The sequence below is a fragment of the Methylocapsa sp. S129 genome, from assembly GCF_009765995.1.
In the GTDB taxonomy this organism is placed as follows: domain Bacteria; phylum Pseudomonadota; class Alphaproteobacteria; order Rhizobiales; family Beijerinckiaceae; genus Roseiarcus.
Genome location: NZ_LMUI01000016.1, coordinates 1 through 56,135 on the forward strand (window position 1 = coordinate 1; position 56,135 = coordinate 56,135).

Annotated in this window: 51 protein-coding genes and 2 pseudogenes; 27 read left to right on the forward strand and 26 right to left on the reverse strand. The window is 63.0% G+C overall.

The features are described 5' to 3' along the window. Positions 1–505 (reverse strand): annotated as a pseudogene (locus tag GSQ90_RS09290) (hypothetical protein); the annotation flags it as partial. A gap of 20 nt (positions 506–525) precedes the next feature. Then, the gene (locus tag GSQ90_RS09295; RefSeq protein WP_158814558.1) at positions 526–1,014 is read right to left on the reverse strand and encodes a hypothetical protein; all 489 of its coding nucleotides are present in this window, start codon (positions 1,012–1,014) and stop codon (positions 526–528) included. Between the two features lie 343 nt (positions 1,015–1,357). Between GSQ90_RS09295 and GSQ90_RS09300 the strand changes: the two genes are divergently transcribed. Further along, the gene (locus tag GSQ90_RS09300; RefSeq protein WP_158814559.1) at positions 1,358–1,726 is read left to right on the forward strand and encodes a hypothetical protein; all 369 of its coding nucleotides are present in this window, start codon (positions 1,358–1,360) and stop codon (positions 1,724–1,726) included. A gap of 260 nt (positions 1,727–1,986) precedes the next feature. Here the strand turns inward: GSQ90_RS09300 and GSQ90_RS09305 are convergent, their stop codons facing one another. Next, positions 1,987–2,958, reverse strand: a complete 972-nt coding sequence (locus GSQ90_RS09305) for a LysR substrate-binding domain-containing protein (RefSeq protein ID WP_158814560.1) — start codon at positions 2,956–2,958, stop codon at positions 1,987–1,989. Between the two features lie 184 nt (positions 2,959–3,142). On the opposite strand from GSQ90_RS09305, the gene katG reads away from it, so the two are divergent. Further along, the gene (katG, locus tag GSQ90_RS09310; RefSeq protein WP_158814561.1) at positions 3,143–5,341 is read left to right on the forward strand and encodes a catalase/peroxidase HPI; all 2,199 of its coding nucleotides are present in this window, start codon (positions 3,143–3,145) and stop codon (positions 5,339–5,341) included. Between the two features lie 350 nt (positions 5,342–5,691). Here the strand turns inward: katG and GSQ90_RS09315 are convergent, their stop codons facing one another. After that, positions 5,692–7,353 carry a hypothetical protein gene (locus tag GSQ90_RS09315; RefSeq protein ID WP_158814562.1) on the reverse strand — a complete coding sequence of 554 codons (1,662 nt, stop codon included), beginning with the start codon at positions 7,351–7,353 and terminating at the stop codon, positions 5,692–5,694. Between the two features lie 189 nt (positions 7,354–7,542). After that, entirely contained in the window at positions 7,543–8,442 is a 900-nt protein-coding gene (locus tag GSQ90_RS09320) for a LysR family transcriptional regulator (protein ID WP_158814563.1), read from the reverse strand. A gap of 174 nt (positions 8,443–8,616) precedes the next feature. Here GSQ90_RS09320 and GSQ90_RS09325 point away from each other — a divergent pair, with 174 nt between their 5' ends. Continuing rightward, the gene (locus GSQ90_RS09325; protein ID WP_158814564.1) at positions 8,617–9,600 is read left to right on the forward strand and encodes an aldo/keto reductase; all 984 of its coding nucleotides are present in this window, start codon (positions 8,617–8,619) and stop codon (positions 9,598–9,600) included. A 56-nt stretch (positions 9,601–9,656) separates the two neighbouring features. Further along, positions 9,657–9,836: pseudogene (locus GSQ90_RS32350) on the forward strand (NAD(P)-binding domain-containing protein); the annotation flags it as partial. A gap of 33 nt (positions 9,837–9,869) precedes the next feature. Here the strand turns inward: GSQ90_RS32350 and GSQ90_RS32355 are convergent. Genes GSQ90_RS32355 through GSQ90_RS09335 form a run of 3 tightly spaced genes read right to left on the reverse strand, consistent with a single transcriptional unit; the run spans position 9,870 to position 12,738 of the window. Beyond that, positions 9,870–10,202 carry a hypothetical protein gene (locus GSQ90_RS32355; RefSeq protein WP_246731536.1) on the reverse strand — a complete coding sequence of 111 codons (333 nt, stop codon included), beginning with the start codon at positions 10,200–10,202 and terminating at the stop codon, positions 9,870–9,872. A gap of 35 nt (positions 10,203–10,237) precedes the next feature. Next, on the reverse strand, positions 10,238–11,131 hold the full coding sequence (locus GSQ90_RS32360; RefSeq protein WP_246731537.1) for a hypothetical protein: 894 nt from the start codon (positions 11,129–11,131) through the stop codon (positions 10,238–10,240). Between the two features lie 59 nt (positions 11,132–11,190). Next, positions 11,191–12,738: an NAD(P)/FAD-dependent oxidoreductase gene (locus GSQ90_RS09335; protein ID WP_210254869.1), complete on the reverse strand. Its 1,548-nt coding sequence runs from the start codon at positions 12,736–12,738 to the stop codon at positions 11,191–11,193. Positions 12,739–12,848: 110 nt separating this feature from the next. Between GSQ90_RS09335 and GSQ90_RS09340 the strand changes: the two genes are divergently transcribed. The 6 genes from GSQ90_RS09340 (at position 12,849) to GSQ90_RS09365 (ending at position 21,896) form a co-directional block, all read left to right on the forward strand. Further along, a complete protein-coding gene (locus GSQ90_RS09340) occupies positions 12,849–13,340 on the forward strand; it encodes a pyridoxamine 5'-phosphate oxidase family protein (protein ID WP_158814566.1) in 492 nt (163 codons plus the stop codon). Continuing rightward, positions 13,337–14,680 (forward strand): GAF domain-containing protein, encoded by a 1,344-nt coding sequence (locus GSQ90_RS09345; RefSeq protein ID WP_158814567.1) that lies wholly within the window; start codon positions 13,337–13,339, stop codon positions 14,678–14,680. The genes GSQ90_RS09340 and GSQ90_RS09345 overlap by 4 nt, the downstream gene beginning before the upstream one ends. Positions 14,681–15,038: 358 nt before the next feature. Continuing rightward, the gene (gene plsX / locus GSQ90_RS09350; protein ID WP_158814568.1) at positions 15,039–16,100 is read left to right on the forward strand and encodes a phosphate acyltransferase PlsX; all 1,062 of its coding nucleotides are present in this window, start codon (positions 15,039–15,041) and stop codon (positions 16,098–16,100) included. A 28-nt stretch (positions 16,101–16,128) separates the two neighbouring features. Continuing rightward, positions 16,129–17,112: a beta-ketoacyl-ACP synthase III gene (locus GSQ90_RS09355; RefSeq protein WP_158814569.1), complete on the forward strand. Its 984-nt coding sequence runs from the start codon at positions 16,129–16,131 to the stop codon at positions 17,110–17,112. Positions 17,113–17,497: 385 nt separating this feature from the next. Then, positions 17,498–18,727: an efflux RND transporter periplasmic adaptor subunit gene (locus tag GSQ90_RS09360; RefSeq protein WP_158814570.1), complete on the forward strand. Its 1,230-nt coding sequence runs from the start codon at positions 17,498–17,500 to the stop codon at positions 18,725–18,727. A 4-nt stretch (positions 18,728–18,731) separates the two neighbouring features. Then, positions 18,732–21,896, forward strand: coding sequence for an efflux RND transporter permease subunit (locus GSQ90_RS09365; protein WP_158814571.1), 3,165 nt, complete (start codon positions 18,732–18,734; stop codon positions 21,894–21,896). A gap of 18 nt (positions 21,897–21,914) precedes the next feature. Here GSQ90_RS09365 and GSQ90_RS09370 read toward each other — a convergent pair whose 3' ends face one another. After that, positions 21,915–22,424, reverse strand: a complete 510-nt coding sequence (locus GSQ90_RS09370) for a hypothetical protein (RefSeq protein WP_158814572.1) — start codon at positions 22,422–22,424, stop codon at positions 21,915–21,917. 406 nt (positions 22,425–22,830) lie between these two features. Between GSQ90_RS09370 and GSQ90_RS09375 the strand changes: the two genes are divergently transcribed. From GSQ90_RS09375 to GSQ90_RS09420, 10 genes are read left to right on the forward strand one after another with little or no spacing between them, the layout of a single operon-like run. Beyond that, a complete protein-coding gene (locus tag GSQ90_RS09375; RefSeq protein ID WP_158814573.1) occupies positions 22,831–24,366 on the forward strand; it encodes a methyl-accepting chemotaxis protein in 1,536 nt (511 codons plus the stop codon). A gap of 1 nt (position 24,367) precedes the next feature. Continuing rightward, positions 24,368–24,667, forward strand: a complete 300-nt coding sequence (locus tag GSQ90_RS09380; RefSeq protein WP_158814574.1) for an STAS domain-containing protein — start codon at positions 24,368–24,370, stop codon at positions 24,665–24,667. Continuing rightward, positions 24,664–25,032 (forward strand): response regulator, encoded by a 369-nt coding sequence (locus tag GSQ90_RS09385; RefSeq protein ID WP_158814575.1) that lies wholly within the window; start codon positions 24,664–24,666, stop codon positions 25,030–25,032. Before GSQ90_RS09380 ends, GSQ90_RS09385 begins: the two co-directional genes overlap by 4 nt. Positions 25,033–25,055: 23 nt before the next feature. Next, positions 25,056–27,218 carry a chemotaxis protein CheA gene (locus GSQ90_RS09390; protein ID WP_158814576.1) on the forward strand — a complete coding sequence of 721 codons (2,163 nt, stop codon included), beginning with the start codon at positions 25,056–25,058 and terminating at the stop codon, positions 27,216–27,218. Positions 27,219–27,221: 3 nt separating this feature from the next. Next, the gene (locus GSQ90_RS09395) at positions 27,222–27,689 is read left to right on the forward strand and encodes a chemotaxis protein CheW (RefSeq protein WP_158814577.1); all 468 of its coding nucleotides are present in this window, start codon (positions 27,222–27,224) and stop codon (positions 27,687–27,689) included. A 5-nt stretch (positions 27,690–27,694) separates the two neighbouring features. Then, positions 27,695–28,579, forward strand: a complete 885-nt coding sequence (locus GSQ90_RS09400) for a protein-glutamate O-methyltransferase CheR (RefSeq protein ID WP_158814920.1) — start codon at positions 27,695–27,697, stop codon at positions 28,577–28,579. Further along, entirely contained in the window at positions 28,576–29,613 is a 1,038-nt protein-coding gene (locus GSQ90_RS09405) for a chemotaxis response regulator protein-glutamate methylesterase (RefSeq protein WP_158814578.1), read from the forward strand. Before GSQ90_RS09400 ends, GSQ90_RS09405 begins: the two co-directional genes overlap by 4 nt. Positions 29,614–29,624: 11 nt before the next feature. Beyond that, on the forward strand, positions 29,625–30,014 hold the full coding sequence (locus GSQ90_RS09410; RefSeq protein WP_158814579.1) for a response regulator: 390 nt from the start codon (positions 29,625–29,627) through the stop codon (positions 30,012–30,014). Beyond that, a complete protein-coding gene (locus tag GSQ90_RS09415) occupies positions 30,011–30,553 on the forward strand; it encodes a chemotaxis protein CheD (RefSeq protein ID WP_158814580.1) in 543 nt (180 codons plus the stop codon). Before GSQ90_RS09410 ends, GSQ90_RS09415 begins: the two co-directional genes overlap by 4 nt. Before the next feature lie 33 nt (positions 30,554–30,586). Beyond that, a complete protein-coding gene (locus GSQ90_RS09420; RefSeq protein ID WP_158814581.1) occupies positions 30,587–30,967 on the forward strand; it encodes a hypothetical protein in 381 nt (126 codons plus the stop codon). A 214-nt stretch (positions 30,968–31,181) separates the two neighbouring features. Here GSQ90_RS09420 and GSQ90_RS09425 read toward each other — a convergent pair whose 3' ends face one another. Next, positions 31,182–32,087: a LysR substrate-binding domain-containing protein gene (locus tag GSQ90_RS09425; RefSeq protein ID WP_158814582.1), complete on the reverse strand. Its 906-nt coding sequence runs from the start codon at positions 32,085–32,087 to the stop codon at positions 31,182–31,184. A gap of 134 nt (positions 32,088–32,221) precedes the next feature. Between GSQ90_RS09425 and GSQ90_RS09430 the strand changes: the two genes are divergently transcribed. Together GSQ90_RS09430 and GSQ90_RS09435 are read left to right on the forward strand one after the other, a co-directional pair. Continuing rightward, complete coding sequence (locus GSQ90_RS09430; protein ID WP_158814583.1) at positions 32,222–32,965, forward strand: SDR family NAD(P)-dependent oxidoreductase; 744 nt, start codon at positions 32,222–32,224, stop codon at positions 32,963–32,965. Positions 32,966–33,036: 71 nt separating this feature from the next. Further along, positions 33,037–33,924 (forward strand): alpha/beta fold hydrolase, encoded by an 888-nt coding sequence (locus GSQ90_RS09435; protein ID WP_158814584.1) that lies wholly within the window; start codon positions 33,037–33,039, stop codon positions 33,922–33,924. A 148-nt stretch (positions 33,925–34,072) separates the two neighbouring features. Here the strand turns inward: GSQ90_RS09435 and GSQ90_RS09440 are convergent, their stop codons facing one another. The 5 genes from GSQ90_RS09440 to GSQ90_RS09460 form a co-directional block, all read right to left on the reverse strand. Then, positions 34,073–34,717 (reverse strand): L,D-transpeptidase, encoded by a 645-nt coding sequence (locus GSQ90_RS09440; RefSeq protein WP_158814585.1) that lies wholly within the window; start codon positions 34,715–34,717, stop codon positions 34,073–34,075. Positions 34,718–34,842: 125 nt separating this feature from the next. Further along, complete coding sequence (locus GSQ90_RS09445) at positions 34,843–35,205, reverse strand: nuclear transport factor 2 family protein (protein ID WP_158814586.1); 363 nt, start codon at positions 35,203–35,205, stop codon at positions 34,843–34,845. Between the two features lie 113 nt (positions 35,206–35,318). Continuing rightward, a complete protein-coding gene (locus GSQ90_RS09450) occupies positions 35,319–36,128 on the reverse strand; it encodes an ATP-binding cassette domain-containing protein (RefSeq protein WP_158814587.1) in 810 nt (269 codons plus the stop codon). Beyond that, a complete protein-coding gene (gene ssuC, locus GSQ90_RS09455) occupies positions 36,125–36,919 on the reverse strand; it encodes an aliphatic sulfonate ABC transporter permease SsuC (RefSeq protein WP_158814588.1) in 795 nt (264 codons plus the stop codon). The genes GSQ90_RS09450 and ssuC overlap by 4 nt, the downstream gene beginning before the upstream one ends. A gap of 6 nt (positions 36,920–36,925) precedes the next feature. Beyond that, complete coding sequence (locus GSQ90_RS09460; RefSeq protein WP_158814589.1) at positions 36,926–37,882, reverse strand: sulfonate ABC transporter substrate-binding protein; 957 nt, start codon at positions 37,880–37,882, stop codon at positions 36,926–36,928. Between the two features lie 133 nt (positions 37,883–38,015). Here GSQ90_RS09460 and ssuD point away from each other — a divergent pair, with 133 nt between their 5' ends. From ssuD to GSQ90_RS09480, 4 genes are all read left to right on the forward strand, one after another. Further along, a complete protein-coding gene (gene ssuD / locus GSQ90_RS09465; RefSeq protein ID WP_158814590.1) occupies positions 38,016–39,212 on the forward strand; it encodes an FMNH2-dependent alkanesulfonate monooxygenase in 1,197 nt (398 codons plus the stop codon). A 214-nt stretch (positions 39,213–39,426) separates the two neighbouring features. Continuing rightward, the gene (locus GSQ90_RS09470; RefSeq protein ID WP_158814591.1) at positions 39,427–39,933 is read left to right on the forward strand and encodes a GNAT family N-acetyltransferase; all 507 of its coding nucleotides are present in this window, start codon (positions 39,427–39,429) and stop codon (positions 39,931–39,933) included. A gap of 115 nt (positions 39,934–40,048) precedes the next feature. Then, positions 40,049–40,585, forward strand: a complete 537-nt coding sequence (gene ppa / locus GSQ90_RS09475; protein ID WP_158814592.1) for an inorganic diphosphatase — start codon at positions 40,049–40,051, stop codon at positions 40,583–40,585. A 32-nt stretch (positions 40,586–40,617) separates the two neighbouring features. Continuing rightward, on the forward strand, positions 40,618–41,298 hold the full coding sequence (locus GSQ90_RS09480; protein ID WP_158814593.1) for a D-lyxose/D-mannose family sugar isomerase: 681 nt from the start codon (positions 40,618–40,620) through the stop codon (positions 41,296–41,298). 8 nt (positions 41,299–41,306) lie between these two features. Here GSQ90_RS09480 and GSQ90_RS09485 read toward each other — a convergent pair whose 3' ends face one another. Beyond that, positions 41,307–42,290, reverse strand: coding sequence for a nucleoside hydrolase (locus GSQ90_RS09485; protein ID WP_158814594.1), 984 nt, complete (start codon positions 42,288–42,290; stop codon positions 41,307–41,309). Between the two features lie 113 nt (positions 42,291–42,403). Here GSQ90_RS09485 and GSQ90_RS09490 point away from each other — a divergent pair, with 113 nt between their 5' ends. After that, the gene (locus tag GSQ90_RS09490) at positions 42,404–43,819 is read left to right on the forward strand and encodes an MATE family efflux transporter (protein WP_246731500.1); all 1,416 of its coding nucleotides are present in this window, start codon (positions 42,404–42,406) and stop codon (positions 43,817–43,819) included. 59 nt (positions 43,820–43,878) lie between these two features. Here the strand turns inward: GSQ90_RS09490 and GSQ90_RS09495 are convergent, their stop codons facing one another. The 10 genes from GSQ90_RS09495 to GSQ90_RS09540 all read right to left on the reverse strand — a co-directional run bounded on the left by GSQ90_RS09495 (position 43,879) and on the right by GSQ90_RS09540 (position 56,117). Continuing rightward, positions 43,879–44,574: an RraA family protein gene (locus GSQ90_RS09495; RefSeq protein ID WP_158814595.1), complete on the reverse strand. Its 696-nt coding sequence runs from the start codon at positions 44,572–44,574 to the stop codon at positions 43,879–43,881. Positions 44,575–44,670: 96 nt separating this feature from the next. After that, entirely contained in the window at positions 44,671–46,110 is a 1,440-nt protein-coding gene (locus GSQ90_RS09500) for an amidase (RefSeq protein WP_158814596.1), read from the reverse strand. Positions 46,111–46,153: 43 nt separating this feature from the next. Next, entirely contained in the window at positions 46,154–47,125 is a 972-nt protein-coding gene (locus tag GSQ90_RS09505) for an ABC transporter ATP-binding protein (protein ID WP_158814597.1), read from the reverse strand. Continuing rightward, positions 47,125–48,111 carry an ABC transporter ATP-binding protein gene (locus GSQ90_RS09510; RefSeq protein WP_158814598.1) on the reverse strand — a complete coding sequence of 329 codons (987 nt, stop codon included), beginning with the start codon at positions 48,109–48,111 and terminating at the stop codon, positions 47,125–47,127. The genes GSQ90_RS09505 and GSQ90_RS09510 overlap by 1 nt, the downstream gene beginning before the upstream one ends. 1 nt (position 48,112) lies before the next feature. Further along, the gene (locus tag GSQ90_RS09515; protein WP_158814599.1) at positions 48,113–48,997 is read right to left on the reverse strand and encodes an ABC transporter permease; all 885 of its coding nucleotides are present in this window, start codon (positions 48,995–48,997) and stop codon (positions 48,113–48,115) included. Beyond that, positions 48,990–49,934, reverse strand: a complete 945-nt coding sequence (locus GSQ90_RS09520) for an ABC transporter permease (protein WP_158814600.1) — start codon at positions 49,932–49,934, stop codon at positions 48,990–48,992. Before GSQ90_RS09520 ends, GSQ90_RS09515 begins: the two co-directional genes overlap by 8 nt. 102 nt (positions 49,935–50,036) lie before the next feature. Beyond that, on the reverse strand, positions 50,037–51,602 hold the full coding sequence (locus tag GSQ90_RS09525; RefSeq protein ID WP_158814601.1) for an ABC transporter substrate-binding protein: 1,566 nt from the start codon (positions 51,600–51,602) through the stop codon (positions 50,037–50,039). 111 nt (positions 51,603–51,713) lie between these two features. Continuing rightward, a complete protein-coding gene (locus tag GSQ90_RS09530) occupies positions 51,714–52,940 on the reverse strand; it encodes an aspartate aminotransferase family protein (RefSeq protein WP_158814602.1) in 1,227 nt (408 codons plus the stop codon). 81 nt (positions 52,941–53,021) lie between these two features. Continuing rightward, complete coding sequence (locus tag GSQ90_RS09535) at positions 53,022–53,789, reverse strand: GntR family transcriptional regulator (protein ID WP_158814603.1); 768 nt, start codon at positions 53,787–53,789, stop codon at positions 53,022–53,024. A 6-nt stretch (positions 53,790–53,795) separates the two neighbouring features. After that, complete coding sequence (locus GSQ90_RS09540) at positions 53,796–56,117, reverse strand: penicillin acylase family protein (protein WP_158814604.1); 2,322 nt, start codon at positions 56,115–56,117, stop codon at positions 53,796–53,798. Positions 56,118–56,135: the final 18 nt, after the last annotated feature.

Consider the following 56,135-nt stretch of genomic DNA (forward strand, 5'->3'; position numbering starts at 1 on the left):
CGCCCCCCGCCTGTACGCCCGCCGCCGCCGCCGGAGAATCGGCGAGCGGCTTGGCGACGAGGGCGCCCGCCGCGGCCTTGCCGTCGGCGCTATGGCCGACCGGCTGCACTTCGACGCCGAGCCAGCCGTGCGGCGGGCCGACCGCCTCCTTGCCTTTGCAGGTCAGCTTTCGCGCGGTGATTTCATTCAGGCGCGTTTGCAATTTCGTCTTGAAGAAAGCATCCGCCTTCTGCAAGGCGTCCTGCGTGACGCAGGCTCGAATCGCTTGCTGCGCGCGCTTTTCAAAATCGTCCGGCTGTCCGCAATAGGTGAGCACGGCTTCTTCGAACGCGAGCGTATCGAGGCGATCCCAGAAAAACTTCTCCTGGTCTGTCGTCATGCGCGCGAAATCGAGCGCGCCATAGGGCGCGTCGTCGGCGCGGCCGACGGACAGGCAACAGAATGTCGCGATGATCGCCAAGGCGATGGAGGCCCGGATGCGCAAACGCCCCTCCTGATTCATCATCCAAAAGGCGCCGCGTGTTTCTACTTGAATCGCCAGTCCACGCTGTAATCCAAAGTGAACAGGAACTGGCTCGGCGTGTTGCCAGGCGCGTCGGTCACCGTCCAGGTCCCCGAACCTTCGATGCCCGCATATTTGCCGGTTCCCCCGATCAGCGAGATCGGCCCGCTTTCCGGGCCTTCGTAAGTCATGAAAATCTTGTCGCCGTCCGCGTCGGTCTCAACGCATGTGCCCGTGAATTTGTAGCCGTCTACGCGCGCATGCGATTCCTCAAGGCAATGGATGGCGAAATTGTCGAGCGTCTTGGCCGCCTCCTTGTTCTTGACGATGCCGACGCAGTCGGCGGAGGACTGCGACCCGACCGCGCCCATGTCGATGATTCCGAGCGAGCGACAGACCGTGTAGGCGGCGAGCTTCGCCGATCCCGTGCGCGGAAACGGCGAGTCGGCGGCCGCGGGCATGGACATGAGCGACAAACCGAGCAAAGCGACGCTTGCAGATAGAATCTTCATAAACCACTCCCTTCAGCGGCCGGCCCGGAACAAACGGGCCTCACCGGATGGCCTTGTCAGGCTAACCGCAACGCGGCGGCGTTTTGGAGCGCGCTTCCGATGAGACAGCGAACGCCATGACGCCCACTGTAACATAAAGCTCCTTATGTCGCCTGGCCGCAATCCGAGCGTGGGGCGACAGACGCGCCGCACGCGATCGTCAAGGAATCGCCGATGTATTTCCCGCTTCAAATCGGAATCGGTGGCACTGACTTTGCTTCTTCGTCGGCGTAGAGTGAAATGGCGATCATGCCAGAATCCTATCATACGTTCGCAACCTGTCGAGAACAGCGCGGGGATTGCCGTGAATATATTGGGAAATAATGGCGTCGAAAAATTCACGGTTGCCATTCAGTCGTTCGGAAAATGGTTCTTCGATCTCCTGTTAAATGCGGCCATCGTCGCAGGGTTGCTGCTTGCGGCGAAGGAGACCAATAGCATGGCGGTCAAGACGCTCGCCTATGCGTCATGGGCGATATTCTTCCTTTATGTCGGCTCGTTTTTCGTTCACTTCCGGCTGGATTTGTTCGATTGGGTGAAGGACCTTCGTCTTCGCGGCGCCCTCGAACTGGCCTCTGGCATCATCGTGGCCGTCCTCATCGTCGCCTGCCTCAATTTGATGTTCCAAAGGATCATCGCCGCCGCCGTATCCGCGATAGCGTTGAGCAAGTAGACGGTTGCGCGCAAGCTTCGGCTGAGCGAAGCAAAGGTCGTCAGACGCGCGCGGGGCAGGGCAAAGACGGCTGGTTCAGCTACGGTTGCACGCTGATTATCCGACTAGACGGCGCCATCGCCCATCGCACGCGCGAGCTTGTCGAAGACGTGGCGGTTTTCGACCTGTCGTAGGCGGGAGATCGTCGCATCATTCTTGCATTTCGCACGCGGGTCGATGCGAGACGCGTTGGAGGTTCCTCGACGCGACGCCAGTCGAAGTCATGGAGCCGGATGAGCGCGCCCGGCGCGAAATCGGGCTCGGGGCGCGGGCGGCGACGCTATTGCACTGTGCCTTTCCCTCAGCATGTCCGCGGAGTCGCGGACGACTTCGGAGATCTGCAAGAGCTGCGCGACCAGCGGGCTCCTCTTACGCCAGATCATGCCGATCGTACGCGAGGGCTGGGGACTCCTGAAGCGCGCGATGGACACGGACGCGGAGCGCGTCTCCATCGCCACCGCCATTTCCGGAATCAAGGTGACGCCGATGCCGGCGCCGACCATTTGAACCAGCGTGGATAGAGAGCTGCCGTCCAACAATTCGCGCGTCAGCACGGAGTGCATATTGCAGAACGCCAGCGCCTGGTCGCGAAAACAATGCCCTTCTTCCAGCAGAAGCAGCCTCATCTCCCGCAGCGTTTCGCGATCGGGCACGGGCTTTCCCTCATCTTCGCCTGGCCGCACCAGCACGAATTCCTCGGTAAACAGCGCAACCTCGGTAAACAAAGGTTCGGACACCGGCAGCGCGACAATCGCCGTATCCAGCCGGCCGTCCGCCAGCTCCTGAATCAGCTTCGGGGTCAGCGTCTCGCGCACATGAATGTCGAGGCCGTCGTAAAGGCGCGTCAGGTTGCCGATGATGGTGGGCAGCAGATAGGGGGCGACCGTCGGGATGACGCCCATGCGCAGCGGCCCCACCAGCCGATCCCGCGACGCTTGCGCCAGGTCTCCCAGCGCATCGACCGCACGCAGGATGTCGCGGGCGCGCCGGACGAATTCTTTGCCGAAATTGGTCAGATGGACCTGACGCGCGCTTCGTTCGAACAGCGCCGCGCCCAGGGATTGCTCCAATTCCTTGATCTGCATCGACAAAGCCGGCTGTGAGATGGCGCAGGCGTCCGCCGCGCGTCCAAAATGGCCATGCAGCGCCAGCGCTTCGACATAACGAAGCTGCTTGAGCGTCAGATTGTTCATAATCCTGCCTTATCGCTGCGATCAGAAAACCAGACTTAAACTAATGGCGCGATTTTGGTAAGGACAGTCCGTGTTTCTGGCTGCGGGTCATCGCGCCGCCTATGACGCGGCATCGTCTTGCAAAGACGTTACGATCCTCGTCCGCCAACCAGTTCAGTCAACGTAGCCACGAACGGAGGAATCCATGGACGGAAATGACGCCGACGCCGCCGGCAAGTGCCCTGTGCAGCACAGCCAGGTTCTCGCAAGGGTCAATCGCGACTGGTGGCCACACCAGTTGAACGTTCGGGTTCTCCATCAGCACTCCGCCTTGTCCGATCCGCTGGGCAAGGCGTTTGACTACGCCAAGGCGTTCAAGAGCCTCGACCTGAACGCCGTGATCAAGGACCTTCACGCCTTGATGACGGATTCGCAGGAATGGTGGCCGGCCGATTTCGGCCATTACGGGCCGTTCTTCATCCGCATGGCGTGGCACAGCGCGGGCACCTACCGCATTGGCGATGGCCGCGGCGGCGCCGGCGCCGGACAGCAGCGCTTTGCGCCGCTGAACTCCTGGCCGGACAATGTGAACCTCGACAAGGCGCGCCGGCTGCTATGGCCGATCAAGCAGAAATACGGCCAGAAAATCTCCTGGGCCGACCTTTTGATTCTCACCGGCAACGTCGCCTTGGAATCGATGGGTTTCAAGACCTTCGGGTTCGGCGGCGGCCGCGCCGACGTCTGGGAGCCCGAAGAGGACATTTACTTCGGCCCCGAAGGCAAGTGGCTGGCGGACGAACGCTATGCCGGCGACCGTGAGCTGCAAGAACCGCTCGCCGCCGTGCAGATGGGCCTGATCTACGTCAATCCGGAAGGGCCGAACGGCAAGCCGGACCCGATCGCCTCGGCGCGCGACATCCGCGAGACCTTCGAGCGCATGGCGATGAACGACGAAGAGACCGTTGCGCTGATCGCCGGCGGCCACACGTTCGGCAAGACGCATGGCGCCGCCGATCCGCAAGAATATGTCGGCCCCGAACCCGAAGGCGCCGGTATCGAGCAGCAAGGGCTCGGCTGGAAGAGCAATTATGCCAGCGGCAAGGGCGGCGATGCGATCGGCAGCGGCCTGGAAGTCATCTGGACCCAGACGCCGACGCAATGGAGCAATCACTTCTTTGCGAACCTGTTCGGCTTCGAATGGGAGCTGACCAAGAGCCCCGCCGGCGCCTATCAATGGACGCCGAAAGGGGGCGCCGGCGCTGGCGCCGTGCCGGACGCGCACGATGCGTCAAAGCGTCGCGCGCCATCCATGCTGACGACCGACCTCGCCCTGCGGTTCGACCCGGCCTACGAGAAGATTTCAAGGCGCTTCTTCGAGCATCCGGATCAGCTCGCCGATGCGTTCGCGCGGGCCTGGTACAAGCTGACGCATCGCGATATGGGTCCGATCGTGCGCTACCTCGGCCCGCTCGTGTCGAAGGAAATTCTGCCTTGGCAAGACCCGATCCCCGCTGTCGATCATCCGCTGATCGGCGAGCAGGACATCGCCGATCTGAAAGCGAAAATCCTCGCCTCCGGCCTGTCCGTTTCTGAGCTTGTCTCGACGGCCTGGGCGTCGGCGTCGACGTTCCGTGGCGGCGACAAGCGCGGCGGCGCGAATGGCGCGCGTATTCGCCTCGCGCCGCAAAAGGACTGGGACGTCAACCAGCCGGCGCAATTGGCGAAGGTCCTGCAGAAGCTCGAAGCGATCCAGAAGGAGTTCAACGCCTCGCAGTCTGGCGGCAAGAAAGTCTCGATTGCCGACTTGATCGTTCTTGGCGGCTCCGCTGCGATCGAGAAGGCCGCGAAGGACGCGGGGCATGACGTGAAGGTTCCCTTCGCGCCAGGCCGCATGGACGCGTCGCAGGAGCACACCGAAGTCGAATCCTTCAAACCGCTCGAGCCGACCGCCGACGGGTTCCGCAACTATCTACGCGGTAGGCATCGCCTGTCCGCCGAGGAGCTGCTGGTGGATCGGGCGCAATTGCTGACGCTGACGGCGCCGGAAATGACGGCGCTGGTCGGCGGCCTGCGCGTGCTGAACGCCAATGCCGGACAATCCCCGCAGGGCGTCCTCACCAAGCGGCCCGAGACGCTGACGAACGACTTCTTCGTCAACCTGCTCGATATGGGCACGGAGTGGCGGGCTTCCGCTGGTTCCGAAGCCGTGTTCGAAGGGCGCGACCGGAAGACAGGCGAGGTCAAGTGGACCGGCACTCGGGTCGATCTGATCTTCGGTTCGCACGCGCAATTGCGCGCCCTTGCGGAAGTCTATGGCTCCGCCGACGCGCAGCAGAAGTTCGTGCATGACTTCGTGGCGGCATGGACCAAGGTGATGAACCTCGATCGGTTCGACCTCGCCTGATTGCGGCGAAACGTCGGGTCCAGGGCGGCGCGCATCCATGCTTGGCTGCGATCCGCCCAGGAAGCCGATCGGTGTCAAAGACAAGAAACCGGGGCGGCGTTTGCCAAAAAATTGAAACGCCGCCCTCGGGCGGAGGCCCGACGGATGTTTGCGCGGGCTTTCCCGTGTTCCCTCATCCGAGGCTGATCTCGCCTCGCGATAGCGTAGCGCCTTCACTCGGCGCGCGGCTACAAACGGTCGGTTGAGTTCGAAGCCAACTTCAGCTTGTCCCGCAATCGCCGACCACAAGCCGAAACCGCCTTGTCGCCCCATTCGTTGGGTCTCACGCAAGGGGCGCGGTTCACCGCAATCTATGGATTATACATCACCCACGCCGAAACGAGGTCAAAGTCGTTGGCGCTCGCAGGGGCAATCTCAAAACGCAACTTACGCGCCCGCGGATCAATGGATAGGGGCAGTGTTTCGCTTACGAAATTGCTCGACAGGACGACGGAGCCGGCATTCGCTTGCGGATCAAATGTGAATTTCCGGCAATGCCGCCCCTCATTGTCGCAGCCGGTTTCTTCAGAGGTCAGGTTGTGAGCTGTGAATGTCGCCTTCGATAAGTTGACTCCGTCGCCAGCCATTTGAGTCAAAGAGAGCTTAAGAGACCCGCTCCCGGCTTCGGTCCGCGCAATGACGCCCAAAGTGTAGGAACCGCTTCGCGTGAGGGATGAAATGGGGATATCTTGATGAATGGACTCAGAACCACATCCCCCACCGCAGCCGAGTCGCAAATAGGCAATGCCATTGAGAGGAATCGGGCTGTCGTGCGTTGTGTCGTCTTTGGTTTTGGATACGAGAAGCGCCGCATGCGACAAATGCGATGTGTCCCAATTGGGCAGCGGGGTCAGTGTGGCGCCGTTAAAATGAAAATTGCGCAGCAGATTTAATCCGGAGACTGGCCAAGCCGGCGGCTGAACAGGCGGATTTTGCAACACAATGTTCGACCAGTCACGACAATCGATCATTGTGAATGACCGCCCCTCATAGGTCATTTGAATTTTTGTCGCGTTTGTCTGACTTGCCTGAAGAGTGAAAGGCGCCGACGTCATGTTCGGACCCGCGCTGCATATCTTGCTGGCGTTAGCGGCTCGCTCTTGTATTTTCGCCGCGGGCTCTCGTCCATCGCTCTCAAGCTGGATTTGGGGCGCCCAGCTTTCCCAGCGCGTGAGGCCATAGGTCTTCGTGAAGTAGAAAACCTCCAGATGCCCGTAAGACATCCACTTGGCCATAATCTGCGGGTCTTTTGTTGTTCGCAGACCCATAATTGTGACAATCGCGTCAAGCGGTTTGACGGGCGCGCCGTTGATCCCGGCGAAGGGAAAATTTCGTGCGAATGACCAAGTGAAAATCTGATCGTTTATGTGGCGCGCCGGGCATGCGCCGGGGTATTGTTGATTGTCCTCTTCCCACGCGCCAGTCGATCCAATCGATGGTTTTGCGCTGCCCGGCGATTGAAGAGAGCTGAGAAACGAAGCTGGGAAAAAGAGCAGGCCATTATAGTTTTTGCAGCCGGCGCCGAAGAAAGTCGTCGCATATTCTCCCGCGCCAATCCTTGTCTCGCTTCCTGACGCCCAGCCATCTTTGATCACATAGGCGTCATAACCATCGGCCCACACCTTAAAGCGCGACGCTTCATCGTTCTTGGGATCGAGCCAATCGAAGGAGGCGACAATATAGTTGGTTCCATCTGCGCCAACCCGTGGATAAATATCTTTATACTGCTGTTTGGCGTTATCCATTTTTCGATAAGGCAGCGGGTCGCCAGGCATGATGGGTCTGGGTCGGGTGCCAGCCGGACAGCCCAGATAAGGGTCCGCGCTTACCGGCCTGTTGCCGCCGTCGACGCATATTTTAGGGATGATCCAGTCAAGCATGCTGGTCTCAGACGCGGTTGTGGCGTCAGCTGAGCCCGCAACGCTCAAAGCGAAAGTAATGAATAGCGGTTTCAGAAATGCAGATAGCGTCATGATCTTGACTCTTCGGATGAAAGAAAACTGGCCTGCGCCCAAGACCTGCGCCCAAGAGATGATCCGGTTCCAATGTTAGAGGATGGCGTTTTCTGACGCGAGGGTTGGGGTGGGCGCGCATCGGAGCCAGTCGGGGCTGCGCAGCCGGTCGCTTCGAGACGGCCCGCTCGCGCCGGGTGTTCGTTGTCCTCAAACAGGCCCGCGATAGCGCAGCGCCTCCACGAGCAAGGCGAACGCCGGCGCCGTCTGGCGGCGGCTGGGATAATAGAGGTGGTGGCCGGAAAACGGCGGGCACCAGTCGGCGAGCACGCGCACGAGCCGCCCGTCGGCGATGAAGGGCGCCGCCTCGTCCTCCATCACGAACGCCAGCCCGAACCCATCGATCGCCGCCCTGAGCATGAGAGGCGCCTCGTTGAACACAAGCTGCCCGTCGACGCGCACATTCAGGTCGCGGCCATTCTTCCCGAGCTCCCAGGCGTAGAGTCCGCCCAGAGTCGGAAAGCGCAGGTTGATGCAGGAATGATGGGTGAGATCGTGTGGCGTCTTCGGCGCCGGGCGGCCGGCGAAATAGGATGGGGCGCCGACGATGGCCATACGCAGGTCCGGCCCAATGCGCACTGCGATCATATCTTTAGCCACTTGCTCGCCGAGGCGAACGCCCGCGTCGTAGCGCTCGGCCACGATGTCGGTCAGCGCCGCGTCGATCGAAAGCTCGACCTTGACGTCCGGATAAGCGGGCAACAGCCGCGCCAAAGCGGGCCAAAGGATCGTCTCGACCGCGTGGCGGCTGGTCGTGATGCGGATCGCGCCCGCGGGCTTCTCCCGGAGTTCGCTGAGCGCCGCGAGCCTGGCGTCGATGTCATCGAACGCCGGACGCAGCGTCTCGATCAGCCGCTCGCCCGCTTCGGTGGGCGCGACGCTGCGCGTGGTGCGCGTCAGAAGCTGCAGCCCGAGCCCCGCCTCTAGGCGCCGCACTGTATGGCTCAGCGCTGACTGGGACGTCCCCAGCTTGGCCGCGGCGCGCGTAAAGCTGCGTTCCTCCGCCACGGCGAGAAACGCCGTCAGATCCCCGAGTTCTTCGCGCCGCATTCATGAATTCCAGATATAGGTTCATGCGCACTTTAACGCCTAATCGCTGAGCGACATATCCTCTAAGTTGGCGCCATGCGGCAACGGACAGGCCGATGAGCGCTTGGCCGACTGGCCTTTTTGATCGTCGCGCCCGGCGGCGCCGGAACGTCACTCTAGGTAGGATTTCAAAAAATGCAGAAGCGCAAACTCGGACGCAGCGGCCTCGAAGTGTCGGCCATCGGCCTCGGCTGCATGGGACTAAGCTATGGCTATGGACCGGCCACGGAAAAGCAGGGAGCGATCAAACTCATCCGCGCGGCGTTCGAACGCGGCGTCACCTTCTTCGACACCGCCGAGGCCTATGGTCCGTTCGCCAACGAGGAACTGTTAGGCGAAGCTTTGGCCCCGTTCCGGCGCGAGGTCGTGATCGCAACGAAGTTCGGCTTCGAGGGCGGCGAGGTCCAGAAGGGTCTGGACAGCCGGCCGGCGCACATTAGGGAAGTCGCCGACGCCGCGCTCAAGCGTCTCAAGACCGAGGTCATCGACCTCTTCTATCAGCATCGCGTCGATCCGAACGTGCCGATCGAAGACGTCGCTGGTACGGTCAAGGACCTGATCCGCGAAGGCAAGGTGAAGCATTTCGGCCTCTCGGAGGCCGGCGCGCAGACCATCCGCCGCGCCCATGCCGTTCAGCCGGTGACGGCGCTCCAGAGCGAATATTCGCTGTGGTGGCGCGAGCCTGAAGCGGAAATCCTGCCGGCCCTGGAGGAACTCGGAATCGGCTTCGTCCCCTTCAGCCCTCTGGGCAAGGGCTTCCTGACGGGCGCCATCAGCGAGAGCACCCAATTCGACAGCACGGATTTCCGCAACATCGTTCCGCGTTTCACGCCGGAGGCCCGAAAAGCGAACCAGGCGCTCGTCGATTTGCTCGGCCAGATCGCGACGCGGAAGAAGGCGACGCCGGCTCAGATCGCCCTTGCCTGGCTGCTCGCCCAAAAGCCCTGGATCGTTCCGATCCCCGGCACCACGAAATTGCACCGCCTGGAGGAAAACCTCGGAGCGGCGAGCGTCGAACTGACGCCCGGCGATCTCGGCGAAATCGAAAGCGCGGTGTCAAAAATCCCGGTGCAGGGGGATCGGTACCCCGCGCATCTGCAGCAGCGGGTCGGTCGCTAGGCGAAACCCGCCTGAAGGAAAGTCCGATGCGCATTGGCGTTCTGGGTTCGGGTCTGATGGGCGGCAAGCTCGGCGCGATCTTCGCGCGCGCCGGCCATGAAATCGTGTTCAGCTATGCGCGCCGTGAGGAAAAGCTGACGCGGCTCGCCTGGGCCGCGGGCGCCGCCGCGCGGGCGGGCGCGCCGAGGGAGGCCACGCAGGGCGCCGACGCGCTCTTGCTCGCCGTCCATTGGTCGCGGATCGACGACGTGTTGAAACAGGCGGGCGACCTATCCGGCAAAGTCATTGTGACTTGCTGCCTGCCGCTCAACCCGGGCAATACCGAACTTGTCGTCGGACGCGCCTCCTCGGGCGCCGAGGAACTCGCCAAGAAGGCTCCGCGCGCCCGAATCGTCTCCGCCTTCCACACCGTGCCCAGCGAAGTGTTGTTCGATGTCTTCGAGCGGAAGTTGGCGAGGCCGAGCCTCGTCTACAGCGGCGACGAACAATCGAGCAAAGCGATCGCCGCTGCGCTCATTCGCGACGCCGGCTTCGATCCCGTCGATGCGGGCCCGCTCAAGAGCGCCCGCTATTCCGAACCGTTCGGACTGCTCGTCGGTCATCTCGCCTATAATGGAAGCGGAGGCCCGGAACTCGCCTATCGCTTCGAGCGCGAATGCCGGCCGATCTCGCTCATCGCTGCACGAAACAGCCGATCGTTTTCCGACATCTGGTTTGCTAGAAAGCGATCGAACTCTGACGCCAGTTCCGGCGCCAGAATCACCCCTCTGTCTGACATTTTCAGCAGGCCTATTCGCTCCGCGTCATGGAGCACGATGCGGATATGGGTTCGCGATACGCCGAAACGTTCGCCGAGATCGGCGAAAGATGCGGGATGCGACACGCCTTCTGGCGACTCACGGCCAAGCTGAAGCAGCTTCATGAGAACCAACAGACCGGCTTCGCGCCGTGCAAAGAACATCGTCTTCGGGTTTTCCATCCTATGCCTGGCGATATCGGCGAACAAGCGGGCTCCGGCGCGGCGCTGCGCTTTCTGCAAGTCCGGATCGTGGTCCATCGCCAGGCTATAGCCAGGAGAGGGAAACAATGTTTTCAACGGCTCGTAATCGATAGCGAGCCAATCCCGATCATGCCTCAGCATCTTTTGTGTCGGCGTCAGGATCTGCGCCCGTCGATCCCTGACGCACGGGACGGCCTCGACGAACCCGGTGTCGATGAGGCGGGCGATGATCGCATCGATGCGGCGCGGGCTCGACAGGCGGAACGCGCGCATCGCCTCTTTCACCGCCGCCTTTGTCGGCCATGTCGCGCGATCATTCTCGTCATAGCCGGCATGAAGACACAAGATGACAAAAAACACCGCCGAACGGCCAGCCTCCAGGAGAAACCGATTGCCTGGCCGATATTCGTGCTGGGCGATAATCGCATCGATATAGCGACAGCGCGCCGCGTCGAAATTTGGGTGAGCCAGAATCGCGTCGGGAACAATGTTCGGCCATGCGCCTGTCGCGTCCGGTTCCATAGTGGACATGGGTTCAGTTCCCTGTTTTTGGGGAATGCTGTGTTTGAATCATCGCGGCGGCCAAGCGGTCACGCCACCTTTGCGTTTGGGGCGCGCAAGACCGCTTCAAGCCTTGCGGTTTCGTCGGCCGTGAACGTCGTTGTGGCGATCGCTCCGAAGGCGCGCGCGGCCTCGGCTGTCCGCGCCGGGGCGTCCGCAAGCGCATCCGGGCCGGTCAGGCGGAACGAGATCGGCGATAGGGGACCGAACCACAGCGCGCGCTCCAACTCCGGCCAGGACGCGGGGTCGGGCTCGACGCCGGCGTTGCTAGCGAAGATCGTCGCAAGCGCATGCATGGGGACTTCCGGCGGCCCAGCGCGGCGGGTGCGCGCCATCGCCAAGCCTTGCCGCATGGTCTGGGCGGGGGGCAGGGGGCGAAGTCCGGCCCACATATAGGTCAACCAGCGCGCCTGCAGTTCGAAGACCGGAAAGTTGGGCCCGATCAATTGATACGCCCCGATGAACGCAAGCCCATCGAGATCGGGATGCAGCGTGTGATCGAAGAGATCGATGTGAACGCCGTCGAGGTCCAGGATCTGCGATATCGCATCGCTCAGGAACGGCAGGGACAATCTGAAGCCGGCGCCGAGGATAAGGGCGTCGAATTCCTCGCTGGCGCCGTCGGCAAAGCGCACCGTCCGGCCGTCGACCGCCGCGATCCATGGTCGCGGCTGGATGCGGCCTTCGGCGACCAGCGCGAGATAGTTCTGCGACTGGGTCAGGCCTGCGGCGAAAATATTGTCGTCCGGCTTGGGCGCGCCAAATTGCTCCGGGCTGCCGCAACGGCTGACAACCATGGCCTTCATGCCCGCCGCGATCGCCTCTGGCGGCAATGTCTGGCCGGCCACGGCCGCAAAGCGGGTGAAGGCGACGTGATCGGTCGGCACGCCGGCGAGCAGCTTCTGCAAGACATAGCGCTGGCGGCGCATGGCGAGCGTGACCTTCGCCGCGCCGGCAAACGCCAATTCGCTCGCAATCTCAAGCGCACTGATCGAACATCCGGCGACAAGCACGGATTTGCCGCGATAAGGCTCGGCGCCGCCATAGCGCGCGCTGTGGATGAATCCGCCGGAGCCGGCGAATGTCGTCATGCCGGGAATATCGGGCATTTCGGGGGATTGATTGCGGCCGCTGGCGACGACAACGCGATTGTAATGTTCCAAAACCGATTCATCGCCGTGGCGCGAGCGGACGATCCAACCTGAACCGGGACCGCGCTCCACGCTCTCGACACGCGTGGAAAGCCGAATGCCCGCGCCGAGGCCGCTCGCCTGCGCGTAACGTTCGAGATAGGCGAGCATGTCCGCATCTGTCGGATAGACGCTGACGCCCGGGGCGTGATCGAGATCGCTGAAGGCCGATAAGATACGGCTGGTGTTGGTGCGCATGCCCGGCCAGACGGCGCTTGTCGGCGAAGCGGCGTTCCACTGTCCGCCGATGCGGTTCGACGCTTCGAATACGATCGGCTCGAAGCCATGCTTCTTCAGGTAGCGGGCCGTAACGAGGCCGGCTGGTCCGCCGCCGATCACGGCGATGGCGCGCTCAGGCATGCGGATGGGGTCGAGGGAAGCGTCCATGGCAGGGGTCCTTTTTGCTTGGCTGATCCCAGTGCCTACATCCTTCCGCGATCTCGCTTTCCTAAATGATTGCTAAGGGCTACGGTTCGCTCCCTAAAAGATTGCTAACCATGGGTCCAAGGCCCCGCATGCTGATCGATGGCGATCTCGCCGCCTTCCTGGAAAGCCCGGTGATGATCATCCTGGGGACATCCGACGAATATCTGCGACCGCAGATCGGGCGCGGCGTCGGGGCGATGGTGGCTTCGACCGAAGGCCGCGTCGATGTGACGGTGTCCAATCGGCAATGGCCGATGGCGGTGGCGAATGTGCGGGCGAACGGCAAACTTGCCGTGACCTTCGCCAGACCGCACGACTACGTCTCTTATCAGGTGAAGGGGCGCGCGTCGGTGATCGACGCCTCGCCGTCGCACATCGCCAGCTCACGACAATATATCGCGGCGGTGTCCGCCGCGCTGGTCGGGCTCGGCCTTGAAGACTGGGTCGCTGCGCAATGGTTCAGCGACGAGGAGCCCCTGGTTCTGTCATTGGCTGTAGAGTCCATCTACGTCCAGACGCCGGGCCAACAAGCCGGCCGAACTTTTGACCGGCAGCGATCATGATCGGCCTTGAGCGTCTGTCCGCTTGTTTCGAAGGCGTGATTCCATCCATCATCGCCACGGCGTCGGCGGACGGCATGCCCAATATCTCCTATCTCTCGCATGTCGCGCTCGTCGACGAAGGCCGCGTGGCCCTGTCGAATCAGTTCTTCACGAAGACCGCCGCCAATATTCTGGCCAATCCCAGCGTCGGCATCCTGCTTGTCGATCCCCGCGATGGAGCGCAACATCAATTGACTGCGACGTTCGAACAGTCGCTCGATCGTGGCGATCTTTTCGATAAGATGGCGTCACACCTGCGGGCGACCAGCGCGCAACTCGGCATGGCCGATGTGATGGCGCTACGCGGGGTCGACATCTACAAGGTCGCGTCCATCGCGGCGGTCTGGTCGCCTGTCGGCGCCGTTGCAAGCCCGCCGCCAACAGCCGAGATGCGCCTCGCGGCGGCGACCGCCGTCACCGGAAAAATCTCTCAAGCCACCGAGATCAGTTCAATTATCGATGCAATTCTCGATGGTCTGCGCGACAGTTTCGGCTTTGGCGCCACGATGCTGTTGATGCTGGAGCCGGCCGGCGAGCGGCTTGTCACCGTCGGCAGCCGCGGCTACCCGTGGACAGGAATCGGATCGGAAGTCGCGATGGGCGAGGCCCTGATCGGGACGGCCGCGGTCGAGCGCCATTCTGTTCGGATCAATGATATGAGCCGCATCCGTCGGTTTGGATCGGCTATCCGTGCGTCCTCGGCCGACGAGAACCGGACCCGCACCATCTTTCTGCCGTCGCTGCCGGACGCGATGAGTCAGATCGCGCTGCCGTTGATCGCCCAGGGGGCCGTCCGCGGCGTGCTCTTCCTGGAGACCTCTGAACGACTCGCGTTTCTTCAGGGAGTCGAAGCGGCGCTGTCGATCGTCGCCGCGCATGCCGCGGCGGCGCTCGCGCTTGCAGAGCATGAGGCGAGCAACGCGCCCGCCATCATGACGTCGATCGAAGGGGCTGGCGCGCTCGCGGGGCGTCCGTTCAAAGTGGTCCGCCATACCTATGACGACAGTATCTTTATTAACGGCGACTATCTCATCAAAGGCGTCGCGGGTCGTCTCCTCGTCCATTTGCTGGGCCTGCATCTGCGCGAGGGGCGCGCGACATTCACCAATCGCGAGATGCGGCTATCCGACGAACTTCGCCTGCCGGAGTTCAAGGATAATCTCGAAACGCGATTGCTCCTGCTCAGACGGCGTCTGGACGAAAAAGCCGCGCCTATCCGATTGCGCCAGACCGGTCGCGGCAGGCTCAGCCTCGAACTGGCCGGCCCCGCGCATCTGGAGACCGTCGCGGCGCGCGGCTGAAGTCCACGATCTTCAATCTCGGCCGTATCGTCAGTTCAAACGGACCGAGGTGGAGCGCCCCTTCTTGCGCCACGCGGGGCGGGCTTTACGGATTGCCAAAAAGCCCGCCTCCTATGGCGTGTTGACTTGATCGCGGCTCCGCGGCGCGGCGAAATCCATTGAGGGCTGTTCTCGTCGACAATTACCAGTCGGGCGCCGGCAATTATCATTTTGGCTGTCCGATGAACGTTAATATAGGACGCCCATAACGAGAATCGCCGCCCCCCGACCCAAGATTTGCGTTGGGCGCCGAAGCGGTTATTGTCCGCGCCGTTTGGGCGGGAGGACGCATGCCGACGCCCCTGGAGTGTTCGCTGGTATGAATAGCGAGGTTCGCATAGCGCTGGATGCGATGGGTGGTGATAGCGGACCTTCGGTTGTCGTGCCGGCGGCCGCGATCGCGCTTGTCCGCCGCCCCGACATCAGTTTTTCGCTCTACGGCGATGAGAGCGTCGTCCGCCCTCTTCTCGACGCGCATCCGGCGCTCGCCCGGAAGGCGCGGCTCGTTCATTCCGACGTTTCGATCAAGATGACCGACAAGCCCAGCCAGGCTTTGCGCGCCGGCCGGCGCTCTTCGTCGATGTGGCAGGCGATCGACGCCGTCAAAAAGGGGGAGGCCGATGTCGTCGTATCCGCCGGCAATACCGGCGCCCTGATGGCCATGGCCAAAGTCTGTCTGCGCACCATGCCGCAGATCGACCGCCCCGCGATCGCGGCGATGTGGCCGACCCTGCGCGGCGAATCGATCGTGCTCGACGTCGGCGCGACCATCGGCGCCGACGCCCAGCACCTGATCGACCTGGCGATCATGGGCGCGGCGATGGCGCGCATCATTTTCGACATCGACCGCCCGACCGTCGGCCTGCTCAACGTCGGGGTCGAGGAAATCAAGGGGCTCGAGGAAGTCAAGGCGGCGGGCCGCGCGCTGCGCGAAGTGGGCCTGCCGCACCTCGACTATCACGGGTTTGTCGAAGGCGACGATCTTGGCAAAGGCACGGTCGACGTCATTGTGACGGAGGGTTTTACAGGCAATATCGCCTTGAAGACCGCCGAGGGCACGGCCAAGCAGATCGGCCAATATATCCGTGATGCGATGAACCATAGCTGGAGCTCGCGCATCGGCTATTTCTTCGCGCGCAGCGCTTTCAACGCGTTGCGGGAGAAAATGGACCCCAGCAAGGTTAATGGCGGGGTGTTCCTCGGCCTCGACGGGGTGGTCATCAAGAGCCATGGCGGAGCGGACGCCGATGGCTTCGCCGGCGCCATCGAGGTCGGTTACGACATGGTGCGACATGAACTTCTCGCCAAGACACGCGAAATGATCGCGCAAGCCAATGAGGCGCGCGCGCATCTTTCGCCGCCCGTTCAGATCGATTCCTGAAGGGTCAATCACAGGATTGTTGGATCCCATGAACACGCATATTCTTCGTTCCGTCGTGCGCGGCGTCGGCGCCTATCTGCCCGAGCGCGTGCTGACCAACGCCGATCTGGCGAAGACGGTCGACACGACGGACGAATGGATCCAGCAGCGCACCGGCATACGTCAGCGCCATATCGCGGCGCCGGGCGAGACGACCTCGCAGCTCGCCACCAAGGCGGCGCAGGCGGCCCTCGCCAATGCGGGCCTCACCGGCGCCGACATTGACCTCATCATCGTCGCCACTTCGACTCCCGATTACACCTTTCCGGCCGTGGCGACGCAGGTTCAGGCCAATCTGGGCGTCCAGCACGGCGTCGCCTTTGACTTGCAGGCGGTTTGTTCGGGATTCGTTTTCGCGACGACGACAGCCGACAAGTTTCTGACCTCCGGCTCGCACAAGCGAGTGCTGGTGATCGGCGCCGAGACGTTCTCGCGCATTCTCGACTGGGAGGACCGCACGACCTGCGTGTTGTTCGGCGACGGCGCCGGAGCGGTCGTGCTCGAAGCCCAGGAAAGCGATGGCACGCTGACTTCGCCAGGAATCATCACCTCGCAATTGCGCTCGGACGGGCGCCATCGCGCCAAGCTCTATGTCGACGGCGGCCCTTCGACGACGCAGACGGTTGGTCATTTGCGGATGGAGGGCAAGGAAGTGTTCCGCCATGCGGTCGGCATGGTGACCGATGTCGTCAAGGCGTGCTTTGCCGACGCCGGCGTCACGGCCGCCGACATCGACTGGTTCGTGCCTCATCAGGCGAACCGTCGGATCATCGACGCTTCCGCCGAGAAGCTCGGCCTCGCGCTCGAAAAGGTTGTGAAAACCGTCGAACTTCACGGCAATACTTCCGCCGCCTCGATCCCTTTGGCCCTGTCCGTCGCCTGTAAGGACGGGCGCATCAAGAAGGGCGACCTCGTCATGATCGAGGCGATGGGCGGCGGCTTCACTTGGGGCGCGTCGCTGATCCGTTGGTGAAGCGGGCCGACCCCAGGCCGCCAGCGATCCGGCGAGGGTCCAGGCCCGCATGAACGCCAAGGCGGTTTTGCGCTACGCCGCGTTCGCCTGTCGGACGCGGGACGATCGATTGCTTGAAGCCGTTACCGGATCTGGCGGGACGACGATGGGCAGCTTTTGTCCTCGTCTGAGCTTATATTTCTTTATATTTCTCACGAACAGTTCATCTGACATTATAGAACATATCCCGTAAAAGGCGCACGATGTGCATCTCTACGCGATCGTTGCTGTCGCTGGAGAAGGATGCATTTGCACCTGTGCACGATATCGTTTGATTGCTTTGCCGACCAGGCATCCAGCCCTCGACTCAACCTGAGGGCGCCGTGCCGCGGAGAAGGATGGGAGAATGGGCTTTCGCGGATTCTTCCGGCTGCTGATTCTGATAATAGCAGCCGGGTGCCTGTACAGCGTCTATGCGCCGGAAACCGCCGAGAAATGGGCGCCGGGGGCCGGCGCCTATGCGCGAAAGCTGCATGACCTGCTGCCGGGCGGCGCCAGGACAGGCGAGGTCAAAACGGCCGCCGCCGCGCCCGAGCCGCCGAAGGGACCGCCGCCGGCTCTTGTCTCCATCGCCCAGGCCAAACGCGCCGATTATCCCCTCTATCTGGACAGCCTTGGCCAGGCGCAGGCCTATAATACGGTGACCGTGCGCACGCGCGTCGACGGACAGGTAATGAAAATCGCTTTCGACGAAGGCCAGATGGTGAAGGCTGGCGATCTGCTCGCGCAGATCGATCCGCGTCCTTTCCAGGCCGCGCTCGATCAGGCCAAAGCGAAAAAGAGCCAGGACGAAGCCAATCTCGCCAACGCCAAGCTCGATCAGCAGCGCTATGCGACGCTCGCCAAACAGAGTTTCGCGACCCAGCAGCAGCTCGACACGCAGAACGCGCTGGTCGCGCAATTGACGGCCGCGATCGCCGCCGACGCGGCTTCGATCGACGCCGCGCAGGTGCAACTGGACTACACGACCGTGCGCGCGCCCATTACCGGCCGCACCGGCTTCCGCCTTGTCGACGAGGGCAATATCGTCGCGGCCAGCCAGCAGACCGGCATCGTCACGATCGCACAATTGCAGCCGATCGCGGTGATCTTCACCGCGCCTGAAGGCGAGGTGACCAAAATCAACGCGACGCTGGCCGCCGGGGCGCCGCCCCAGGTGCTGGCGCGCGACTCCAGCGGCGAGAAGACGCTCGCCACCGGCCGTCTCTCGGTGACCGACAACCAGGTCGACGTCGCCACCGGAACGATCCGACTGAAGGCTGAGTTCGCCAACCAGGACAATGCGCTGTGGCCAGGCCTTGCGGTCTCGACGCGGCTCACGATCGGCGATTTGAAGAACGCGGTCGTTGTGCCCACCGAGGCTGTCCAGCATGGCCCCAACGGCCTGTTTGTCTATGTCATCGACGACAAGAATCGCGCCGCCATGCGGCCAGTGACGGTCACGCATCAGGACACTGCGCAGGCGGTGATCGACAAGGGCGTGAACGATGGCGACCGGGTGGTGACCGTGGGGCAATATGTGCTCCAGCCCGGGACGCCGGTCGCGATCGACACCGCCGCCAATTCCGGGAGCTGAACGGATGAACGGAGGTATTTCGGCGCCCTTTATCCGTCTGCCTGTCTCCACGACGCTGATCATGGTGGCGATCCTGCTGGCCGGCGCCGTCGCTTATCCCTTGTTGCCGGTCGCGCCGCTGCCGCAGATCGACTTCCCCACCATCGCCGTCAGCGCCCAGTTGCCGGGCGCTTCGCCCGACACGATGGCCTCGTCGGTCGCCCAGCCGCTTGAGCGGCAGATCGCGCAAATCCCCGGCGTTTCGCAGATGACGTCGACGAGCTTCCTCGGCGCGACGTCGATCAGCGTGCAATTCGACCTCGACCGCAATATCGACGCGGCCGCCAACGACATCCAGGCCGCGGTCAACGCCGCTTCGGGACAATTGCCGAAAAACCTGCCGAGCCCACCGACCTATCGCAAGGTCAATCCGTCGGACACGCCGATCCTGATCCTGTCGGTCCAGTCCGATGTCGCGCCGATCATCGAGGTCGATGACGCCGCCGAAAACATTCTCGCCCAGCAGATCAGCCAGATATCCGGCGTCTCGCTGGTGCGCGTCGGCGGTCAGGTGACGCCGGCGATCCGCGTGCAGATCGATCCGGCCAAGCTTGTCGAAAAGAATCTGCAGCTCGAGGACGTGCGCACGCAGATTGGCATCGCCACGGTCGACAGCCCGAAAGGTTCGATCAACGGCCAGAAGCAGGGCTATACGATTTTCGACAACGACCAGCTCACCAAAGCCGAAGAGTGGAACAACATCATCATCGCCTATCGCAACGGGGCGCCGGTGCGCATCCGCGACATTGGCCAGGCGGTGGCCGGACCAACGGACGACACCCAGGCGGCCTGGGGCAATGGCAAACGCGACGTCTTCCTGGTCATCTTCAAGCAGCCTGGCGTGAACGTCATCAAGACGGTCGAGAAAATCAAGCAGACGATGGTGCATTTGGAGGCGGCGATTCCCGCCAACATCCACGTCAGCGTACTTTCTGATCGCACCACGACGATCCGCGCCGCGGTCAATGACGTGCAATTCACCTTGATGCTCACCATCGGACTCGTCGTCATGGTGATCTTCATTTTCTTGAGGAGCTTCTGGGCGACGCTCATTCCCAGCGTCACCGTGCCATTGGCGCTGCTCGGCGCCTGCGGCCTGATGTACGCGGCCAATTACAGCCTCGACAATCTCTCCTTGATGGCGCTGACTATCGCGGTCGGCTTCGTCGTCGACGACGCCATCGTGATGCTGGAAAACATCACCAGGCATATCGAGGAGGGCATGAAGCCCTACCAAGCGGCGATGAAGGGCGCGGGCGAGATCGGCTTCACCATCATTTCGATTTCGCTTTCGCTCATCGCGGTTCTCATTCCGCTGCTGCTGATGAGCGGCATCATCGGACGCCTGTTCCGGGAATTCGCCGTGACTCTGGCGATGACCATCCTGGTCTCGGCCTTTGTGGCGCTGACGCTGACGCCGATGATGGCCTCGCGCTTCCTCAAGCCGCACGGCGAGGAGCGACACGGGCGCCTCTATATGCTCAGCGAGCGCGGCTTCAATGCGATGGCGAATGGCTACGAGCGCGGGCTCGATCTCGTGCTGCGCCATCGTTTCGTGACGCTGCTCGTCTTTCTTTTCACGGTCGGCTTGACCGGCTACCTCTTCGTCGTCATTCCCAAGGGCTTTTTTCCGCAACAGGACATCGGCATCTTGTCCGGCACTTCTGAGGCGGCGCAGGATATTTCCTTCACGGAGATGATGAAGAAGCAGGAGGAGCTTGGCGCGATCGTCCAGGCCGATCCGGATGTCGCCACGGTGGCGATGGCGCTGGGCGCCGGCGTCGGGAGCACTTCGCAAAATACTGGACGCATGTTCATCACGCTCAAACCGCGCGACGAGCGCGGAGCCGATGCGTTCCAGATCATCGCGCGGTTGCGGCCCAAGCTCGCCAAGGTCGAAGGCGCGCGGCTCTATCTCCAGGCGGCGCAGGACGTGACGGTTGGCGCGCGCGCCTCGCGCACGCAGTTCCAGTATACGGTGCAGGACGCCAATCTCGAAGAGCTCAACACCTGGACGCCCCGGCTTCTCGACAAGCTCAGGGGATTGCCCGAATTGCGCGACGTGGCGACCGACCAGCAGGCCGCCGGCACGACGCTCACGCTCAAGATCGACCGCGATATGGCGTCTCGCTTCGGCATCCAGCCGCAACTGATCGACGATACGCTCTATGACGCGTTCGGGCAGCGCCAGGTCGCGCAATATTTCACCCAGATCAACACCTATGACGTCATCGAGGAAATCCTGCCGTCGCTGCAGGCCAACCCGGCCAGCCTCGAGAAGCTTTACATCCGGGCGCCCTCGACCGGGCAAATGGTGCCGATGAGCGCCTTCGCGAAATGGACGACCAATCCGATTGCGCCGCTTTCGATCAGCCATCAAGGCCAGTTCCCTGCGATCACCATCAGCTTCAACCTTGCCCCCGGCGTCGCGCTCGGCCCGGCGACGACGGCGATCCAGCGGGCGGAGCGCGAATTGCGCCTGCCGGCGTCGGTGACGACGACCTTCCAGGGCAATGCGCAAGCCTTCCAGGATTCGTTGGCGACCGTGCCGCTGCTGATCCTGGCGGCGCTGATCACCGTCTATCTGATCCTCGGCGTGCTCTATGAGAGCTTCATCCACCCGCTGACAATTCTTTCAACGCTGCCCTCGGCGGGCTTCGGCGCACTCGCGACGCTGATGCTGTTCGGCTACGAATTCAGCCTCGTCGCGTTGATCGGCCTTATTCTGCTGATTGGCATCGTCAAGAAGAACGGCATCATGATGGTCGATTTCGCGATCGTCGCCGAGCGCGACGAACATCTCTCGACCGAGCAATCGATCCGCAAAGCGGCGTTGATGCGCTTCCGCCCGATCATGATGACGACGATGGCGGCGATGCTCGGCGGCGTGCCGCTGATGTTGGGCACGGGCACCGGCGCGGAACTGCGCCAGCCGCTTGGCTATGCGATGGTCGGCGGCCTTTTGGTGAGCCAGGCGCTTACCCTGTTCACCACGCCGGTCATCTATATCTATCTCGACCGTCTCTCCAATTGGCTGTCGCGCAGCAAGAAACGCAGCGTGGAACGGGAGCCAGAGGGCGGCCATTCGGCGCCGGATTGGGGCGAGGAGCGCCCGCAAGCGGCCGAGTAGCCTCGCTCAGACGCCGCGTCAAAATCGGCTGTTTTTGACTAGGCGCGGCGCGCCGACGAAGGGCAGATAGCCCCGGGGTTCCGGCGCCTTGGCGACAGGGGCGGCGCTTGGCGCGGATGAAGAAAGAAAGCGATCGATCGGGTGCGGCGCAGCCTTGACGGGTTCCTCCGTCGGAGCCTGCGCAGGAGCGGGCGCATCCGCGATGCGATTTTCGAGCTGCGCGAGGGATGACGGAGCCACTGCGGGCTCCTCGATCGCAGCGGCCGTTTCGACCGGTGCATCCTGCACGCGATATTCGTCCTGCGAGACCGCGTTCACCGGCTCGGCGGCGGCGGGCGGGGGCGGCGCGTCTTCCACCGCGCCTGCGGAAGGCACAGCGGCGGGCGGATCTTGGGGGCCGAGAATCTCAGCGAGCTGCGCCGCCGCCCGGTCGACGACCAACAGCGCGCGATATTCCGGTTGTTGCGCAAGTTGGCGCTGAAGCTGCAATTTGACCTCTTTGAGCGAGGTCAGCACTTCCGAAAGCATATCGTTTCCCGTCGCGGACACGCGTTCAGTTGAAACAGCCAGAGCTTGCGCGAGACTGGGCGCGGCGCGTTGATGGACCTGATTTCCCGCCGGCGCGACCGGCGCCGCCTTCGTCAATTGATTTGTTATTAACCGCCGTCGTTTAACTATGACGGACGATCTGTTGAATCCGGGGGCGCGCCAGCCGATTCAAAGGCATGACGCCGCCAGATTGTGTCAGTCGAAGTCTGACATACCATCTCCCAACAATCCGAATTGCGCTCAGGCCGATATTTAGAAGCTGAAGCGAATGTTGTTGAGTAAACATTCGCCAATGCGCCGATCAAGGTAAATAAATAGATAATAAATTAGCCTCATAATCGTGGACAAATAGAAATAACGCATAGTTATACGAGGGTGGCGGGTAATGATTTGGTTCAGGGAATCGGCGTCGATCAAATTGAAGCTGTCGATTGCGTTCGGTCTCCAATTCGTCCTGACGGCGTCCTTGCTCGTCCTCCTTTATCTCGTCGCCTCGCAGCAATTGCCTGCCGTTGACGCTTTGGCCGCCGGCGGCGCGATCGTCCTGCTTTTGGCGGTCTTTAGCGTCGCCTTTGGACGCGCGCTCGCCGCGCCCTACGTGGCGACGGTCGCGCGGATGGAAGCGCTGGCGGCCGGAGACATCGCGTCGCCGATTCCCTTCACCCGCTATCGCGATGGCGTCGGCCGCATCGCGAAGGCCATGCAGTCCCTTCTCGAAGCGGCGGTCGCCAGAACCGACGCTGAGGCGCAAGCCGGGGCGCAGATTCGCCTAGTCGAAGACGAACGCGCCGAGCGCGAGGCGGAGCGGGCCCAAGAGGGCCGCCAGGACCAATTCGCCATCGAGGCTTTGGGGCAGGGCCTGGGCCGGCTCGCCAGCGGCGATCTGATCTTGCCCATCAATACGCCTTTCGCCGCGAAGACGGAGAGGCTGCGCAAGGATTTCAACGCCTCGGTCGAAAAACTGAAGCAGACGATGCAGGCGGTCGCCTCGAGCGCGGAGGCGATCGAGGCGGGCGCGCGGGAAATCTCGACGGCCTCCGACGATCTCTCGCGCCGCACCGAGCAGCAGGCGGCCAGCCTCGAACAGACGGCGGCGGCGCTCGACCAGATCACGGCGACCGTCAAGAAAGCCGCCGAAGGCGCCGCCCATGCCCGTCAGGTCGTCACAGTCGCGGATGTCGACGCCAAGAAAAGCGCGTTGGTGGTCCGGCAGGCCGTCGAGGCGATGGACGCCATCGCCAGCTCGGCGCGCCAGATCAGCCAGATCATCGGCGTGATCGACGAAATCGCGTTCCAGACCAATCTGCTGGCGCTGAACGCCGGGGTTGAGGCGGCGCGGGCCGGCGACGCCGGCCGCGGCTTTGCCGTCGTGGCGTCCGAAGTGCGCGCGCTCGCACAGCGCTCGGCGGCGGCGGCCAAGGAGATCAAGGGCCTGATTTCAGCATCGACCGGGCAGGTGGATCACGGCGTCAAGCTGGTGGCGGAGACCGGCAATTCGCTTGAACGGATCATGGCGCAGGTCGGTGAGATCAACATTGTCGTTTCCGAAATCGCGGCGGGCGCGAAGGAGCAATCCACCGGCCTCGACGAAGTCAACGCCGCCATCAATCGGATGGATCAGGTGACGCAGCAAAATGCGGCGATGGTCGAAGAATCGACGGCGGCGAGCCGTTCGCTGACCGGGGAGACCGCCCAATTGTCGGGCCTCGTCAGCCAATTCCAAATCGGCCGGGCGCGGGACGGTTCCATGCGCCGCGAACTGCAAAAGGCCGCGCCGCACGCTTTCCGGGCCGCAGCCGGAAACGGCGCCCGCACGGAGACGCGCCGATCGGCGCCGCGGATCGAGCGCGCGACGCCCAAGGCGATGGTTGCGAATGGCGCGCCCGTCGCCGCGGTCGCCGATGGCTGGGAGGAGTTCTAGGATGAAACAAACGCAAGGGACCATGCAGACGCTGCGGCTTCCCGAGATTCTGGACATCACGCGCGCCGGGCCTCTGGCCGAGTCCTTTCGCGCCTTGCGCGGCGCCGAACTCGCCGTCGACGCCGCCCAGGTTCAACGCATCGGCGCCCAATGCGCCCAGGTCATCATGTCGGCGGTCTCGACCTGGCAAGCCGATGACTTCGCGCTTTGCGTGACGGAACCCTCACCTGAGTTCCGCGAGACCTTTTCGCTTCTCGGAATCGGACTGGCCGAAATCGCAACAGAAGAAGCAGCGCAATGAGCAAAGTCATACTGACGGTCGATGATTCCCGCACCATGCGCGACATGTTGAATCTCGCGCTGGTGGAGGCCGGCTATCGCGTCACGCAGGCCGTTGACGGCCTGCAGGGGCTCGAAATGTTGTGCGCGGCGGAAACGCCCGACGTTATCGTCACGGACCTCAACATGCCCAAACTCGACGGGTTCGGCTTCATCGAGGCGGTCCGCAAGGACGCGCGATTTCGCGCCATTCCCATTCTTGTGCTGACGACGGAGAGCGATGGCGAAAAGAAGAACCGCGCCCGCCAGGCCGGCGCCACCGGTTGGATCGTCAAGCCGTTCGATTCCTTGAAGCTCGTCGAGGCGATCCGCCGCGTCGCCGCCTGAATTCTTTTAGGAAAGTCAAGCGCTTGGACACGATCGAGACGATAAAGCTGACCTTCTTTCAGGAATGCGAGGAGCAACTCGCAGAACTTGAATCGGGCTTGCTCGCGATGAACGAAGGCGCCGCCGATTCCGAGACGGTCAATGCGGTCTTCCGCGCGGTCCATTCCATCAAGGGGGGCGCCGGCGCCTTCAAGCTCGACGATCTCGTGCGCTTCGCCCATATTTTCGAGACAACGCTCGATCAGATCCGGATCGGCCAACTGCCGCCGTCGCCCGAGGTCATGAAGGTCGTGCTGCGCACCGCCGATGTCCTCGCCGACCTTGTGGCCGCTGCGCGCGAAGGCGATCGCCTCGATGAGGCGAAATGGCTTCCGGCGTTGGAGGAGTGTCGCGCCTTGAGCGACGCGTCCCACGACGCCATCGAGCTTGCCGACTTTCAACCCGTGCGCGTGAGCTTCGACGATATCGACGCTCCCGTTGCGCCCGCGCGCCCGCCTCGTGTTTTCACGATATATTTCAAGCCGAAGCGCGAGCTTTACGCCAACGCCAACGAATCCGTGCTGCTGCTGCGCGAACTTGCCCGGCTCGGCGAGATGACGGTCGCCTGCGACGCGTCGGCGCTTCCGCTTCTTGGCGAGCTCGATGCGGACGGCGCCTATTTCGCCTGGACGGTTGAACTCGTCACCACGCGGGACGAAGCGGAAATTCGCGAGGTTTTCGAGTTCGTCGAGGGCGACTGCGATCTTACGATCGAAGGCGCGGCGATTCCGGCGCCCGCGCCATCCGATGTCGCGGCGCTGATCCGTAGGGTTCAGGCGGAGATGGGCGCCGAATCGCGCGCGCCCGCGTTCGTCCAACGCCCCGCGCCCGTCCATGCGAATGCGCCTTTGAAACTCGTCGCGGACGCAGCGCCGTCCGAGGGTCGATCCGCCGCGCCGCCGGCGAAGGCGGATATCGCCAAAAATGAAATTGCTCCTCCGGCCGCGACGATCCGCGTCGAATTCGATCGCGTCGACCGATTGATCAATCTCGTCGGCGAACTCGTCATCAACCAGGCCATGCTCTCGCAGCGCATTATCGAGGCGGGCTTCGCCAACGGTTCGGCCGTCACGGTCGGTCTTGACGAGCTTGAACAATTGACGCGCGAGATTCAGGAAAGCGTCATGGCGATCCGCGCGCAGCCCGTCAAATCCTTGTTTCAGCGGATGTCGCGCATCGTTCGCGAGGTCGCCGACGCGACGGGCAAGTCCGCGCGCCTCAAGACGGAGGGCGAAAGCACCGAGATCGACAAGACCGTTGTCGAACGGCTGGCCGATCCGCTCACCCATCTCATTCGCAATGCGATCGATCATGGCCTGGAGGCGCCGCACAGCCGCGCCGCCGCCGGCAAACTCTCCGAAGGAATCGTGCGGCTTTCGGCGGCGCATCGGTCGGGCCGGGTCATTATCGAGGTCGCCGATGACGGCGCCGGGATCGATCGCGCGCGCGTGCGGGATGTGGCGATCGGCAAGGGCCTCATCCCCGCCGACGCCCAGCTCACCGACGCCGAGATTGACAATCTCATCTTTCTGCCGGGCTTCTCGACGGTTTCGGAACTGTCCAATATTTCGGGACGCGGCGTCGGCATGGATGTCGTCAAGCGGTCGATCCAGGCTTTGGGCGGGCGCATTTCCATCGCCTCGCGACCCGGCAAAGGCTCGACCTTCACCATGAGTCTGCCGCTGACCCTGGCCGTTCTCGACGGCATGGTTGTATCGACCAGCGGCCAGACCCTCGTCGTTCCCCTGACCGCCATCGTGGAGACGCTCAGGCCCAAGAGCGGTGATGTGCACGCGCTGGGGTCAGGCGCCGATGTCCTGGCTATTCGCGGCAGCTTCGTGCCCCTGATCGACGTGGGCCGCGCCCTGGGTTTCCGCACCGTTCCCGCCGATCCGCTCACCAGCGTCGTCATTCTGATCGAGACGGAAGGCCGCGCCAGGAATGCTCTGCTCGTCGATACGATTCAGGATCAGCGCCAGGTGGTCATCAAGAGCCTGGAAGCCAATTACTGCCATGTTCCCGACATTGCCGCGGCGACGATTCTGGGCGACGGCCGCGTCGCCTTGATTCTCGACGTCGACGCTTTGGTCGCCCGCTCGCGCGGCGACGTCGCGCCCGCCGACCTCCCATTCGCAGAAGCAGGTTGAACCATGAGCGAGATGATGACGAGCCCCACGCCCAATGGCGTCGAACTGATGGCGTTCCGTATCGGCGCCCAGGAGTTTTGCGTCGACATCGTGTCGGTGCGCGAGATCCGCGGCTGGACCCCGGCGACCGCCTTGCCGCATTCGCCCGATTTCGTGCGCGGCGTGATCAATCTGCGCGGCGTGGTGTTGCCGATCGTCGATCTGGCGGCGCGCCTCGGCCTGGCATGCGTCGAGCCGACTTCGCGCCACGTCATTATCGTGGCGCAGGTCGGCAAGCAGATCGTCGGCCTGCTTGTCGACGCCGTGTCTGAAATACTCACCGTCACCGACGATATGGTTCAGCCGACGCCGGATGTCGCGTCGGAAATGGCCAAGACATTTGTCCGCGGCGTTCTAGCGATCAATCAGAGAATGATCAGCCTGATCGCGCTGGACGAGATCCTGCCAAAAACATTGCGCGATGCGGCGTGAGCGTTATGGCGGGCGCGTTGCGGCGGATTGAAACGGGGCGGGAGTCCGGAGCGGGAGAGTTCCCGTTCACCAATGAGGACTTCAACCGTATTGCCGTCCTGCTTCGGCGGGAGTCCGGAATTCATCTGCGCGAGTCGAAAGCCACCTTGGTCTATTCGCGGCTCGCCAAGCGGTTGCGGGCGCTGCGCATCGAGAGTTTTCGCCAATATTGCAAGCTGGTGGCCGTCGACGGCGAGGAGCGCGTCAACATGCTGGCCGCCCTCACGACCAATGTGACGCGGTTTTTTCGCGAGCCGCACCATTTCGAGCATCTGAAGACCCGCGTTCTGCCGCCCTTGCTCGAGGCCGCGCGCCAGGGCGCCCCGGTGCGTCTGTGGTCGGCGGGATGTTCGAGCGGCCAGGAGGCGTATTCCATCGCTCTGGCCATCCTCTCGCTCATGCCGGACGCGGCCTCGCGCGACATCAAGATTCTCGCGACCGATATCGACCCCTATATGGTGGCCAAAGGACGCGTCGGCGCCTATGGGGCCGCCGAGCTTCGCGATGTGCCGCTCGAGATGAAGCGGCGCTGGTTCGAGGCGGTTCCGGGAGAAGCGCGAGGCTTTCTTCGCGTCAACGACGACCTGCGCGCGCTCGTCGCGTTCCGCGAACTCAATCTGATCGGCGATTGGCCGATGCGCGGCCAGTTTCACGCGATATTTTGCCGCAATGTCGTCATCTATTTCGAGGAAGCGACGCAATCGCAGCTCTGGAGTCGGATCCTGCCGCTTCTGTCTCCGGGCGGCTGGCTCTATATCGGTCATTCCGAACGCGTGTCGGGCGCCGCGCTCAGCGCGCTCGAAAATGTCGAGATCACGACCTACCGCCTGAGCGGGAGCGCGCGAACATGAGGCCGGTTCGCGTTCTCGTCGTCGACGATTCCGCGACCATGCGCGGATTGATCCGGGCCGCCCTCGAGCGCGATCCGGAAGTCGAAGTCGTCGGACAGGCCGCCGATCCCATTGAAGCCCGTCAGGCGATCAAGGCCTTGAATCCGGATGTGATCACGCTCGATGTCGAAATGCCGAACATGAACGGCATCGAATTTCTTGAAAAAATCATGCGGCTGCGGCCGATGCCGGTGATCATGGTGTCGAGCCTGACGACGAGCGGCGGCGACGCCACGATACGCGCCCTCGAAACAGGCGCCGTCGATTGCGTCGCCAAGCCGTCAAGCGGCGACGAGGACGCTTTCGGCGAGCTGCCGGCGATCGTGAAAATGGCGGCGGGCGCCTTCGTGCGGCCGAGCGCGCCGCGCCGCGTCGAGCCGCGGTCCAGCGCTCGCCAGACGCCCGGCTATATCCATGACGGGCGGGTCGTCGCGATCGGCGCCTCGACGGGCGGCGTCGAAGCGTTGATCGCCGTGCTCTCGGAATTTCCCGCCAATTGCCCGCCGACCGTCATCACCCAGCATATGCCCGCGAATTTCACCCGGAGTCTGGCGCAGCGGCTTGACCGGATCTGCGCGCCAAGCGTCAGCGAGGCCAGCGACGGCGCGGCGCTCGAGCAGGGCCATATCTATCTGGCGCCAGGCGGCCGCGCGCATCTTGAGGTCGTCGGCTCGAGGCGTTTGTATTGCCGCCTGCGTCCGGGCGAGGCCGTCAACGGCCATCGGCCGTCGGTGGATGTGCTGTTCGCCTCCGTCGGCAAGGCGGTCGGCGAAAAAGCGGTCGGCGTGATCTTGACGGGCATGGGCCGGGACGGGGCCGCCGGGCTGCTCGAAATGCGCAAGGCCGGCGCGCGCACGCTCGGCCAGAACGAAGCCAGCAGCGTGATCTATGGAATGCCCCGCGTGGCGTTCGAATGGGGAGCCGTGCAAAAACAATTGCCGCTGACCCGGCTCGGACAAGAGATACTGACCGCCGCCTCGCCGCGGAATCCATAGAGGCGATGGCGATGGCGCTCAGGGATCAACTCAGGGTTTTGGTCGTTGACGACACCTCGGTCAGCCGCGCGCTGATCTGCGACGCGCTCGACCAGATCGGCATGAAGAATGTCTCGATCGCCAGGGATGGCGAAGAGGGGCTTCACGCGATGATCGCCAAGCCGTCGCACCTCGTCATTTCCGACCTCAATATGCCCAAGCTCGATGGCCTGGGTCTGCTGCGCGCGGTGCGCGAATGCGAGCCGATCAAAAAGGCGGCGTTCATTCTGGTGACGGGCCGCGGCGACAACGCGGTCGTCGCGCAGGGAAGGAAATATGGTTTGAACAACCTCCTCGCCAAGCCTTTTACCGTCGACTCTCTGAGAACCTCCATTGAGGCGGTGGTCGGGCGGCTCGGATGAGAACAGTCGAAGTGATCGAGCGCCGGATCCATGTCATGCAGGGCGAATATTGCGTCAGCACCGATCCAGGCGTCATGCTCACGACGCTGCTGGGCTCCTGCGTCGCCGCCTGCATGCGCGACCCCGAGGCGCAGGTCGGCGGCATGAACCATTTCCTGCTGCCCGGGACCGACGACCGGTCGCAAACGCGCGCGGCGGAGAGTTATGGCGTTCATCTGATGGAGCTTCTCGTCAACGATCTCCTGCGCCACGGCGCCCGCCGCGAGCGCCTGGAGGCCAAGCTGTTTGGCGGCTCGGCGACGATGCAGGGATTATGCGACATCGGTGCCCTCAACAGCCAGTTCGCCGAACGATTTCTTCGCCATGAAGGCATCGCCTATGCGGGCGGTAGCCTCGGGGGCGATCGCGGCCGCCGCATCCAGTTCTGGCCGACCTCCGGGCGGGCGCGGCAAGCCGCCATGCGTAAGAACGAAGCCTTTACGTCGCCGAGCGCCAGCCTTCCGCTGCGGGCGCTGGGCGGAGAGGTCGAACTGTTCTGAGAGGCGCGCGACGTGAGAGCGTGAGAGATGACAATGAATTCTTTCGAGACGCCAAAATCCCGGACGATGCCCGTCGCCGATCTGTTGCAGCGGATCGCCGATGAGCTGCGCGATCTCACGCAGGTCGTCGACAATCTGCAATCCCTGGTCGGGCGCCTCGTCGCGGCCAGCGCCATTCGCGATGGCGACGCCATGCGCGAATTGCAGAATTTCGATCGCCTGGGACAAAACCTTTCCGGCGTCGCCAATTTCGCCGAGGCTTTGGGCGGCGCGGCGCCCGAGGATTGGCTGGTCAATCCCCATTCCGCCTCGCGCGCCGTCCATCTCTCCGATCTCGCGGCCCGCCTGGTTTCCCAAGGCGCGCGCGGGCCGGCATCCGACCCGGCTGGAGCGGGGGAGCTTGAGTTTTTTTAGGACCTTCTTGATCGAAACCATTCGTCGTCATTGCGAGGGAGCGCAGCGACGAAGCAACCCAGACTGAGGCTTTGGTAGCCTTGTCTGGATTGGTTCTCAATGAGCCAGACGCCGGTGCGAGCGCCGTCCACACCATCACCGTAACTTCGCATAATGCCATCCGCCTCATGATGCGAAAGTTATGCAATTCGAGATGATATTCCTGGACAGACTCTCAGGCTTGACGCGACGCGGGTTTGTTCGGCCCGACCAGTTCGTCGAGGCGCGACAGGAACAGTTTCAGGATCGGCGAGGTGTTCGACTTGCTGTAACCCACTGCGACATCGATCATCGGCGCCTCGCCTTCCAGCGGTCGGCTGACCACGGACGCGGGCAAAAGGTTCTTGGCATAGGCGGGCATCAGCGCCAGCCCCCGAGTCGAGGAGACTAAAGACATGGCCATCGCCAGGTTGTCCACGCCGTGGTCGAGCTTGATGTCCACGCCCGCCCGCCGAAGGTAAGCCTCGGTAACGGCGCGCAACACGGTGGCTTTCTTGGAGCCGCCGATGAAAATCTGCCCGACGAGCTCGCGTGGATGAATTGCCTGCTTGGCGACGAGACGATGGTCGCTCGGCATGAGGACGATGAGTGGTTCCCGATCCACAACGTGGTACCCGAGATCATAGCCAGGCTCCGCGCGTAGGAAGGCCAGATCCAGCCGGCCGCGGGCAAGCGCGTCGGCAAGGTCGGGCGAATAGTCGCTGCTGATAGCGACTTCAATGTTCTTCAGCTCGTCGCGCAGCACGGCCATCACCCGCGGCAACCAGTCCATCTCCTGACCGGTTTGGAAGCCGATCGCGAACGTCTTCTTTGCCGGACGCGCCTCCGTGCGCGCCGCTTCGACAGCAGCGTCGACCTGCATCAGCGCCAAGCGGGCGTGGTCGAGAAACGCCCTACCCGCAGCGGTCAATTCGACGCCACGAACGCTGCGCGACAGCAACTCGGCGCCGACCTCGTATTCCAGATCGCGAATCTGCCGGCTCAGCGAGGGCTGTGAGGTATGGAGCCGCCGCTTCGCGGCGGTCGTGAGATTGCCCGCTTCGGCCACGGCCACGAAATAACGCAGATGTCTCAACTCCATAACCATTCCATGCCTGGGAGATATGCCGCCCAGCCTACAAAGTCTTTTCCGAAAGCGCCATCCGTGCCCAGCTAACCCATACAAGGCTTTGCTATCGAAAGCTTTATCCACACCACAGATCCAGGAGTATCCTAATGAACAAGCAAGTTGTCCTGATCACAGGAGCTCTCACAGGCATCGGTCGCGCCACCGCTGTCGCCTTTGCAAAGAACGGCGCGCAGGTCGTCGTCGCCGGTCGGCGTGACGAGGCCGGCAACGCGCTCGTCAAGGAACTGCGTTCCTTTGGCTCCGAAGCCGAGTTCATCAACACCGATGTACGGAAGGAGGAGGACGTCCGCGCCCTGGTCGACAAAACCGTCGCGCGATTTGGCCGCCTCGATGCTGCAGTAAACAACGCCGGCACCGAGGGTCAGGTTGGCCCGATCACGGATCAGACTGCGGAAAGCTACGCTGCGACGTTCGATACGAATGTTCTCGGTGTGCTCTTGAGCATGAAGCACGAGGTGCGCGTCATGCAGAAGCAGGGCAGCGGCAGCATCATCAACATCTCCTCTACCTACGGCCACGAGGGGGCGGCAGGCGCCTCTGTCTATGTCGGCAGCAAGCACGCCGTCGAAGGCATCACCAAGTCGGTGGCCCTGGAGACCGTGAAATCGGGGATCCGCGTAAACGTCGTAGCGCCCGGGCCGATCGATACCGGTATGCTAACCCGCTTTACGGGCACGCCGGAGAACAAAGCGGCCTTGATGACGAGCGTTCCGATGAATCGCCTCGGCCGCTCGGAGGAGATCGCGAACGCCATCGTCTTCATCGCATCGGACGAAGCATCGTTCATCACCGGCCACGTTCTCAATGTCGATGGCGGCAAGAGCCACTGACTCCCGTCCAGGCGCGAAGCTTCCTCCGCGCCTGTTTGGCGACTCAGGCGTCGATTCAAGAGGTAATCCCAATGACACAATATACTCATAAAACGGCGCCGACGCAGTTCGTGGAGGCGGGCGGCATCCGCTTCGCCTACCGACGTTTCGGCAAACCGGGCGGCGCGCCGCTCGTCTTCAACATGCATTACATGGGTACGATGGACCATTGGGATCCGGCGGTGACCGACGGCGTCGCTAAAGAGCGCGAAGTCATCCTGTTTGACAATGCCGGCGTCTCGAGCAGTTCGGGCGATGTTCCGGGCTCGATCGCCGAGATGGGCGCCAACGCGATCGCCTTCATCAAAGCGATCGGACTCGAGCAGGTCGACGTTCTCGGCTTTTCGATCGGCGGTCTCGTCGCACAGGAAATTGCGGTGCAAGCCCCAGATCTCGTCCGCCGCCTGGTGCTAGTCGGCACTGGACCGCGAAGCGGCGAGAGCATGGATACCGGCACGCCGGAAGGCAAGCAGATCTTTGGCGCTGCCCATGAGCATCCGGACGATCTTTGGCTTCGCGTTCACTTTACGCCCTCGGACGCGAGCCAAGCCGCCGGACGCCAGTTTCTCAAACGCTCTCAGATTCGCACCAAAGATCGCGACCCTCCGGTAACTGAGAAGGCCTCGCTGGCGCAGCGCGCTGCAATCGCCAAATGGGGCGCCAAGCGCGAACACGCCTGGGATTATTTGAAAGACGTCAAACAGCCGACTCTGATCGTCAACGGCAGCAATGACGTCATCATTTATACGATCAACTCGTACATCCTGCAGCAGAATCTGCCCAACGCTCAACTGGTCATCTATCCCGATTCGGCGCACGGCTCTCTGTTTCAATATCCGGCGCTGTTTGTCGCTGACATGACGCGGTTCCTGAATGCCGAGGCGCCGTTTTCGATTGAAGAGGATACAAGCCATGACTGACAAGCGGATGAAAATTCCGGGGCCTGGACATCCCATCTCGATCGAGGAGAACCCGCGTCGCGATCGGCGATCCTGACCCGAGATTGCGCTCGTATGGGACGCTGACGGAAGTCGTAGGGTTCAGCGAAGCGCGAGCCATTTCGCGCGGTCAAAGGACGACGACGCGCGTTCCCTTCGCGACCCGCTGATAGAGATCCATCACGTCGGAGTTGAGCATCCGGATGCAGCCGGACGATACGGCTTTGCCGATCGAATTGGGCTCGTTGGTCCCGTGGATGCGAAACAGCGTGTCCTTGTTGTCCTGAAATAAGTAGAGGGCGCGCGCGCCGAGCGGATTCTCCATACTGCCGTCCATATGGGCCGGCAGCTCCGGGCGACGCTCCAGCATTTCCGGCGGCGGCGTCCAGCCGGGCCAGAACGCCTTCCGGCCGACTTCTGCGGTTCCCTTCCAGGCGAAGCCCTGGCGCCCCACGCCGATCCCATACTGGATCGCCCGTCCGTCGCCGAGCGACAGAAACAGCTTGCGCAGTCGCGTGTTGATGGTGAGCGTGCCCGCCGGCTCCCCGGTGGGATCGGCGATTTCCCGACGCGTCGACAGGCTCATGTCGACGTCTTTGTCGAAGCCGCCAGGCGTCGAATAATAGGGATCGGCGTCGGCCGGCAGATCAGCGTGGGCCGCCGGCGGCGGCGCAAAGACGTCCGGGAGAGGAAACAGAGACGCGGCCGTTCCCCCGTTCGTCGAGATCGCGAAGCTCGCGAGGCTGATCAGGAGAAGATTTCGCGCATAACGCATGGATGACCGCCCCCATATGCCCTGCGCCTGCTTGTCGAAAACAAAAATGGCGAAATCGGGACGAGGTCCATGATTTGCCGCAATTATTGCGGCGCCGGGTGCGAGCCGGTTCAAATGGCGGCCTCTCATCCTGTCGGCTGGCCGTAGCAGGCGAACACGCGTTCGCCGTGGCCATGTTCATCGAACTCGACGAGATCGCTCACCAGCATGCCGCTTTCGCGGCGGTAAATGACGCACATGGCGTTCACGCCGAGGAGCACGTCGATCAGTTCGAAATGCAAGCCTGGCGCTTTCACGCCGATGGCGAAATTGTCGCGGAGTTTGGCCTTGCCGTGCAACCATCCGTCAGCAAGGCCCCAGCGGGCGACGACGGTGGGCGAAGAGAAAGCGACATTTTCGGCGTAATGGCTCATGATCGCGTCGAGGTCGCGATCGTTCCAGGCGGCGCACCAAGCGGCGGCCTTCCGCCGGGCTTCTTCCAAGGTCATGATGAACTCCCCATGAGCCTATCATAAAGCTGCCGCTCGCGATTGACGACTGGGGCGTCCAATATCAATCATAGTGCGCGAGAAGCGGCTGGCGGGTCATCGCGCCGCCCCGCTCACACCGCAGCCAGAACCCGCGCCTGCAATGCGGCGAGCTCCGCGTCGCTGGCATCGCGCTGCTGCCTCTTATGCGGGATCGGCAGATCGAGCGCGATGGCGCCCTCGCGCAGCGCCAGCACCCTGTCGCCAAGCGCCACCGCCTCGGCGACATCGTGGGTGATCAGCAATGCGGTGAACCCATATTCGCGCCACAGGCTCTCAAGCAGCCGGTGCATTTCGACGCGAGTCAGGGCGTCGAGCGCACCGAAGGGTTCGTCGAGCAGGAGCACGCTGGGCCGGCTGACGAGCGCGCGGGCGAGGGCGACGCGCTGGCGCTGGCCGCCCGACAGGATGCGCGGCCAATCGTTGGCGCGATCGGCAAGGCCGACGGCCGCCAGAGCCTCTAGCGCGCGCGCGCGCCATTCCGGCCCGCGCGCGATTCCGACATTGGCGATCACGCTCTGCCAGGGCAGCAGACGCGCATCCTGGAACATCATGCGCGCGGCGCCCTGCAGTCCCGCGACCGGCTGGTTGTCGATCGCGATCGCGCCGGCGCTCGGGCGCTCTAAGCCGGCGACAAGGCGCAGCAGGGTCGATTTGCCGCCGCCCGATCGGCCGACCACGACGACGAATTCGCCGGGCCGGATGGTCAGATCGAGGCCTTTCAACACTTCGCGCGGACCGAACGCCTTGGATACCGAGCGAAGCTCGATCGCCAGACCGCTGCGGGCGGACGATGCGGTCCGCGCCTCCTCGATGTCGGGCGCGCGAAGCTGCTGCGAAGACGCAAAAGAGGCGTCCTGGAAAAGCTGCGCCTGCGAACTCATGCATGGGCCTCAATGGGTCTGGCGTAGCTCGGATGCCACGCGAGCGCGGCGCGTTCGAAGAGTTTTATGATCACGTCCGAGAACTTGCCGAGCAGGGCGTAGATGATGATTCCGAGCAGGACGACATCGGTTTGCAGGAATTCGCGCGCGTTCATCGTCATATAGCCGATGCCCGAGGACGCCGAGATCGTCTCGGCGACGATCAAGGTGAGCCACATGATGCCAAGGCCATAGCGCAGCCCGACGAATATGGAGGGCAGGGCGCCGGGTAGAATGACGCGCCAGAACAAAGCCAATGGCCCCAGGCCATAAACCCGCGCCATTTCGACGAGGGCCGGATCGATGGTGCGCACGCCATGATAGGTGTTGATGTAGACGGGGAAGAGAACGCCGATCGAAACAAGAAAAATCTTCGCCTCCTCGCCGATGCCGAACCATAGAATGACGAGCGGGATGATGGCGAGATGCGGGATGTTGCGCAGCATCTGCAGGGAGGAATCAAGCGCGACTTCAGCCGGGCGCCAGAGGCCGTTGACGATGCCAAGCGCGAGGCCGAGCAGGCCGCCGATCAGCAGCCCCTGCAACGCGCGCCCGGCGCTGACGGCGACGTTCTGCACAAGGCTGCCGTCTTGCCAGGTCTGCCAAAAGGCCCGCGCGACCGCGCTCGGCGCGGGCAACACGCGCGCGGCGATCAGGCCGCTGTCGGCCGCGAACTCCCAGCCGACGAGAAGCGCGACGGGCAGAATCCACGGGGCGAGGCTGTCGGGTGGGCGGAGGGACAAGCGCGTCATGGGACCTCAACTGCCGTTGGCGCGCACGGCGTCGCTGATCTTGATCGGCTTGGGGATCAGCCCGAGGCCATAGAACGCATCGGCGATTTTCTGCTGGTCGGCGGTCACGTCGGCGTTGATCGGCTGGACGCCCCAGGACTGCCGACCGAGCGCCAGTTTCAGGATCGGCGCGGGAATGCCGACCGCGGGACTAAGTTCGCTCGCGGCTTGGTCGATATGATCCTTCGCCCAATCATCGATCTCCCTGACGGAGGCGAGAACGGCGTCGACCGCCGCCGGATTGGCCGTCGCGAATTTCTGCTCGGCCAGATAAAATTCCCGATTGGCGGCCACGCCCCCCTCGCCATTGGTGAGGACGCGCGCCTCAAGCGTTATTTCGGCGGCGGCCGCGAAAGGATCCCAAATCGCCCAGGCGTCGACCGAGCCGTTTTCGAAAGCGGCGCGTGCGTCCGCCGGCGTCAGAAAGACGGTCTTGATGTCCGTGTATTTCAGGCCGGCCTTCTCTAGCGCCTTGACCAGCAAATAATGGACGTTTGAGCCTTTGTTCAGCGCGACGGTCTTGCCCTTGAGCTCGGCGATGCTGTGAATGGGGCTGTCTTTTGGCGCCAGGATTTCCTCGCCGCGCGGCGCCGGCGGTTCATTGGCGACATAAACGAGGGGCGCTCCGGCGGCCTGCGCGAAGATCGGCGGCGCTTCGCCGGTGATGCCGAAATCGAGAGCGCCGACATTGAGCGCCTCGAGCAATTGCGGGCCGCCGGGAAACTCCGTCCAGGCGACGGAATAGCCAAGCGGCGCGAGTTTCCTCTCGAGCAACCCGCGCGCCTTCAAAAGCAGGAATGTGCCATATTTCTGGTAGCCGACCCGCACAACCTTGTCCGCGGCCTCGGCGGCGGCGCCCGCGAAAGCCGCTAGGATCGCTGAGGCGACGACGATGCGCGCGATTCGTCCCAAAAAGCTCTTCATCGCCAATTTCCTAGGCCCTTGTCATATCGTGAAGCCAATCAACATATATTTTCTATAGACAAATAGCAATCAATGAAAGAAAATAGGGCCAAATTCATCCTCGGCGCCTCAGCGTCAGTGCAAGGGAATCCCAATGGCCAACGCCAACGATCTGCCGCCGCCCGCGGCGCAAACCGACGTGCTGTGGTTCCTGCCGACCCATGGCGACGGCCGGTATCTGGGCAGCGACGTCAACGCCCGGCATGTCAATCTGAACTATCTCGGCCAGATCGCGCGCGCCGCCGATGAACTCGGCTATTTCGGCGTGCTTTTGCCGACCGGCAAATCCTGCGAGGATTCCTGGGTCGTCGCCTCGGCGATGGTCCCGCTGACCCAGCGTTTGCGCTTTCTGGTCGCCGTGCGGCCCGGCCTGCAGACGCCGACCGTCGCCGCGCGGATGACCGCGACGCTGGACCGTCTCTCGGAAGGACGATTGCTGATCAATGTCGTCACCGGCGGCGATCCGGGCGAGTTGCGCGGCGACGGCGTCTTCACCGATCACAACGAACGCTATGAAGTGACCGACGAATTTCTCACCGTTTATCGCAAATTGCTGGCGGGCGAGGAAGTCTCCTACGACGGCAAGCACATTCATATCGAAAAGGGCAAGCTGATCTATCCGCCGGTGCAGAAGCCGCATCCGCCGCTCTATTTCGGCGGTTCGTCCGATGCCGGCAATCGCGTCGCCGCCGAACATGTCGACGTCTATCTGACCTGGGGCGAACCGCCCAACGATGTCGCGCAGAAGATCGCCAAGGCGCGCGCGATGGCGGCCGAGCGCGGCAGAACGCTCTCGTTTGGCATCCGCCTCCATGTGATCGTGCGCGAAACCTCCGCCGAAGCGTGGCGCGCCGCCGACAGCCTGATTTCGAAGCTCGACGACGCGGCGATCGAGAAGGCCCAAAAGTCCTTCGCCAATTTCGACTCGGTCGGACAAAAGCGCATGGCCGCCCTGCACGGCGGGCGGCGCGACAAGCTCGAAGTCAGCCCCAATCTTTGGGCCGGCGTCGGCTTGGTGCGCGGCGGCGCCGGCACGGCTTTGGTCGGCAATCCCGATGAAGTGGCCGAACGCATGAAAGAATATATGAAGCTCGGCATCGACCGCTTCATTCTTTCGGGCTACCCCCACCTCGAAGAATGCTATCGCTTCGCCGAACTGGTTTTCCCAAAACTGCCGCTGAAGGCGACAACCGGCTCAAATCTCGGGCCCGCGCGCCACGGCGGCCCGTTCGGCGAAGTCATCGCCAATATCGAGGCGCCGTCGCACCGCCGGGCGGTGAGCGCGAGCTAGCGCTGGCCGATAGCGCGCGAACGCAAGGTTTCGCGCCGGCCAACGATCGCTCCGGCGATTCCTGTTCTACAAAATAATAGGTTAATTCTGGCGGCTGGCGATCTCCGGTCTTGCAGGCGAAACCGGGCGCCGTGTCGGCCGCTCGGAGAATTGTTCAGATTCGTCTCTGTCAAGACCTTGCCGTCAGGCCTCGGGCGGACATAACATCAGGTCCATGGTCGACACGCTCATATCCATCCGAACGGCTCGCGACGGCGATGAAGTCAGCATCGCGGACGTGCATGACGCCGCCTGGCGCGACGCCTACCAGGGCGTCATTCCCGGCCGCGAGCTGGAGCGTATGATCGCCCGGCGCGGGCCGATGTGGTGGCGCAATGCGATCGCGCGCGGCTCAAGGCTGCTGGTTCTCGACTTCGGCGACAAGCTCGCCGGCTATGTCAGCTATGGCCGCAATCGCGTGCCCGCCTTGACCTATAGCGGTGAAATCTTTGAGCTTTATCTGGCGCCTGAATATCAGGGCGGCGGCTTTGGGCGGCGTATGTTCGAGGCCGCGCAAAAGGATCTCGCCGATCACGGCTATCGGTCGTTTCTGGTCTGGGCCTTGGCCGACAATGATCGCGCCCTGGGGTTCTACAGCCGTTTGGGCGGGCGCGTCGTGCGGCGCGCCCATGAAAAATTCGGCCAGGAAACGCGCGAGCGCGTCGCCTTCGGCTTCGAATGACGGATGAAAGGACCGCAAGGCTCGGCTTGTTCGTAAGCCCGCCGCCGCGCCACAATTGTCTTTGCGGCGATTTGAGGCCTAATCAGTCCGTTTTCGCCTTCCCGGGAGCCCGGCCATGAACGTTGACGCCGTTTCGATCGGCAAGAACCCGCCTTACGAAGTCAATGTCGTCATCGAAGTGCCGATCGGCGGCGAGCCGATCAAATATGAGATGGACAAGAAGATCGGCGCGCTCGTCGTCGACCGGTTTCTCTATACGTCGATGCGCTACCCCGGCAATTACGGCTTCATCCCCCATACGCTGTCGGACGATGGCGACCCCTGCGACGTGATCGTGGCCAATACGCGCGCGATCATTCCCGGGGCCATTATGAGCTGCAAGATCGTCGGCGTGTTGCTGATGGAGGACGAGGCGGGCGGCGACGAAAAGCTTCTCGCCGTGCCTTCCGCCAAACTCACGCAGCGTTATGCGAAAATCGAGAATTATGTCGATCTGCCCGAAATCACACTCAAGCAGATCGAGCATTTCTTCGCCCATTACAAGGATCTGGAGCCCAACAAATGGGTCAAGATCACGCGCTGGGGCGACGCAGCCGAAGCGCATTCGCTTGTTCTGGCGGGGATCGAACGCGCCAAAGCCAAGGCGAAATAGCGGCTGATGTCGAAATTGTCCGAGGCCGCCTGATGCGCCGCTCCTTCATCGACGCCCGCATCGACGCGATGCTGGCTTTATGCGATCGCCACAGCTTCAAGCTGCCCCCTTTCGCACTATGGGACGAGGCGCGCTATCGCGCCCAACCCGTGTCGGCTCAGCGCATCAACGCGGCGGGGCTCGGCTGGAATGTCGTGGAATTCGCACCCGGCGCCTATCGCGAACAAGGCCTCACGCTCTTCACGACGCGCATGGGCGATTGGCGCGGCCTCGCCACGGGCGGCGGCCGGCTTTATGCCGAAAAGGCGATGATGGCGGAAGACGGACAGCGCGCGCCGCATCACTTCCACATCGTCAAGACCGAAGACATTTTGAACCGCGGCGGCGCGCGATTCGTCGTCGAATTGTTCAAGGTCGACGCGCAAGGCGTTCGGCTCGATGAACATTTCAAAGTGCTGAAAGATGCTGAAATGCTCGATTTGGCGCCGGGCGCGCGCGTTTCGCTGGAGCCCGGCGAAAGCCTGACGCTCGAACCCTTTGTCGCCCATTCCTTCTGGGCCGAGGGCGGCGCGGTCCTCGCTGGCGAAATATCGCTCGTCAACGACGATGCGACCGATAATTATTTCCTGCCGCCGCTCGCGCCCTTTGCTCGAATCGAAGAGGACGCGCCGATGCGTTACGTCACAGTGCGCGATCACGCGAAGTTTGTTTGAGGTGGAATCTACCGCCGCGCCAATCTCTCCATCGCGGCGATGAAATCCTCGATCATCCGCTCCGCCCGCACGCCGACCGCCACTTGCGCATTGGGCTTGCGCCGCCAGACGCCGCGCCAGTCGGCGAGCGTCATGCCATTGGCCAGCGTTCCCGTGGTTTCGACATCGACCGCGACGGCCGCGGTGTCGATCAGCGTCGGATCGATCGCCGCCGCGATGGCGAGCGGATCGTGCATGACGAAATAGCGGCGGCCCTCGCGTTTTTCGACGCGCTCGAAATAATGCCTCGTTGAATCCTGGAGAAATTGCAGAAGGGCGGGGGCGTGAGCCGCGCCTTCGCAGCGGCGCGCAAGATCCCTCAAATGTTCCGGCAGGAGCAGGGTCTGGCGCGTGACGTCGAGGCCGACTGCGACAAGCGGCGCGGAGCCCTCGCCGCCGAAGCTTTGAAAGACGATGCGCGCCGCCTCCGGATCATGCCAGATGTTGAACTCCGCCGCCGGCGTGGTGTTGCCGCCCTCCTTGAAAGCGCCGCCCATCAGCACTAGGCGCTTCAACAGTTTAGGCAATTCGGGTTCGCGCATCAGCGCCACCGCGACATTGGTGAGCGGGCCGGTGGCGATGAGGACGATCTCGCCAGCATGAGCTTTGGCCGCCGCGACGATTTCGTCGATCGCGTTGCCGGCATTCGCCGCGACGGCCGGTTCGGGCAGAATCGCATTGCCGAGCCCCGAGCCGCCATGAATTTCGCTCGCATCCTCCGGCTCCCGCATGATCGGGCGCGCGCAGCCTGGCCAGACCGGAATCTCGGGGCGCCCCGCCAGCGCCAGAACGGCGCGTGTGTTGCGCGTCGCGCGCGTGAGATCGACATTGCCCGCGACCGTCGAGACGCCGAGGATCGTCGCCTGCGGCGCGGCGCAGGCGTAGAGCAGGCCAAGCGCATCGTCGATGCCGGTGTCGACATCGAGGATGAGAAGGGTTTTGGCGTCGGGCATCGGAAACCTCTGGGTGGGAAACGTCGATTTGGCTGACGGGCGGGAATGTCTTATCAAGGCCTTCTGGCGGACGAAGCTCGCTTTTGTCGTGGCCCAACCTGTGGAATGGGTCAATGCTTCAAACCGTCGAAACTGACAATACCCGCGCAGCGTCTTCGCGCCCGTGGTTCGCGCGCGAAGCCGCCGCGATGCTGGCGTTGAGCTGGCCGCTCATTGTCGCCAATGTCGCACAAAGCGCGATGACGACGACCGATCTGATGATGCTGGGCTGGCTGTCGCCCAAGGCGCTTGCCGCTGGCGCGCTCGGTTACAATCTGTTCCTGCCTCTGCTGCTGTTTGGGATCGGGCTGATTGGCGCCGCCGCGCCGATCGTCGCCAGCCTTGTCGGCGCCAATGCCGATGATGTCGCCGGGCCGCGCCTCGCGGCTCATCAAGCGTTCATCAGCGCGATCGCCGTGGCTTTGCCGATGTGGGCGTTGCTGTGGAATGCGCAAAGCATTCTGATCGCATTTGGCCAGGAGCCGGATCTCGCCGCGCAAGCGGCGATCTATCTGCACGGCTTGCAATGGGCGCTGGCGCCCGCCTTTCTGTTCTTCGCAGCGCGTTCGGTTTTCTCTGCGCTCAATCGAACCGGCCCGACGCTGCTTGCCGGCGTGCTGGCGGTTGGCGTCAATGCAGCCGCCAATTACCTGCTGATTTTCGGCAAGCTCGGCCTCCCGGCACTCGGCATATTCGGTTCGGGCCTCGCCACGTTCTTGTCGCAATGCTTCATGCTGCTGGTGCTCATCTCTTACGCCTTCATCGATCCGCACCTGGCGCGCTACAGGCTGTTCAGCAGTGTCTGGCGGATCGACTGGCGCAAGCTTGGGCAATTGTGGCGGCTCGGAGCGCCGATCGGTCTGACCATCACATTCGAGATCACGATCTTCGCTGCGTCGGTGTTCCTCATGGGTCTGATCGGCGCGGCGGCGCTCGAAGCCCATGCGGTGGTCTTTCAGATCGTCTCATTGGCCTTCATGATTCCGCTGGGCCTCAGCCAGGCGGCGACGGTGCGGGTCGGCCATGCCTTCGGCGCGTGCGATCGCGTGAACGTGTCGCGTTCGGGCTGGACAGCGCTGACGATCGGCCTTGGTTTCATGGTTCTATCCGCCTCGACGATGCTGCTGTTTCCAAAATTCCTGTTGTCGGGCTTCATTGATGTCGACGCGCCGGCCAATGCCGAAACCGTCGAACGCGCAGGCGCCTTTCTGCGCGTCGCGGCTTTGTTCCAGATATTCGACGGCGCGCAGGCGGTGGCGGCAGGCATGCTGCGCGGCGTGCATGATGCGCGCGCGCCGATGCTCATCGCTCTATTCGGCTATTGGGGCATCGGCCTGCCGGTCGGCGCGCTGCTCGCCTTCGAAACATCGCTGGCGGGTGTGGGACTGTGGATCGGACTGGCTTGCGGTCTCGCCTGCGTCTCAGTCCTGCTTCTGGTGCGATGGCGCTTGCGGGAGAAGGCGGGATTCTTCAAGGAGGCGGTCTCGTGAGCCGGGAAGACGGCGCCTCGATAGTCTAAAATAGAATCCTGACCCGCTCCGACGCGGCCTTAATGAATTTCGCCGGCCCGTTTCAGCGCCTCCCGCATCTTGGCGCTGGTGAAGCCTGGGGCGCGGGCCACATCCAGGATCGCCTTTTCGCGACGCGCAACAAGCTCTATCGCATCGGGCAGCTTCTTTACTGCTTCTGCGGGAATGATGACGGCGCCATGGAAATCGGCGTGGATCACATCGTCATCCCTGGCGAGCATGCCGAAGACATTCACCTCGCAGCGCATCTGGACCATATGCACATGAGCGTGGCTCGGGCCGATGCGGCCGCCGATGATCTGAAAGCCGGCGGCGATCATATCGAGGTCGCGGAACGATCCATTGGTGACGCAGCCCAATACGCCCAGTCCCCAATGGACGGTGGACTGGACTTCGCCCCAGAACGCGCCGTAGCCCGGACGATCGTCGATGTCCTGCAGCACCGCGATCGTGGGTAGATCGGCGGCGGCGACATAGTCGTACCAATCCTCGCGCGACGGGATTGGTCCGCGCGGCTTCTCTTTCGCGCGGATGAGGCCGGTCCGCGCCACGCCGACGATCGGCGGCAGCTTGCGATCGACGGCGATCATCGGCTCGACGGTAAAGCCGATGGCGCGCCGTTCGGGCGCCACGAGTTCGAGCCCATTGCAGATCGTTGGCGTATCCCAGCGCTTGAGAATTTCGAGATCCGCAGCGGTGAAATGCCTTGTCGTCATGAGAAATTCCTGCCGAAAAAAGCGAGGCCGGGGAAGAGCTGACTTAAGGAATATCGCATCGCCGCTCTGGCCGCCACGCAGAACCAGCCGCGACGATCACGTCGTCGCGATCGATGGCCTGCGGTCGGCCCATGGACGCGCCTGCTCCAACAGGGCGCCGAGCCGCAGGATGTCGCCGTCGCTATGACGAGGGCCGATAATCTGGACGCTCGTCGGCAAGCCGTCCTGCGCCCAGCCCGATGGAACGGAAAGGGCGGGATGGCCGGTGAGGTTGAAGGGATAGACGAATCCGGTCAGGTGCGGCTGCGCAGGCCCGATCCCTTCGCCGTCGATCTCCACAACGCCCGAGGCGCCATTGAAATCGGCGGCGAGCGCGGTGCGGGTCAATGTCGGCGAGACCAGGAAATCGTATGTCTCGAACAGGCCCTGGACGGCGCGAAACAAACGCGTGCGCGCCGCGATCGCCTTGATGTAAGCGGCGATGTCGTATTTCTTGCCCGCGGCGACATAGGCCCGCAAAACGTGGTCGGTCTGGTCGCCGAAACGCTCAACCACTGCACCCAGATTATTGGCGATGGAGCAGAGATACAGCACCCGCTGGTCGTCTGATATCCAATCGACTTCAGCGATCACTTCTTCGACATCGGCGCCCAGATCGTTCAGTGCGCCAAGAGAATCTTTCGTGTTTTTCACGACATCGGCTGAAACAGCCTTGTTGGCGGCGCGGCTGAGATAGCCGATGCGCAGGCCGGACAGATTTTGCGACAAGAGCGCGGGTGAAATCTGGCCTAATGGAGCCGCATTCACGGTCCAGGGGTCCATCGGGTCGGCGCCCGCCATCGCCGCCTGCATGATCGCGGCATCGGCCACCGTTCGCGTCAGCGGGCCCGCTGCGACGACATTGCCGAACGCATCGCGCGCTTCTTGATAGGGCACGGCTCCTGTCGTGCCTTTGAGGCCGACAAGGCCGCAGCACGCCGCGGGGATGCGCGTCGATCCCGCGCCATCGCTGCCAAGGCCGATCGGGCCGAGACCCGAGGCGACGGCGGCTGCCGCGCCGCCGCTTGAGCCTCCCGGCGTGCGTTCGAGATTCCAGGGGTTGCGCGTCGTGCCGAAGATCGGCGCGTCGGTTTGACCTTTGATGCCGAATTCGGGCGTCGTCGTTTTGCCGATCATGATGGCGCCGGCCGCGCGCAGCCGGGTGACCAGGATATCGTCGCGGTCGGGGACATTGTCGGTGAAAGCGATCGACCCGAAAGTGGTGCGAACGCCCTTGGTCGGAATCAGGTCCTTGATGCTGACGGGAACGCCATGCAGCGGGCCGAGCTTTTGCCCTGACATGACCGCCTGCTCCGCGGCTTTCGCGCCTTCGCGCGCATGATCGGCCGTCACCGTCACGAAGCAATTGAGTTTGGGTTGCAGACGCTCGACGGCCGCCAGAACCGTATCCATATATTCGACGGGCGATAGCTTCTTGCGGCGGATTAGGGCGGCAGCGGTAATCGCCGGCATGAAGAGAAGGTCAGTATTCGCCATGATTGAGCAGCCTTGCAGGTTGGAAAAGTTGGAAGAGGGCGGCTTAGAGGGTTTCGTAGAGGTGACAGGCGGTTTGGCGGCCGGGCGCCGTCTCGCGAAGCCTGGGCTCTTCGACCTGGCAGCGCGGCATGGCGTGAGGGCATCGCGTATGAAATCGGCAGCCCGGCGGCGGCGCGAGCAGGCTGGGAACTTCGCCGCCGATCACCGGGCCTCTCACCCGTGCGGGATCAGGGCGGGGAACGGCGTCAAGCAGCGCCTGCGTATAGGGGTGCTGTGGCTGCTCGTAGAGCGCGTCCTTCGAAGCTATCTCGACGATCGAACCGGCGTAGATGACGGCGACGCGTTGGGCGACGGCGCGGACCACCGCAAGATCGTGGGCGATGAAGAGGTAGCCGATCCCGAATTTCGTTTGCAGGTCCATCAACAGATTGACGACCTGCGCCTGCATCGAGACGTCGAGCGCCGATACGGGTTCGTCGCAGACGATGAAGCCGGGCTCGAGCGCGAGCGCGCGGGCGATGACGATCCGCTGCCGCTGGCCGCCGGAAAATTCATGCGGAAACCGCTCAGCGGCGTCGCGGGGCAGGCCGACCATCTCAAGTAGTTCTTTGACGCGATGGCTCCTGTCGCGACGCGTATGCGCGCCGGCGATGTCGATCGGCTCGGCGATGGAATCGCCCACGCGCATGCGCGGATTGAGCGCCGCATGCGGGTCCTGGAACACGAATTGGACGCGCGATCGCACGGCGGCGAGATTCGCCTTGCGCTCGGGTCCCGTGATCGTGCGGCCGAACAGTTTGACCGAACCTCCCGTCGGCTCGAACAGCCCGACTAGGATGCGTCCGGCAGTGGATTTGCCGGAGCCCGATTCGCCGACCAGGCCCAGCGTCTCGCCGCGGCCGACATCGAACGACAGCTTGCGTAGAACCTGCAGCGTGGTCCGCCGCGCACGCGCCTTGCCGACGTTGAAGGCCATATCGAGATCGCGCACTTCGACGAGAGCGTCGTCAGCCATCAGGTTAAGTCCGCGGCGCGGGTGCGGGGCGTGCAGCGCAGGCGATGCCCGTCGGCGATCGCAATCAGCCGCGGCGGCGCTGTGCGGCAAATCGGCTCGGAATGCGCGCAGCGCGGACCGAAGCGACAGCCATCAATTGTTTCGTCTGGATCGGGAATGCGGCCGGGTATGGCGTAGAGCCGCGCGGCGCCTCCGTCCAGCGCCGGCATGGAGGCCATCAGGCCTTCCGTATAGGGATGGCGCGGCGACTGGAAGAGAACATCGACCGGCGCATCCTCGACGATGCGGCCCGCGTACATCACGATGACGCGTCGGGCGAATTCTGCGATCACGCCGAGATCGTGCGAGATCAACATCACGGCCATCCCGAGTTCGGCGCGCAAGTCGCGCAGCAGTTCGAGGATTTGCGCCTGGATCGTTACGTCGAGCGCGGTTGTCGGTTCATCGGCGATCAACAGACGCGGGCGGCAGGCGATGGCGATGGCGATCATCACGCGTTGGCGCATCCCTCCCGACAACCGGTGCGGATATTCGTCAACGCGCCGCGCCGCGTCCGGGATGCGCACGAGGTCAAGCAATTCGATAGCTTTCTTGCGCGCCGCGGCGCGCGACATGCCCTGATGCAGGCGCAAGGATTCAGAGATCTGGTCGCAGATCGTTAGGACCGGATTGAGCGACGACATCGGATCCTGGAACACCATGGCGATGTCGCGTCCGCGAATGCGGCGCAGGTCGCGCTCGGACGCCTGCAGCAGATCGCGGCCGGCATAGGAGATGGCGCCTGTCGAATATCTTGCGGCGCCGCGCGCGTGCAGCCGCAGGATCGAAAGCGCCGTGACGCTCTTGCCGCTGCCCGATTCGCCAACCACGCCCACGCATTCGCCTTCCGCAATATCGAAAGAAACGCCTTCGACGGCGTTGGCCCAACCGCGATCGGTGCGAAATTGCACGGTCAGGTCGTCAATCGAAACCAGCGGAGAGGCCATGTCAGCCCCGTCCTTTCAGGCGCGGATCCAAGATATCGCGCAGGCCGTCCCCCAGCAGATTGAGCCCGAGCGCAGCCAGACTGATCCCGAGGCCCGGAAACAGCATCACCCACCACGCCTCTGTCGCATAGTCTCTCCCTTCCGCGATGATATTGCCCCAACTGGGCGTCGGCGGCTGGACGCCGACGCCCAGGAAGCTGAGCGCGGCTTCCGCCAGAATGGCGTAAGCGAAGACGAAGGTGACATGCACGATCAGCGGACTGATGCTGTTGGGCAGGATATGGCGGACCATGATCCGGATGTTGGACGCGCCGGCAATGCGCGCGGCCTCCACATAGTCGAGTTCCCGCACGACCAGGGCGGAGGCGCGCACGATGCGCACGCCCGCCGGCACATAGGCGACGGTGAGCGCGATGATGACGCTCTCCATACGCGGCCCCAACGCCGCCGTGACGCCCAGCGCCAGCAAGATGGCGGGGAACGACATCAGCGCGTCCATCACGCGCATCAGAATCGCATCGAGCCGGCGAAACTGCGCTGCGAGAATGCCAATGACCGCGCCAAACAGTCCCGACATGGCGGCGACGGCGAGACCGATCCAAAGCGAAACGCGCGCCCCATAGAGAACGCGCGTGAAAATATCGCGGCCGAAATTGTCGGTCCCGAACGGAAAAGCTTCGGAAGGCGGCTTGAAGCGAAACCGTACTTTCATGCTCGACGGATCGACGCCCGTGATGACGGGCGCGAAGATCGCCGCCAGAGTCAGCAGCGCGACAAGAATCAGGCCGACCTGAAAGGAGCGGTGTCCCGCCAGCCGGCGCAGCAGCACAAATCGCCGGCGTGGCGCAAGCGATCCTGAAATCGAACCCGCCGCGATGTCAGTCATATCGCACCCGCGGATCCGCGAATGTGTAAAGCAGGTCGACAGCCAGATTGATTGCGACAAAGGCGAAGCCGTAGATCAGCATCACGCCCTGCACCAGGGGATAATCGCGCGCCAATATGCCTTGCACCACCAAACGGCCGACGCCGGGCAAGGCGAAGACTTGCTCGATCACCACGGACCCCCCGATCGCGGTCGAAAGCAAAATGCCGATCGCCGTAATGATCAGGATCAGGGCGTTGCGGAAGGCATGCTTGCCAACCGTCGTCCATTCGCTCAGGCCCTTGGATCGGGCGGTTCGGATGAAATCCTGGCTCAGCACGTCAAGCATCGCCGAACGGGTCATGCGCGCGAGAAAGCCGATCTGGAAGAGAGACAGCATGACCGCCGGCAGAACCAGCGACCGCAGCCAAAGCCCGGGATCGTGAGAGAATTCCACGTATCCGCTGGTCGGAAACCACCGCAGAATCACGCTGAACAGAATCACCGAAAGAATGGCGATCCAGAACGCCGGGACCGAGACGCCGATAAGGGCGACCGTCATGACGAACGAGTCGATCCAGGTCTGGCGATAATAAGCTGCGATTGCGCCCGCGAAGATCCCGATCGGCAGCGTGATGGCGATCGATAGTCCGGCCAATGACAATGTCACCGGCAGACGCTCGCCCATCGCGGAAAGAACGCTCTGGTTCAGCACCAGCGATGCGCCGAAATTGCCGTGCGCCAGGTGGACGAACCAGATGCCTAATTGCTCGATGAGCGGCCGGTCGAGCCCGAGATTATGGCGGACGGCTTCAATGGCTTCTGGAGAGGCCTGATCGCCGGCGATCACCACGGCCGGATCGCCCGGCAGCAGATTGATCAACAGAAAAGCCAGGATCGACACAATGACGATCACCGGCGCCGCCTGCAGAATCCTAAGCGCGATCAGCCGCGCCATGAGCGCCTCGCTCTTCCGTTGTCGTCGCCGCGGTTCGCAAATCTTTCGGCGAAGATCAGAACTCTAGGAAACCGCTCTTGCCTTCACGCCGAAATCGTCCGTCTATTCCAGGTAAATATCCCAGAGTTGCAGGATGCCGGCATAGTCGGATTGCGCCTTCAGCTTCTTTGCATAACCGCTCAGGCGGCCAGAATCCGCGATCTTGATCATATGCGCGTCGCCCAGCACGATCTGCTGGATCTTCAGCCAGGCCGCGCGCCGCTTTTCGAGATCGGCTCCGGCGAAGAACTCCTTGTAAGCGGCGTCGAGCGCATCGTCGCCTTTGATGCTTGAAAATGCGTAGATCAGCGGCCGCCATGGCGAGGGCCCTAAAATATGTTCGGGGCCGAATAGCGTCGTCGACAGATTCCAGTCGCCGCTTCCCTGCTGCATATGGGCGGCGTTGGTCGTCCAGTCGACGACCTGCACGTCGACGTTCATCCCGGCTTGCTTGAGTTGTTCGGCGACGACCAGCATGGTCGTGCGCATCCACTGGTAATTGCTATTGGTCTCGATGATGATTTTTTCGTTGTTATAACCGGCCTGCTTCAGCAGTTCTTTGGCTTTGTCGGCGCTCTTCACGTCGTACCAAGGCGTCGGCGCGGCATCGCCCAAATAGTAAGGCGTGCCGGGAAACGACATCCAGGGGTTGGGCTTGTTGATGCCGCCCGTCGCATCGATGATCTCGTTAATGTCGATCGCGGCGCCGATGGCCCGGCGGATCAGCACGTTGGCGGTCGGCCCGTGCTGGGAATTGACGATGATGTAGCTGCCGCCGAGGGGAAACACCTCGCGAATGGCCAGCTCCGGGCGTTGTTCGACCTGTGCGCGCAACTCGGTCGGGATGGTCGACGCCAGTTGCACTTCGCCCGTCTGCAGCGCCGCGATGCGCGTCGTCGCCTCTGGAATGAAACGATAAAGCACGGAATCGAGATAGGCGGTCTTTCGGCCGGCATAGCCGTCGCGCCCGGGCGAACTCATATCGGGCGCGTAGCCGTCGAAGCGCTTGATGACGAGATGGCTGTCCTTCACCCATTCGCCCAGCGAGAACGGGCCTGTTCCGATCACGTCAACGCTGCGCGCCGGCTTATCCTTTTGCGACGCTGGCAGGATCATGAAGGGAAAGATCGGCCCCTTCATCGCATCCAGCAGAACGTAATTGGGGACCTTGAGATGGATGATGAGCGTATAGGGATCAGGGGCCTCGTATCGCTCGACATCCGCCAGCGCGCTCGCATTGGGACTGACGCGCTGATAGCGCTCAAGCGACGCCTGGACATCGGCCGAAGTGAGTTCGTCGCCATTGTGGAATTTGACGCCGCGCCGGAGCTCAAACGTATAGGCCTTCGAGTCGGCCGAAGGGGTCGCCTTGGCGGCGAGCATCGGTTTTGTCGCGTTCTGGCCATCGAGCGCAACCAGCCCCTCGAAGACGTTATGAATGACTTCCAGTTCGACCAGACTCGACGAAACATGCGGATCGAGCGTGCCCGGGCCGGAGACGGTTGCGTAAGCCAGGGCGCCGCCCTTCTTGGCTTGCGCGAGCGCCGATCCAGAGTTCATCGGTAGCCACGCCAGCGCGCCGATCGCCAACGCTCCTCGAGAGAAATCCCGTCGTCCTAAAGTGGCCATTTAGGTCCCCTCCGGCTTCAGCGTTTATGACGAGGGCGTTAGCGGCCTATTGCCCACGCCTGGCGTCCATAGAAGTATATCATATATGAATACAAAAATCGTGCCAGCAACTTACGTCGCGCTCATGGCGTCGAAAGCGGCCTTGGTCGCTTCCAACGCAAAGTCGATATCCGCCGTAGTATGCGCCGTTGACAGAAACATATTGTGGCGCGGATGCAGGTAGACGCCGCGCTTCAACGCCTCCAGCGTGAAACGCTCGCCTTTGGCGAAATCCGCGTCGTCGTCGAAGAGAAGCGTCGGCATCTGCGGCGGTCCGCTTTGGCGTATGCCGATTCCGGCGGCCTTAGCCTGCGCCGCGATGCCCTTGCGAAGACGCAACCCCATTTCGCGCATCTGGCGCGGTCCGTCGATGCTTTCAAGCACGTCGAGCGTCGCCACCGCGGCGGCCATCGACACGGCGCTGCACCAGAATGAGCCCGTGACGAATATGCGTGAGGCCGCATCGCGGAACCGGTCATTGCCCGTCACCGCCGCCAGGGCGTAGCCGTTGGCGATCGCCTTGCTCCAGGCGCTGAGGTCCGGCTGCACCCCGACCAGATCCCAGCTTCCGCGCAAGGTGAGCCGAAAGCCGGCGCGGACGTCATCCAGGATTAGCGCCGCGCCCTTGGCGTCGCAGAGTTCGCGCGCGCGTTTTGCGAAGGCCGCGTCCGGCAGTTCCTGATCAAAACCATAGTCATGCCGGAACGCCGAAACGATCACGCCGGCAAGATCGTCGCCCGCGCTTGCGACCGCCGCTTCAAGGCTCGCAATGTCGTTGTAAGTGAACGTCAGCAGATGCGCGCGATCCTCCGCCGTCACGCCGAGCGGATGGGGCGAGCACCAGGGAACCGCGCCGTGATAGGCGCCTCGCGCCGCCAATATCTTGCGGCGCCCGGTCGCGGCGCGCGCCAGGGTCACGCAGGTGGTCGTGGCGTCGGTTCCGTTCTTCGAGAACATCGCCCAGTCGGCGTGCGGGATGAGGTCGACAAGACGCTCGGCCAACTCCACCATACGCTCGGACGGCCCGTTGAGGCAGTCGCCTGCCGCCATTTGGCGCTGCACCGCCTCCGTTACCGCCGGATGTTTGTGGCCCAAGACGATCGGGCCCCAACTGCACATGAAGTCGACATAACGCCGGCCATCGACGTCCCAAAGATGGCATCCTTCGCCGCGTTCGAAAAATTGCGGATAGCCCGCCGGCAACCCCTCGCTGCGCATGTGGCCGAACATGCCGCCGGGAATGACGCGCCGTGCGCGCGCCCGAAGCTTCTGGTCTGGCGTCTCTGTATGGACATTCATCGCGCAGCCCTTTTAGTTTTCCTCAGCTTACAATATATGATATATCCGTCAAGCCTGAGGATTGGGCGACGCGCATGGCCCTCACCCCTGTGTCTCGCGCACCGCCGCCTTGCGCTTCTGTGGAGTGCGAAAGCTCAAATGCATGCCGCCATCGGGCGCATCGACGAGCGCAACTTCGCCGGTTTCCATCTTGCCCATTAGCGCGACAAGGCCAGCGCCGCCTTCGATCATGTCGTCCTGAACCGCCTGGCGGGCGGCCGCGGGGTCGCGACGACGCAGCGCCTCGATCAGGGTGAGATGCTGATGCGCGCCGGGATAGGTCGGGGGCGCGTAGGGATAGAGGAATTTGAGCAACGGACCGTTGCGCAACCAAACGCTCTCCAGAATCGACACGAGATCGCTCATCTGCGAAGCGCGATAGATCAGAAAATGAAAGTGAAAATTGGTCAGCGTCGCGGCCTCGAAATCGCCACTCTTCTCCGCCGCGATCAATTCCCGATGCGTTTGCTCAAGCCGCACGAGATCGCTCGACGTTATCAATGGGGTCGCTTTCTCGGTGGCGAGGCCTTCCAGCAGCAAGCGCACCTCGCGCAGCTCTTTGTAGCGGGACAGCGAGAGATTGGCGACGGTGATCGCCTGGCTGGACCGGATCTCCAGCCCTCCTTCGCGAACGAGCTGCATGATCGCTTCGCGAACCGGGGTCTGGCTGACGCCCATCGCCAAAGCCATCTCGCCGATCCGCAGCCGTTGCCCCGGCCAGAAGCGTCCAGCCATCAAAGCTTCCCGGAGCTGGGTGTAGACGCGCGACGTGAAATTTTCGCGATTGCTGACTTTCAGTCCGCCCAGCATCGATATCTATCCCTGTGCAAGCGCCTCTTCAGGCCCCGAGGCATACACGCCCCCATCCCCGAAGAACAGACGCTGACGCGAGGACGCATCCGTCGCAATCTTCGCCCAATCGTAAAGCATGGGAACCATCTCGCCGGCGGCCCAGGTCGCGTTCTGGTTCATATGCGAGGAATTGCCCGGTTCGCCAGAGGCGCCGTGAAAGACGATCCAGCGGCAATTCTCCCAAGCGCCGACATCGAAGACATAGCGGGACAATGAGCCATATACCGCCCGAGAGCCAATGCTTCCGGCGCACCCCGTGGCGAAAACCGTATCATTGTCGCCGCCGACGGGCGCTGAGACCCGATCGAGCCTGGCCGCTTCGTCAGGAAAGGTACCGGATAGCGGATGAACGAGACGCGGCAAATGCGCGACGCCCCAATCCTCCAGCGGCGTCGCGGCGGCTTGCGCGAGCGCCAATTGCAAGAGCTCTTCCCATGACGCCCCGCCGAGCAGCGAACGATCGTCGTTGCGCAAAAGCCCTGGAACCGCCCACCACAATTGATTCTCGGCGTTCGTGCCCGGGGGCACCTGGGCATAGGGGCTCTCCATCGCGGCGCGTAGGCCGCTGCGGTCGGCGACCAGCTTCGTCAACGCCAGGCGCACGGCATTGTAAGCGGTCGCGCCTTTCGAGGCCGCCGTCATAAGCCCATCCCAATCCAGAATGGCGCGATGCAAAGCCGCAGCGGCCGGTTCGCTCACCGTCACCGCGCGAAGACGCTCGCGCATTTCCTGACCCGGAATCGTCTCGAGATCGCGGTGGATCGCCGCCATGTCGTCGACCGAAGCGGACGCCTGCGCCGCCAGGCGCCGCCAAATGCGCCGTGCGCGGTGGGGCGGCATCGCATCGGTGCAGAGATAATCGTCGCCCTCGGCGGCGACGCGGTTGTTCGCGGTGACGATTGCGCCGCCAGGCGGATTGATGGCGGTCGGCATGCGGCTCCAATCAATAATTCCGTCCCATTCGTGCTCTCCAGTCCAGCCGGGGACTGGCAGCCATCCGTTCGAACGGGGCCGCCGCGGCACCTTGGCGCGGACGCGATAGCCGATCTTGCCGGCCGAGTCCCCTGTGACGAGATTATGGTCGATCAAACCCCATTCGCGCGTCGCCTCGTAGAGCGTTTCGACCGTCTTCGCCCGCAACATCGGAATCAGGCAATCGAAGGACCGGTCGGTCTCCGCAAACTGCATCGAACGGAGCGCCAGCGCCGAGCCCTTGCTCGGATCGCCGGCGATGATCGGGCCATGCCGCGTCTCCACAACCTCGACCCCGACATCGGTTTCGCCTTTGACGGCGATGTGTTCGCGACGCCGTTGAACCGGCTCCCATTGACCCTTGAACAGGCACGTCTGCGCATCGTCGGAAAAGCGCTCGACATAGAGGTCGTGAATATCCACGAAAGCGTGGGTGACGCACCAGGCGACTGACCCGTTATGGGCGAAATGGGGGAAACCTGGCACGCCGGGAACGGTCAGGCCGATCGCATCGAATTCGTCGCAGGCCAGATGGATCTGCGCGTACATATTGGGCATTTCCAACACGCGATGCGGGTCGCCGGCGAGCAGCGGACGCCCCGTCGCGGTGCGGTCGGGGCTTAACGCCCAGTTGTTGCTGCCGCCGCCGGTGACATCGGGGGCCGCGATATCGAGCAAGGCTTCAATTCCCGGACGCAGATCTTCGAGCGCCGCGCGATAGGGCCCTGTCTCAAGGCCTGGAGGTAGGCACAGAAGTTCGTTTCCCCCGTCTTCGAAGCGCAGCTTGGCGATTCCCTCCGCCCCGACGATTGGCAAAGAGGAGGCGCGCCACAGCTTCCACCAGACCGAACCCATCAGAAATCCGATTTGCCTCATCACCGCGATCGAGTGCCAGGGAAGCCACGCGATCGGCTCGACGTTGAGCAACCGATATTCGACGGGACGATAGCCGGTTGCGATGAAGCCGTTGACGCCGCGCGCGTAGGATTCCAGCATCGCGCGGGCTTCCGCTCCCAGAGCGGCGAAATCTCGTTGCGAGGCGCCGGCGGTGTTCACCTGCCGCGCCAGGATATCGCCGCTAACCGCCACTTTGCCGACCCATTCGGCATAATGTCCGGTGCCCCGGCGAAGCAACGCCTCCATCTGCCAAAGCCTGTCCCGCGCATGGACAAAGCCGAGCGCCGCGAAGGCGTCCGATCGGGAGCGCGCTTTGATGTGCGGGATGCCCCAGGCGTCGCGCCATATATCGGCGCCCGGCGATTCGCCCGTTTCGTTGCGAAAATTGGGCGTTGCGGACGCTGCCTTTGCAGTCATGAAAGTCGTTCCTTGCCA

What these genes read in the sequence shown, in the direction of transcription:
- GSQ90_RS09505 (WP_158814597.1), bottom strand. Translation starts at nt 47,125, where the DNA reads ATGGCTGACGACGCTCTCGTCGAAGTGCGCGATCTCGATATGGCCTTC.
- GSQ90_RS09485 (WP_158814594.1), bottom strand. Translation starts at nt 42,290, where the DNA reads ATGCCCGACGCCAAAACCCTTCTCATCCTCGATGTCGACACCGGCATC.
- GSQ90_RS09335 (WP_210254869.1), bottom strand. Translation starts at nt 12,738, where the DNA reads ATGGACGCTTCCCTCGACCCCATCCGCATGCCTGAGCGCGCCATCGCC.
- GSQ90_RS09315 (WP_158814562.1), bottom strand. Translation starts at nt 7,353, where the DNA reads ATGACGCTATCTGCATTTCTGAAACCGCTATTCATTACTTTCGCTTTG.
- GSQ90_RS32360 (WP_246731537.1), bottom strand. Translation starts at nt 11,131, where the DNA reads ATGTCCACTATGGAACCGGACGCGACAGGCGCATGGCCGAACATTGTT.
- GSQ90_RS09510 (WP_158814598.1), bottom strand. Translation starts at nt 48,111, where the DNA reads ATGGCCTCTCCGCTGGTTTCGATTGACGACCTGACCGTGCAATTTCGC.
- GSQ90_RS09535 (WP_158814603.1), bottom strand. Translation starts at nt 53,789, where the DNA reads ATGCTGGGCGGACTGAAAGTCAGCAATCGCGAAAATTTCACGTCGCGC.
- GSQ90_RS09375 (WP_158814573.1), top strand. Translation starts at nt 22,831, where the DNA reads ATGATTTGGTTCAGGGAATCGGCGTCGATCAAATTGAAGCTGTCGATT.
- GSQ90_RS09515 (WP_158814599.1), bottom strand. Translation starts at nt 48,997, where the DNA reads ATGACTGACATCGCGGCGGGTTCGATTTCAGGATCGCTTGCGCCACGC.
- GSQ90_RS09435 (WP_158814584.1), top strand. Translation starts at nt 33,037, where the DNA reads ATGACACAATATACTCATAAAACGGCGCCGACGCAGTTCGTGGAGGCG.
- GSQ90_RS09460 (WP_158814589.1), bottom strand. Translation starts at nt 37,882, where the DNA reads ATGAAGAGCTTTTTGGGACGAATCGCGCGCATCGTCGTCGCCTCAGCG.
- GSQ90_RS32355 (WP_246731536.1), bottom strand. Translation starts at nt 10,202, where the DNA reads ATGACCGACGAGCAGTCCGAACGGTTCGGAATAGCGGGCGCTCTTGAG.
- plsX (WP_158814568.1), top strand. Translation starts at nt 15,039, where the DNA reads ATGAATAGCGAGGTTCGCATAGCGCTGGATGCGATGGGTGGTGATAGC.
- GSQ90_RS09345 (WP_158814567.1), top strand. Translation starts at nt 13,337, where the DNA reads ATGATCGGCCTTGAGCGTCTGTCCGCTTGTTTCGAAGGCGTGATTCCA.
- GSQ90_RS09520 (WP_158814600.1), bottom strand. Translation starts at nt 49,934, where the DNA reads ATGGCGCGGCTGATCGCGCTTAGGATTCTGCAGGCGGCGCCGGTGATC.
- ppa (WP_158814592.1), top strand. Translation starts at nt 40,049, where the DNA reads ATGAACGTTGACGCCGTTTCGATCGGCAAGAACCCGCCTTACGAAGTC.
- GSQ90_RS09470 (WP_158814591.1), top strand. Translation starts at nt 39,427, where the DNA reads ATGGTCGACACGCTCATATCCATCCGAACGGCTCGCGACGGCGATGAA.
- GSQ90_RS09395 (WP_158814577.1), top strand. Translation starts at nt 27,222, where the DNA reads ATGAGCGAGATGATGACGAGCCCCACGCCCAATGGCGTCGAACTGATG.
- ssuD (WP_158814590.1), top strand. Translation starts at nt 38,016, where the DNA reads ATGGCCAACGCCAACGATCTGCCGCCGCCCGCGGCGCAAACCGACGTG.
- GSQ90_RS09380 (WP_158814574.1), top strand. Translation starts at nt 24,368, where the DNA reads ATGAAACAAACGCAAGGGACCATGCAGACGCTGCGGCTTCCCGAGATT.
- GSQ90_RS09385 (WP_158814575.1), top strand. Translation starts at nt 24,664, where the DNA reads ATGAGCAAAGTCATACTGACGGTCGATGATTCCCGCACCATGCGCGAC.
- GSQ90_RS09425 (WP_158814582.1), bottom strand. Translation starts at nt 32,087, where the DNA reads ATGGAGTTGAGACATCTGCGTTATTTCGTGGCCGTGGCCGAAGCGGGC.
- GSQ90_RS09410 (WP_158814579.1), top strand. Translation starts at nt 29,625, where the DNA reads ATGGCGCTCAGGGATCAACTCAGGGTTTTGGTCGTTGACGACACCTCG.
- GSQ90_RS09305 (WP_158814560.1), bottom strand. Translation starts at nt 2,958, where the DNA reads ATGAACAATCTGACGCTCAAGCAGCTTCGTTATGTCGAAGCGCTGGCG.
- GSQ90_RS09340 (WP_158814566.1), top strand. Translation starts at nt 12,849, where the DNA reads ATGGGTCCAAGGCCCCGCATGCTGATCGATGGCGATCTCGCCGCCTTC.
- GSQ90_RS09365 (WP_158814571.1), top strand. Translation starts at nt 18,732, where the DNA reads ATGAACGGAGGTATTTCGGCGCCCTTTATCCGTCTGCCTGTCTCCACG.
- katG (WP_158814561.1), top strand. Translation starts at nt 3,143, where the DNA reads ATGGACGGAAATGACGCCGACGCCGCCGGCAAGTGCCCTGTGCAGCAC.
- GSQ90_RS09430 (WP_158814583.1), top strand. Translation starts at nt 32,222, where the DNA reads ATGAACAAGCAAGTTGTCCTGATCACAGGAGCTCTCACAGGCATCGGT.
- GSQ90_RS09480 (WP_158814593.1), top strand. Translation starts at nt 40,618, where the DNA reads ATGCGCCGCTCCTTCATCGACGCCCGCATCGACGCGATGCTGGCTTTA.
- GSQ90_RS09295 (WP_158814558.1), bottom strand. Translation starts at nt 1,014, where the DNA reads ATGAAGATTCTATCTGCAAGCGTCGCTTTGCTCGGTTTGTCGCTCATG.
- GSQ90_RS09525 (WP_158814601.1), bottom strand. Translation starts at nt 51,602, where the DNA reads ATGGCCACTTTAGGACGACGGGATTTCTCTCGAGGAGCGTTGGCGATC.
- GSQ90_RS09415 (WP_158814580.1), top strand. Translation starts at nt 30,011, where the DNA reads ATGAGAACAGTCGAAGTGATCGAGCGCCGGATCCATGTCATGCAGGGC.
- GSQ90_RS09370 (WP_158814572.1), bottom strand. Translation starts at nt 22,424, where the DNA reads ATGCTTTCGGAAGTGCTGACCTCGCTCAAAGAGGTCAAATTGCAGCTT.
- GSQ90_RS09500 (WP_158814596.1), bottom strand. Translation starts at nt 46,110, where the DNA reads ATGGCGAATACTGACCTTCTCTTCATGCCGGCGATTACCGCTGCCGCC.
- GSQ90_RS09540 (WP_158814604.1), bottom strand. Translation starts at nt 56,117, where the DNA reads ATGACTGCAAAGGCAGCGTCCGCAACGCCCAATTTTCGCAACGAAACG.
- GSQ90_RS09360 (WP_158814570.1), top strand. Translation starts at nt 17,498, where the DNA reads ATGGGCTTTCGCGGATTCTTCCGGCTGCTGATTCTGATAATAGCAGCC.
- GSQ90_RS09495 (WP_158814595.1), bottom strand. Translation starts at nt 44,574, where the DNA reads ATGACGACAAGGCATTTCACCGCTGCGGATCTCGAAATTCTCAAGCGC.
- GSQ90_RS09400 (WP_158814920.1), top strand. Translation starts at nt 27,695, where the DNA reads ATGGCGGGCGCGTTGCGGCGGATTGAAACGGGGCGGGAGTCCGGAGCG.
- GSQ90_RS09405 (WP_158814578.1), top strand. Translation starts at nt 28,576, where the DNA reads ATGAGGCCGGTTCGCGTTCTCGTCGTCGACGATTCCGCGACCATGCGC.
- GSQ90_RS09420 (WP_158814581.1), top strand. Translation starts at nt 30,587, where the DNA reads ATGAATTCTTTCGAGACGCCAAAATCCCGGACGATGCCCGTCGCCGAT.
- GSQ90_RS09325 (WP_158814564.1), top strand. Translation starts at nt 8,617, where the DNA reads ATGCAGAAGCGCAAACTCGGACGCAGCGGCCTCGAAGTGTCGGCCATC.
- GSQ90_RS09450 (WP_158814587.1), bottom strand. Translation starts at nt 36,128, where the DNA reads ATGAGTTCGCAGGCGCAGCTTTTCCAGGACGCCTCTTTTGCGTCTTCG.
- GSQ90_RS09445 (WP_158814586.1), bottom strand. Translation starts at nt 35,205, where the DNA reads ATGACCTTGGAAGAAGCCCGGCGGAAGGCCGCCGCTTGGTGCGCCGCC.
- GSQ90_RS09490 (WP_246731500.1), top strand. Translation starts at nt 42,404, where the DNA reads ATGCTTCAAACCGTCGAAACTGACAATACCCGCGCAGCGTCTTCGCGC.
- ssuC (WP_158814588.1), bottom strand. Translation starts at nt 36,919, where the DNA reads ATGACGCGCTTGTCCCTCCGCCCACCCGACAGCCTCGCCCCGTGGATT.
- GSQ90_RS09440 (WP_158814585.1), bottom strand. Translation starts at nt 34,717, where the DNA reads ATGCGTTATGCGCGAAATCTTCTCCTGATCAGCCTCGCGAGCTTCGCG.
- GSQ90_RS09530 (WP_158814602.1), bottom strand. Translation starts at nt 52,940, where the DNA reads ATGAATGTCCATACAGAGACGCCAGACCAGAAGCTTCGGGCGCGCGCA.
- GSQ90_RS09355 (WP_158814569.1), top strand. Translation starts at nt 16,129, where the DNA reads ATGAACACGCATATTCTTCGTTCCGTCGTGCGCGGCGTCGGCGCCTAT.
- GSQ90_RS09320 (WP_158814563.1), bottom strand. Translation starts at nt 8,442, where the DNA reads ATGCGGCGCGAAGAACTCGGGGATCTGACGGCGTTTCTCGCCGTGGCG.